Here is a 56562-nt window from a genome sequence, read left to right on the forward strand (position 1 = left end):
AAGGCCGGGGCCGTCAGTTCCCTCTTCGACGTGATGCGCGATCCGCGGCTACCGCACCGGCCCGAAGTGGTCTCCGACGTCATGGCCGGGGAGTCGTCCGCCTTGTTGCGCGAGTTCTTCGGCAGCCATCGGGCCTGTACCGTGGACGGGTGACCAACACGCCAACGGAATCGACGCCGTCGGAATCCGGGGAGCGGACGCCGCCCGGAAAAGCCACGGCAACCGAGGAGAAACGGGTGCGCTTTCCGCGCGCTCACGCCTACATCCAGCGCCATGAGTTTCTCGCCTCGGTGACGAAGGTCATGAGTGGTACCGGCCTGGCCCAGTTGATTGCTGCCCTGGCCACCCTTTACGTCACCCACCACATCGACCCGTCCGACTGGGGAATTTACGGCGCCATCATGGCCGTCTCCCAGTTCGTCATCCCCGCCGCAGCCCTGCGTTACGAAATGGCCATCGTGCTGCCGCGGGACAACTCGGAGGCCAAGCGGGTGCTTCGGTTGGCGACGCGGATCAACGCCATCGTCTCGACGTTGGCGATGCTGTCGATGATCCCCCTGGGCGGGTACCTCAGTGGGCTGCTCGGCAAGCCGCAGGCCCGGTGGTGGCTGTTGGCGGTCGGCCCGATCGTCTTCGCCTACACCCAGGTCAACGTCGTCAACTACTGGGCGAATCGACGCAAACAGTTCGGCATCATCGGTACCAACGCGCTGTGGTGCCAGTCGACGACGGCAGTCGGACGTATCACCTCGTGTGCCGTCAATGCGGCCGCTTTCGGCCAAGTCGTCGCGACCTTCTTGGGCAAGTGCTTGGCCCTCAACAATTTTCGACGCCGCTTGGGCCCAGACTTGCGCAGCATCAAGGAATCCGACATGCCGATGCGTGCAGTGATGCGCAAGTATCGACAGTTACCGCTGTTGACGGCTCCGAACGCCATCGTCGACGCCATCCGGCAGCAGGGCGTCAACATGATCATCATGGTGAAGTTCTCGACGGCTGGTTACGGACGATTCAACATAGCCTGGACGCTGATGCAGATGCCGGCCTCGGTCATCAACCAGGCGTTGTCCCAGGTGTTCTTCCAGAAGCTGTCAGTCTCCGACGCCGGGAAGTTCTACCAGACCGTCAAGAAATCGGTGGTGAGGTCGTTCCTCATCGGCATCGTGCCTTTCGGATTGCTCTATGTGCTCATCCCGCCGGTGCTGCCGTGGTTGTTGGGCGCGAAGTTCCAGCAGTCGGCCGACATTGCGGTGGCTCTGGTGCCGTGGCTGTACGTCAACTTCGTCACGTCGCCGATCTCGAACATGTTCATCGTGACCCGCAACAACGGGATCGCCCTGGCCTTCGCGATCATCTACGCGGTTGTGCCGCTGACCTTTCTGAACCTCAGCGACCTTTCGATGGTCGGGACAATTTACCGCATGTCCTTCATCATGGCTGGGTTGTTGGTGTTCTACATCGGGCTGGCGCTCGTGGTCGCCAGGAGATTCGACAAGAAGAACATGAAGGTGGACCCGGCGGTCGAGACGGCCGAGGAGGCTGAGGTCAACAGTGAGGACGAGGACAGCCGCCCCTGACGCGCTCTGACATCTGATCGTCGTATCACCGCCATTCGAGTTTTGGCCAGAGGTGATGGATTCGTTATCCTTGTCCACGGTGACGTGTCTGAGCGGCCGAAAGTGCCCGCCTCGAAAGCGGGTGTAGCGAGAGCTACCGAGGGTTCAAATCCCTCCGTCACCGCCGAGAAGGTCCCGGGAACTGAGGAGTTCCCGGGACCTTGTGTCTGGTGGTGGGTTGGGGCACAGCCCGAAACACAGAGTGGTGTCCAGATCCACGACGGACGTCGTCCAGCTGGGATAATTACCTCGTGCAACCCTCTGACCTCGCCCTGTTCATCGGCGCCGTCGTCGTGTTGCTGGCCGCCTTCGCGGCCCGGATCGGCTCCCGTCTGGGATTGCCTGCTCTGTTGCTGTTCCTCTTGGTCGGCATGCTGCTCGGCCCCATCGGGTTCGGCATTGACTTCAACGACTTAGGCGCCGCACACGCCATCGGTTTCGCCGCCCTCGTGCTCATCCTTGCCGACGGCGGATTATCGACCAACTGGAAAGACATTCGACCGGCCCTGGGCCCTGCGGCCTTGTTGGCGACCGTCGGAGTCGGCGTTTCCGTCGGCGCCATGACTGTGCTGGGCCACTACGCGCTCGGCCTGCACTGGAGCGCCGCAGCCCTCCTCGGTGCGGTCACCGCCCCGACTGACTCTGCTGCGGTGTTCTCCGTGCTCCGCGATGCCTCCTTGCCTGACCGACTCAGATCGGTGCTCGAGGCTGAGTCCGGCCTCAACGACGCCCCGACCGTCCTCGTCGTCATCGCGCTGACCGGGGTCGCGACTGGGGAGTCGACGGCTGGTGTACTCCCCCTTCTTGGATCCATTGCCCTTGAGCTCACCGGTGGCATCTGCGCCGGTCTGGTCGTCGGCTGGGTGGCCGTCAGGATTGGGCGACGCATCAACCTGCCATCCGGAAACCTTTACGCCATCGCCGCGATGGCATGGGCCGTGACCGCCTACGGTGTCGGCGTGTGGATTGGCGTATCCGGATTCGCCGCGGTCTACGTCGCCTCCGTCATGATCGGCAATGGCGACCTGCCCTATCAGCACACCACCCGATCCTTCTCCGAGGGTATCGGCTGGATCTGCCAGATCGGCTTGTTCGTCATGCTCGGTCTGCTGGCCAACCCCGACCGTCTCACCTGGGCCTCCGTTGGCTCCGGTGTTGCTGCCGGCCTGTTGTTGACCTTCGTTGCCCGCCCCCTGGCAGTCCTTGCCTGTACGACATGGTTCGGGTTCCGTCGCAACGAGCGGTTCTTCCTGTCCTGGGCTGGCCTGCGCGGAGCCGTGCCGATCATTTTGGCGACGGTCCCAATGGCGTCCCACATGGAGCGTGCGGACAAGTTCTTCGACGTCATCCTGGTGCTCGTCGTCGTGTTCACCTGTATCCAGGGCCCGACCCTGCCGGGCGCGGCGAAGCTCCTCGGCGTCGTCGATCCACAGATGGCCAAGGACGTGACGATCGAGGTTGCGCCCCTCGACGAGATCGCTGCCGACCTCCTGCAGGCTGACGTTCCCGAGGGATCGAGACTGTCCGGGGTGACGGTCCGCGAGCTGCGGCTGCCGCGTAACTGCGTCGTCTCGCTCATCATCCGCGGCGACCGGTCCTTTGCTCCGCGCGCGGAGACCAAGCTCGAGCACGGTGATGAGCTGCTCATCGTCGTCCCCCAGGGGCAGCGACGGTACGTCGTCGAGAGGCTGACCGAGATTGGCCGGGGAGGCCGGTTGGCGCGCTGGCACGGGTTACGCATTCAGGCCGAATAACCACGCGGACGGCGTCGCTGGACAAGCTGACCAGAACCCACTGAGAAGGCCACGGATGCACATGGATCCGTGGCCTTGACAGGGTTGATGGTCAGGACTACTTTTCCCCCGGCGTCGCCAGCATCGATGGGGTCGGTGACGGTGACGGCAGGCACACTGGTCCACCAACCTTCACGAACTTCGGTGCATTCGTCTTGAAGTTCGGGTTGCGATCGCCGAGCACCACTTCAACCTCATGGTCGACGCGTTTGGGATCCGATTTCAGTACTGCTCCTGGGAAGTAGCCGGCAACCAACTTCACCTCGGGATCTTGGGCGTCGTGGCCGATGACCGTCACCTTCTTGACCGTGGGCTCACGGTTGGCCACCGAGTCAATGACGAACCCGACGTTGGCAAGCTGCTTCGACACGCTGCTCGCCAGCCCGCGGGTGTGGCCGGAATTGTACACCGAGACCGTGACGTCCTTCGTCGTCAATGTGCCCTTGACGTCCTGATTGACGCAGGGGGTGATCGGTGGCGGAGGGACGGGCGCGCTGACGGCCTTCCATCCAGCGCGGATGGCCACCGCGATGAGGACGACGAGGGCCAGCAGGGTGATCGGGGTGCCTGCCATCCTCAGATAGTGGCGACGTTCATCAGGAGTCATGACGGGGCATCAGTCTAGTTCGAGGACACGGGCATGGAGGGTTTGACGCTGCTGAAGGGCAGCACGAAGCGCGCGGTGCAGGCCGTCCTCAAGGTAGAGATCGCCGTGCCAGGCCACGACGTGGGCGAAGAGGTCCCCGTAGAAGGTGGAGTCGTCTTCGAGAAGGTTGGCCAGGTCAAGGTTGCTCTTCGTCGTGACGAGCTGATCCAGGCGCACCTGCACGGGTGCCAGTTGGGACCACTGCTTCTGCGTGTACCCGTGGTGAGGGTATGGGCGGGAGTCACCGACACGTTTGAAGATCACATGACGATCCTACAAGCTTCTCGACGGCGATCCCGGCAGACGTGCCCGGGGCATGTGACAAGCTGAGATGAAAGGGCATGTGGCTGCATGTCTGTGACATCGCCCTGGCTGAAGACTATGGAAGGACGGCAATGACTGGTTTCGACTTCGACAGCCCCACTGTCGAGTGGTTGCGTTCACGCGGCACGGCCAGGTGGGAAGACGTCGCTGAGGGGGTCATCCCGCTGTGGGTGGCCGAGATGGACTTCCGGGTTGCCCCACCCATTCAGCAGGCCATTGAGGACATGGTTGCCAAGCACGCCTACGGATATCCGCGTGACAACGGACTGCGGCACTCCTGGGCGGCATGGACCAAGAAGGCTCAGGGCCTGACGATCGATCCGCTCAAGGTGCGCTACCTGCGCAATGTCCTCTGTGGAGTCCAGCTGGCCATCCGTACCTACAGCGCTCCCGGAAGCCCCGTGATCGTCCCCTCCCCGGCATACATGCCGTTCTGGAAGCTGCCGGGGCTGGAAGGACGCGAGATCATCTCGGTGCCGATGGTCGACTCCGACCTGGGCTGGACCCTCGACCTTGACGGCATTGACGCGGCCTTCGCCAAGGGTGCCGGGTCGATCATCCTCTGCCAGCCCTACAACCCGCTGGGTCGCGTCTTCACCGCGGAGGAACTGCGCGGCCTGGCCGAGGTCGTCGAGCGTCGCCACGGGTTCGTCATCTCCGACGAGATTCATGGCCCCCTCGTCCCGGCCTGCGAGAAGCGTAAGGCCTCGGTGCCCTACGCCAGCGTCAGCGAGGGGGCGGCCGCTCACTCGGTGCTGGTGTCCTCGGCGTCGAAGTCGTTCAACATCCCCGGCCTCATGACGGCTTTCATCTCGTTCTTCACCGATGAGCAGGCCACGCTGTGGGATCAGAGGGTCGATCCGCTCGACGCCGAAGGGGCCACCACGGTCGGCATGGCTGCCAACAAGGCTGCCTTTGACTCCGGTCAGGAATGGTTGGACGCTGCCAACTGCTACATCCATGACAACGCGGTGTGGCTGTCGGAAACCTTGGCCGATCAGCTGCCGGGAGTGTCCTACCGGGTTCCTGAAGGCACCTACCTGGGCTGGCTCGACTTCTCCGCCTACGAGCTGCCGGCCTCGCCAGGGGAGTGGTTGTTGCGTCACGCCCGTGTCCGTCTCAATGACGGTCCGACCTTCGGACCCGGGGGCGAGGGGCACGCACGTATCAATGTCGCCACCCCGCGTTATCTGCTCGCAGAGGCCGTCGACCGGATGGTGACCGCGATCAACGATCGTTGACGTTCGACTGATGATCGTCAGATCATTGGCCTGGTGAGTCCTGATCCGCAAGTGAAGGGATGCCAACCCGATCCGGGCACGTACTCACTTCGAGACGCGCCCGGACGCATTGCACCAGTTGGCGCCTGCACTGTGAAAGGGTGACATGAAGAGTGCGTGTATGCGCGTACGTTCCAGCCCCTAGCGAGAGGTCGATACATGGACATCAGCGCCATGGATCCCAAGGACATCCCCGGACTGTTCGACGCCGAGGTCGTCGGGCCCGATGGTGAGAATGTCGGGACGATCCAGCAGATCTTTGCCGACGAGGTCACCGGTGCCGTGACCTTCGTGACCGTGCTTTCGGAGGGCCACGAGCACTTCATTCCGGTACGCGGCGCCGATTACTCCACGAGCCACGTCAGCGTGCCGTTCACCCGTGACATCATCGAGACCGCTCCTGAGGCGTCCGAGGAGGACGACCTCTCGCGTGACCGGGAGGCCGAGGTCTACGGCCACTACGGCATGGAGCCCGCTCGTCGCTCCGGTCTGGAGGTCGATGACAACGACATCGTCATTGCCCAGCCAGAACGTGGTGCCATCAGCGAGCCTGACATCGTTGATGCCGACGAGGAGGAGACCGTCGAGACCCAGCCCGTCGACGATGACGAGGTCAGCCAGGACACCACCGTCACTCCGGGCATCGTTCCGGCGGCTCCCCGTGACGAGGACTCCCCGGTTGCTGAGGGTGGCGAGGAGGACGACGAGAACCGTCCCGAGGTGCTCAGCGACGATCACTCCGATGACGAGATTCTCCCAGCCTCCGAGCCCGGCCCCGCTATGGGTCTGCCGGCTGGTGCCAAGCTGCGCCGCTACGTCGTCACTGATCTGGTGACGGTGCAGATCCCGGTGCGCCGCGAGGTGGTGTGTTGGGAGGATGCCGAGGGCAATGTCCATGAACTCGACAAGGTCGAGGCCCCGGAGGACGCCAAGAAGGCCGGGGTTCCCGGACAGGCCACCTGGTGGTTCAACGACGGTCCGGAGGCTCCAGTCGGCTGATTCCTGGGTCAGAGGTCCTTGGCCTGAGAAGTCGTGAACATGACGTCAGCCCCCGATCCGCAATGGATCGGGGGCTGACGCTGTACGAGGACGCCACATCCTCGACGTCTGGTGAACTCAGGAGACCTTCTCGTAGGTGACGTCGGCAACGCCAGCGCTGGGCGACGAGATCTGGTTGAAGGCAGCCGGAGTCAGGTCGAGGCAGCGACCGGAGACGTAGGGTCCACGGTCATTGATGCGCACGACGACGGAGCGTCCGTTCGTCTTGTTGGTCACCTTGAGGCGGGTGCCGAAGGAGTAGGTCTTGGAGGCGGCTGTCATGGCCGAGGAGCTGAAGGATTCGCCGGAGGCGGTCTGCGAATCGGTGTAGAAGGAGGCCCCGCAGCTTCCTGCGACGCCACTGGTGGAGACGTCGGCGGCGCTACGGCTCGAGTGCTCGGAGGAACGGGAGGTGCGCGCGGACTCCTCGGAGTGACGCTGCGTCGACTTCGGGGCGGTGGCGTCCTTCTGAGCTGCCTTCTCGGCTTCTGCGGCGCGCTTGTAGCTGGCCTTCGAGCGCAGCAGGCTCATGGTGACGGCGTCGGTGACTCCGGTCTGCTTGAGGGCGTTGGCCTTCTGGAACACCTTGACGGCGTTGGTGGTGGAGGGCCCGTACGGCAGTCCGACCCACGTGCTCGGGAAGTAGCTGAGGGTTGAAAGGTCGCGCTGAACAGCCTTGGTGCGGGCATTGTGGTCGCCGCGCTGGGCGAAGATGCCGACCGGGCGGGTGACCTTGGTGATGTAACGGGTGGCGACCCAGGAGGTCTTGCCGCGGTAATTGACGGGGGTCCAGCCCTGGACGTCCTTGCCAACGATGAGGAGACGGTCACCGGGGTGGACGAGACCGTGCCGCTTGTACTCGGTGCCGCGTCCGGAACGAACGTTGAGGTGGACGCGGGACTGCGCGAACTGGGTGGTGTACGGGGTGGCGCGCTTGGCCTGCTTGGCCGGCGCTTTCTTGGTCTGCTGGGTGGGAGCCTTCTCGGCATGGGCTCCAGGGGTGCCGGTGGGGGCGGCGTGAGCCTCCTCGGCGATGGTGCCCATGACGGCGAGTCCCGCCGCAGCGGTCAGAGCGACGGTGCGCTTGAGAGTCGTCCCGGCGGTGGTCGAGGTGTTGGTCATGTGATGTTCCTTCCGAGCGTTGCCGCAGGTTCAGAGGCTCGTTGAACTGTACGTGTTCCTGAGAGATTCTCAAAATCCGCTCAGTATAGGTGGACGGGTGTCACCTCGGGACGTGCCGTATGTGTACCCCAAACCTGCGGGACAAGCTGCGACGATAGTTGTGGTGGATGGGGGATAGTGTGGAAAGGCTGAGAAAATACTGAGGGTTCTGGATCTGGCAAGCCTCGCGCCGCTGAGGAAGCGACACAGGAGAGCTCGTGGACGTGACGAATCCATCGTCACACATACAACTTGGTGTCGAGAGTGTGGGGCTGGACGAGGAGCGGCGGAGTCGACTCGGTCGGTGTCGGGGCCTCGTAGGCTTAATGCCATGACGTGGAACCGCAACATTCCTGGCCTGCTGACCGACGACATTCGCCTCAGGGTTCCGTTGGACCACAACAACCCCGAGGACCTGCGCACCATCGAGATCTATGCGCGTCTGGTCGCCGCTGTTGACGGCACCGACAAGCCGTACCTGGTCTTTCTGCAAGGTGGCCCGGGGTGTGAGTCGCCGCGTCCCACCCTGCGCGACCCTGGATTTCCTGGTTGGCTGGCCCGTGCGTTGCAGGACTACCAGCTCGTGCTGCTCGACCAGCGCGGTACCGGGCTGTCCTCCCCGGTGAGTGAGCCGGTGGGGGATGCTGCCAGTCAGGCCGAGTACCTCACCCATCTGCGCGCAGACGAGATCGTCGAGGACTGCGAGGACGTTCGCCGCCACCTCGGCATCCAACAGTGGGCGGCCCTGGGGCAGTCCTTCGGCGGGTTCACCCTGCTGAGGTACCTGTCCACCTACCCGGATTCCTTGTCGGCGGGATATTTCACGGGTGGCCTGTCGGCGGTCGGACGTTCTGCCGACGAGGTCTACACAGCCTGTTACGACCAGCTGCGCACCAAGTCGCTGGAGTATTACAAGCGGTTCCCGGAGGACCGGGAGCGGTTCGCGGAGCTCATGGCGCTGGCCGAGAAGGCCGAGATCACCACCCCGAACGGTGACGTCGTGACGCCGTCGCGGTTGCGGTCGCTGGGGCATCTGTTGGGTGCCTCGGGTGGGGCCGAGAAGCTGCACTATCTGTTGGAATACCCGTACACCTCGCGGTCCTTCCGCCATGATCTGGCCGGGCTGCTGCCCTTTGACGGACGCAATCCGTTGTATGCTGTCATCCACGAGTCGTCCTATGCCGACGGTGTGGTCACCGGATGGTCGGCGGCGCGGATGCTGCCCGACGAGTTCACGGAGGATCCGACGCTGCTGACGGGAGAGCACGTCATGCCGGAGTGGTTTGACACCGACCAGGAGCTGCGGCCGTGGAACGAGGTTGCCAATCTCATTGCGAACCATCCGTGGCCGAAGCTGTATGACGCTGACGCCCTCCGGGCTGCCGGGGTGCCCTGTGCGGCGGCGGTGTACCACGATGATGCCTATGTGCCGCGCGAGTTCTCCTTGGAGACGGCGGCCCTGCTTCCACAGATGCATGCCTGGGTGACGACCGAGTACGAGCACAATGGGTCGAATGCCTCTGGTGGTGCGGTGCTTGACCGTCTCATCAAGCTTGCCAGGGGAGAGCTCGTCAGGTGAGGTTGCGGGGCGTGCGAGGTCCACGGGACGTCCTCACCTTCCCGATACCGTTGACTTCATGACTGGCCACTTCGCAGGGGACTCCCGCACGAACCGGGAGCGGATGCTCGCCGGGGATCTCTACATCGCCGACGATCCGGATAACTCCCGCATCGCCGACCGCGGAGCCAGGCTGGCCGACGCCTACCACCGGGCCTTCCTCAACGATCCGGGCAGTGCCAGCCCCCTGTTGGCCGAACTCCTCGGCGAACTCGGTGAGGATGCCGTCATCAAGCCGCCGCTGTACGTCGACTACGGTGAGAACATCCATGTCGGCGCGCGCAGCTTCGCCAACTACAACCTGACAGCCCTCGACGTCGCCGAGATTCGCATCGGCACCGACTGCCAGATCGGTCCGAACGTCCAGTTGCTGACCCCTACCCACCCGATCGACCCGGATCTGCGTCGGGACCGCCTGGAGGCGGCCAGGCCCATCACGATCGGCAACAATGTCTGGCTTGGCGGAGGCACGATCGTCTGCCCCGGTGTCACCATCGGTGAGGACAGCGTCATCGGAGCCGGAGCGGTCGTCACCAAGGACATCCCGGCCGGATCCATCGCCGTCGGCAATCCGGCGCGCGTCATCGGATCGGTCTATGACAGGAAAGGCGAATGACCATGAACGACATCCCGGATCTCCCGGTCAACTGGTGCGATCCTGACTCCGTCGGTGCCGAGCTCCCGGAGACCGACGACGTCGAGGCCGACCCGCAATCCGTGCAGATCCCGCCAGCTGAGTCCTTTGAGGTGTTGCGCCGGGCCAGCGAAGAGGAGCTGCGAGCCCAGGAGCGCGGTGAACAGATCGACCCACTCGAATCCGGACGAGCCGCGATCGCCATCGCCCTCACCCCGCTCTGTCAGCTCGAGGGCGCGATCATGCTCGGCGTGAGCCTGCTGGACGCCGTGCTCAAGCGGGTCGAGCAGGTTGACGATGCCGCTGTCGAGGTGTACCTGCCCGACTGGCTCTTCGACCACGAGGGGCTCACCTCCGACGAGGTCCCCGGCCTGCTGGTTGAGCGGGTTCGTCGTGACATGGCCGACCCCGTCGTCGTCTCCACCATGGGGGAGGAGGCCGTTGAGCAGCTGCGCAGTGGCCTGTCGGCGATCCTGGCGGCTCAGCAGCAGGATGCCGCCGAGTTTTCCCGGTACGTCAACCCGGACGTCGACCCCGAGTGGATCATTGATGGTTGTCAGGAGATCTGCGTCGCCCTGGCCGCCCACGCCGCGACCATCGGCTGGCAGCGTCCCGAGGTTGACGTCTCCAACGTCTTCGCCACCCTCGACATGGCTGACGGTCCCGATCGCGTTCGTACCTTGCTGAGGCAAGCTCGCCAATGATCGGTGACTGATCGGGCCGTGAAGTTCTTGAGAGCTCTTGACGATCATCACCCAGAACATCGGCGATCGGCACCGGGAGGTTACCGGGTGCGACCAGGGTGCCGATCTCGTCGTTCACGACGGCCTGGCTGAGACGTTGATAATCCAGTGACTGTCAAGGTAGTCGTCCGATCCCGGGACTTGAAAAGGACAGTCGTTACTGCGAGAGGTTCCCTTCACTGCAATGGGTGTACACCTGTCGGAATGAAGGCTGCCCGATCGTTTCGGATCCGTGAGGTGTCGCCGTAGCTCGCCCAGAACGTGCTGGGGCTCGGGATCGCTGCAGCACTCGTCTGCGGCGAAGATGTGGTCGGTTTCGTCAGTGATGTGACAGCCGTCGCGGAAGAATGAACGGCACCACAACCACTCAGCGCTGACAGAGCGACAAGTGCTGCGGGAACAACGCGCAACGAGAGATCCGGATGATGCATGACCTTCTTCTCCTCGGATTCGTCACGTGGTGACACGTGGTGGCGTTGCGTCGAGAATCGTGTCGAGACCACGGAGCTCCACGTTCATCGGTGCATGTGGATACCCGGGATCTGCTCGTCGTCCTCGCCATTACCACTCTGTTCCTGTTCGGTATCGTTTGTGGCGGAGATGTCACAGACTTCGTACCACCCTCATCGCCGAATGGAGAACGATCATGGCTCCGAAGAATTTCCTGAATAATCTCCTGTGGCGGCTTGTCATGCTCAAGAAAGAGAATCGGGAGCGCATGGACACGTTGCGACGATACGTCGACCTCGCCGTCGAGAAGATGACGTTCGAGGAGAACGGTGACCACGAGTATGACGTGGTCATGGCGCAACAACTTCTTGTCTGTGCTGAATACTGTCATTTTGTCCTACCCAAGGACGATTTCGAGCTTTTCCAGATCCGTATGGGAATTCCCATGAACGGAGTTCTCATACACCTGGTACAGGACGATAAGGGGATTCATGTTTGCTGCCGTGACGACAGCAATTCTGAGGTAGTTTTGAACCTCTCGCCTCTCGATAGGGAGGGTGTGGCAATGGCGGCCATTCTCTTTGAGGTGGAGAGAATCTTGCGTGAGGAGGCTCAGGTGAGTAGGGATGATGTCCAGTGAGGGCCCCAAGACTCACCCCCGCGTAGGCGGGGAAGACGAGATAGGCCCCAATAGTCCCAAACTGGATCGCGCCTCACCCCCGCGTAGGCGGGGAAGACGAAGAGGTGCTGGCCGGGCGGGTAGTCATGGCCTGGAACGCCCCCCTTGATCGGGGACGTATCGAAGCCGAGTATGCGCACGCCCAGCTGGCCGCTCCGGCATTGCCGTGGTGCTGCCTGATACGTGTAGAGGCGTCTGTGCTGGGGTGCCGGTGGCGGCATGATGATAGGTGTGCGGCGAAGAGGAGACACGCCATGACTGATTTAATGCTGCTGCTGTTGCCTACAGATGGGCTGCCATCCCCCCACCCCGAGGCTCCCCCTGGCGTGGACCATGTTGCGACACTGCCTTATGTGGCCGCCTTCGCGGTGCTTGCCGTAGGTCTGGTGGTGGCTGTCGTGGGCGGTCTGGGAGCGGTTGCTGTGAGCTTGCTCAGGTGAGGTAGGCGAGGATGAAGCCGACGATGATGGTGACGACGGCGGGGAAAAGCCAGACAAGGGGATTCTTCTGTTCCATGCCGTAGTCGTCGTGGTTTTTGCGCCAGTAACAGAAGCAGATTGCGACTATCAGCACCCAGGCTATCCCGCCGCCGATGATGAGTTTTGAGATGGCAGAGATGAGGATGGTCACGGGGGTCCGGCCCCGGGGGTGTGTGCTGGGCCGGCCGACAGGTTCAGCACACGGGGCATGTTATGAGGCGAAGGTCTGGCGTTTTGGGCGGCCTGTTTTGGGATGGCGTGTTCGGGCCCACTGTTCGGCTGCGGCTTTGGGAAACAGGAGGCCCTGTGCGGTTTCGATGACAAGTGCGGGGAAGCCAGCGGTGCCGTCGCGCTGGGGGATACGCTGACGCGACAGTCCTGCGGCTTCAGCGATTTCGGTGTATCCGACGACGGGCGGGAACAGTGGCCGGTCGAGGTCTGTGAATAATTCGTCTTCCGGGCGGGTTTCAACGCCGGTGACGGTGACATTGCCGCACGCGTCGATGACGGCTGTGTGGGCAGTCTCGATGGCGTGGACCGACGAGTCAGCCTCGACGAACACCGACAGTGATCCGGTGTGTTCATCCTGCTGGCTCAGCGAGGCGACCGGGGATAAATGATCGAGGGCTTCCAGTGCGTCGAGCATCATGTCTTCGCTGACTGTGCGAAGTGATAACCGAACCTGCCACATCATGTTCTCCTTTCGTGTCGATATATCTCAGGGAGGGGGTCAAGGGGGGCTGGGGTTCCAGCCCCCTGTTGGACTGTTAGACGGTGAATCCCGAGCGCCTCAGTTCAGAAAGCATGTTGGCCCATGCTCTGCGATCTGATGGGGTCTTGTGGATCATGACCGCTGATCGTGACGTATCCGGCGGGTAGATCATCCATCCTTTGCGCCGGGTCTCAATGCAGGGGCACCTTGCTCAGATTCCAGTTGCTTGAACAGTTTCTTGAGCGACTTTTGGTACTCGTTTCCCACGTCCTCACCTCCTCTGTTGAGGTGTGTAACCACCACAACACAAAACCCTTCCCCGTGACAATGGTTTGGTAGTTGTGGGTCCCTTCGTCGCCGGTGTCATGATCGCCTTGCCTGGGGGCGCCTCGGGCTAGATGGTGAGGGCCTGCCGCGCACTTGTCCTCTGCTGTATCTGTCCTACGCCGGCTCCACGAGACCGGGGGACACGTGTGATTGACCACGCTCTGACCTGGAACCTGGCACAGTGATTGAGGTGGAAGAGCAAGAGGCCCCTTGCTCGTTGGGGGCTGTCGTGAAACGTCTTTTAGGGATGCGGTCTACTGCACGCACTGCGCTTGTGGCTATCTCTGTGCTGGGGACAATTCCCGTTGTAGCTGCACCGCCGGCTTCAGCCTCAGCCCCGGTGCCTTGGTGCAACGGCAAATCTCAAAACACTGTGGTGAAGAACTATTACAGAGGAAACTCGTCGCGAACGTTGCGCTGCGGTACGAGTAGGTGGGGGTTTCATCACATCACCCATTGGTGGAGTAGTTCGTTTGACGCGCGAGTCGCTCTGACTATTTCTCGGGGCGAAAGCGTGAAGGACCTGCGGCAGGACGGTGGAATTCAGATCTTCGCACTGTTCGACAGCCGGTGTAAAGAGAAGTTTCGCGTTATCTACAACGGCGGTCCGCTGCATGGGACGGGCGTTAGACCCCAGGGAGTTATTACGGCTTACGCGGTTTCTGGGAACGTTGCGACGATGTCTGCTCCAAGCCTTATGAAAGCTTCATATCGCACTAATTGCCCCGTGAACCAGAATATCTAACTTATGGATCTATCGGTAGTTTTAACGGATCTCAACACTTTGCTTGAAGCGCTGACCAGTTTCGATGGGCTTGTGATTGTGCGGACGCTGGAGTGGCCCAACACCGAGACGCTCAAGATTCAGTATGAGACGCTGCGGAGTAAACGTTTAGAGACACTCTGTCTAAGTCTCCCTGAAGCTCGCGGAAGTGTGGACGCGATGCGCAGCTATCTGCCGACAATTGCGGCAAGTGTGATCGAATATCGCGACTTGGGTAATTCGGCATTCCACGGTCAACTGCTGTACTTGGTGAAAGGAGGGTGACGCACGTCGAAGTGAACGCACGATTTCGAAAGTGAATTCGTGACTAATTAACAGTGTACTTATCCCCCGGTAACCCGAAACCTGCATACAGTTTCAACTAACAGGTAGAGCGATCGATCGGCGGGCGACATGGCGGCATTCGTTGAAAACTCCATTATCGTTGAGGCATCTCTTCCGTTCGTGTGGAGGGTGGCGAACGACGTCGAACGCTGGCCGCAACTGTTCACCGAGTACGAATCAGTCGAGGTACTTGAGCGGGATGCCGTCGGGGTTACCTTTCGACTGACGACCGTCCCGAACGAGTCTGGCGAGCGCTACTCATGGGTGTCGCGGCGAGAGAGTCCGACATAGCCTCGAACTCGGTCAGAGCCCGCCGAATCAGCGAGGATGGCCCCTTTGATCAGATGGTGTTGCTGTGGCGCTATGAATCCTTGGATTTTGACCGCACGATCATGACGTGGCGCCAAGACTTTGTTGTGAGTCCCGAGGCTCCGTTCAGCGAACTGGATGCAGTGGCCTTCCTGAATCAGGGGACTCGTGAGCAGATGCGAAGCGTGGCGCAAGGTATCGAACAGCTGCGTCGCGAGCCCATCAACTGGGACCAAGGACACAAGTCGCCTGTCTTTGGCGACTGCCTGACCATGCTCATTACCCCACCCAGCCGGGGCAGTTCCACCTCCGCGAGTGGTCTGCTGAGGCTGGATCCGGGACAGGGCATCCCGCGGCACAAGCACGACTTCTCCGAAGAGCACCTGCTGGTGACGTCGGGAACAGCGACCATCACGTTGGGTGAGGAGAGTTTCGAGGTGGGGGAGGGCGCGGGCGTGCTCGTGCCCAGGGGAGTTGCGCACGCAGTGATGGCGACTGATGAGACGTGCCACTTGGCCTTGTTCATGGCGCCGTTGGCGCCTCGCCCAGATCTCGGTCACGAGGTTCTTTGAGATGGTCAGGCTACTGGGTGTCGAGGTGGCCGTGATTGACCTCAGTCAGTCGGTGCCAGCTGCTGAGAACGACCCGGGGTTCCGCGGACGAGAGAACTGGCTCCCGGAGAAGGGGCCCGAGCAACTAGAGAAGAACTACTTCAACAGTCCGCTGGTTCCGGAAGAGGTGAGGCTCCGGGGACGCGAGTCCCCTTGGAGCATCTCGCGAGATGCCTTTCCCGATGGGCGTTTCCTGACTAATGAGTGGTTCACCATCAGCACCCACTTTGGGACCCACGTGGACGCTCCCTTTCACTACGGCTCGGCGAACGGCACTCAAGTCGCCGACCTTCCGCTGGAAGGCCTGATGGGACCAGCGGTTGTGTTGCGGCCCCGCGCGGACGATGATCGCATCACGGCGGGGGCTATGGCGGCTGCCGTGTGTTCTCATGGCGACGGCCTGCCACGGATCGCGCTCATCGAGACCGATCCGCGACATGCGCCAGATGAAGGCCCCGGGTACTTCACCGAGCATGCTGGCCTCACCCGAGGCGCGCTCCAGGTCCTACTCGACGCAGGTGTCGAAGTCATCGGGACAGATGGTGCCAGCCTCGACCGGCCCAGCGCCGTGATGATTCGTGAGTTTCTTGCCACCGGAGATCGCTCCGTCATGTGGCCCTGCCACTTGGCCGGACGTGAACATCCCTTCCAACAGGTTGAGCGCTTGGCCAATCTCGACCAGCTGCCCTCGGGGCAGCCCTTCACTTTTCTGGCGCTTCCGATCAAGTTGAACGCGTCGGGCGCCGTCTGGTGCAGGGCAGTCGCGCTCGTCTCTCAAGGCGTTTTGGGGACGGCGACACCATGACCACCGGCTTGCTGATCTCCCTGAACCGGGCGCGGCGGCCGAGTCCCGTTGTGCCAGTTGGCGTCGGTTACCTGCAGCAGGCATTGGAAGAAAACGGCCATCCCACTCAGCTGTTGGACTTGTGCTTCGTTGAAGACGGTTTGATCACGGATCGCGTCCTGGAAGCTGCCCGCTCGCGCCAGCCGCAGCTGATTGGAATATCGATACGAAACGTCGACAATGAGACCCTGCTTCGATATAACTCGATGCTTGACCTCGCTCGGCACGTGGCCGACACACTGCGGTGCGAGTGCCCCAACGCGGTAATCGTCCTAGGAGGCGCAGCCTTCTCCCTCCTTTCGCAAGAGTTCATGAACTCTGTAAGCAGCGCCGATCTTGGCATCACAGGCGAAGGAGAGCAGAGCATCGTCGACATAGCCGAGATGCTAGAGGCCGGGAAGACACGAGAACAGGTCATCGCCGGCACGATCGTGAGCCAGGGGCGAAGGCACTTCGAGGGGCGCGCCGCGGCAGCACACGTGCCAACCTGTTTCTCTCCTGACCCGCAGTATTTCGCTCGCCGCGAGATTCACCCAGGCTACGGCGTTCAAACCAAGCGCGGCTGCCCCCTGCACTGTGTGTACTGCGGCGTGCCTGATGTCGAGGGGAATCGCTTTCGGCTGCGGGATCCGCGAGCAGTGGTGGACGAGATCGCACTCATCCACGATCGCCTTGGCGTGGACAGGATCTTCTTTACCGACAGCGTGTTCAACATTCCCCGGACTCACGCGATGAGCATCTGTCGAGAGCTCATCGCTCGGGAAATGGCAATCGACTGGATGGCATATGGGTACCCCGTAGGTCTCGGTGATGTTGAGGCCAACCTGATGCGGAAGTCGGGTTGCAGCATCCTCAACTTCGGATCGGATGCTGGCACTGACGGAATGCTGAGAAATATGGGAAAGATCTTTTCGCCCGAGCAGATTGTTAGCAGTTCTCTTGCGGTTCGCAGAGCTGGGATCCATGTCATTCAATCACTGCTTTTGGGCGGGCCTGGAGAAACGGTGAATTCTGTGCGTGAGACTCTCGATGTAATGGCGAGAGCTGAGCCAAATGTGTTAACTATCGCGTTTGGGATCCGGCTCTACCCGAAGACACCTCTGTGGCGGAATCTGATTCTTGATTATCCAGAATTGAAGCCGAATGACGATGAGGTTCTGCGTCCGATATTTTCGCTATCGAAGGCCTTGGGCCGTCAAGAGTGCGCTGACATCGCCGATCTAATTGAGAAATTTATAAGACAGTATCCGGAGATTCAAGTAAAGCCGACGTTCGCTCTGGATAGCCTGCGTAATTCGGGTGCGTCAGTGCCTGACAATGCCGTCTTGGTGAGGAATTAATAATGATTGACCTGGTCCATCTTCCCTACCCCTCGCGCGACAAGCGCCCCGTCATCTGCTATCCAATGCCGACCGACAAGCTGGTCGATCAGGAGCAGAGTCTGACTGACATGGGGCTGGATTCCAGCGCCACGAACCTGAGGCCTCGCGCAATGTACATCCACATCCCCTTCTGTGAGCACCTGTGTGGCTTCTGCCCGTTTGTGAAGTACTCGGCAGACGAGGGCCGTATCGAGTCCTACGTCCAGGACCTTGTACGTGAGATCAAGTTCTACGGGGACACCGAGATGCTGCGCTCCGGCGGGGAAGTTGGGTCCATCTACTTCGGCGGCGGTACGGGAAGCATCCTCACTCCTCGCCAAGTAGACCTTGCGTTGGACGCCGTGCGCACTCACCATCGCACAGCCTCGGACATCGAGATCACGCTCGAGTCGAGCCCGATTACGGTGGACTCGGACAAGCTGAAAGCGGTGGCTCAATCCGGTGTCAATCGGATCAGTTTCGGCGTTCAGACGCTTGACGCCGACTTGAGCCGGGACATTGACGTGGCGCAGGACGCGACCAAGTCCATCGCTGCCATTCAAGATGCGCAGCGCGCTGGCATTGACAACGTCAGCATCGATCTGATGTACAACCTGCCTGGTCAGAGCGACGAAGTCCTGCGCGAGGACGTTCGCCGGAGTTCGGAACTCGGCGTCGGGCAGGTGACCTTATTCCCGTTGGCCGTTGTCCCGGGTACCAAGCTCTCTCGCGATATCAACGCGGGGTTGCTATCCACTGTGGGGTCCACACGGCGTGAAGTCGAGCTCGCACTAGTTGCCAAAGAAGCTCTTGAGAACGCCGGCTACTACCAGCGCTCGGTCCCAGACTTCGCCCGACCCGGCAATCGTTACCGGCATTCCGAGATCCATTTCCAAGAGCTCGGCGATCTAATCGGGCTGGGAGCGGGCGCTGTTGGCTCCATCAACGGGTACGTGTACGTAAATGTGGCTGAGCTGAAGCGTTACGCGTCGCTGGCTGGCCAAGGACCTGCTTGCAACACCGGAGTCCGTGCCAGCCAAGACGAGCGACTACGTGGCGCGTTGGTGATGGGACTGCGGCTGCTTCGTACGAAGAACGATCTGTTCCGGGCCGAGGACGAAGCCGGCCGCAACCCCCGCGAGGTGTTTCCCGAGATCCTGGAGGATCTGGAGGAGCGTGGACTCATCGAATCGGACGACGACGAAGTCAGACTCACTGAGACAGGAGCCATGTTCGGGTATGACGTCGCCAAGGAGTTCTATTCGGAAGAGATCCGAGAGCAAGGTCAGCGTCTCGCTGAGCGCCTGTCCCGCTTGAAGGACGTCGAATCTCCCCTGCGCCCCGAGCACCCCTGACGGGGCTTAAATCATCCCAGGAGACAACCATGACCATCACACCTCCCTTTGGCCACCGTGAACGCGTCTGCGTGTCGCACTACCCACTTCCCGAAACCCCGCCCGAGCCTGGGGAAGCCCCTGAGCTGATGCGGCTGAACGAGCGCAGCTCCGGTCTGGCGGCGATGTACATGCACATCCCTTTCTGTGACGTGATCTGCAACTTTTGCCCATTCAACAAACGGATCACGGACGACGCCAAGCTCACTGCCTACTTGGACACGCTCAAGAGGGAGATTGACCTGTACGCCGCCACTCCGCGAATCCAATCGCTGACATTCGGATCGCTCGCGGTCGGTGGCGGGACGCCCAGTGCTCTGAGCGCTGAGCAATTGGCCGACATCCTGCGCTATACGCAAGGCAAGTTGAACTTCACGGACAGTGCGGAGATCTCCATCGAAGGTAACCCGTCGAACTTCACCGAGGACAAGCTGCTAGCGGCGGTCGAGGCCGGTTGCAACCGCGTCAGCTTCGGAGTGCAGTCTTTCGACGACGGCTACACCGAGATGCTTGATGTGCCCCACACGGCCGCCGACTCGCTGCGCGCCTATGACGATGCCCGAGCCGCCGGTCTCGATAACGTCGGTCTCGACCTGATCTACAACCTGCCCGGTCAGAGCCTTGATCAATGGCTCGAAGACCTCGATACGGCCATCAAAGTTGGATACGACCACATCACGCTGTTCAGCTTGGTCATCCCTCCGTTCACTCGGCTACATTCCCTGATCACTGCTGAAAAGGTCGCAATGCCGGGCGATCATGCACTTGAGCTGCAGATGTATCTCGCTGCGACTGAGCGTCTGGTGAGCGCCGGTTACGAGCAGTACTCCGTTTACGACTTCTGCCTGCCGGGAAAGATCAACGATCACGCCGAGCTCTACTTTCACCGGCAAACCGAAATGCTTGGTGTGGGTGCCGCCGCCTTCGGCTACCTGGGCGGATACATGTACGTGAATCAGGGCAATCTCACTGACTACGACGCCAGCCTGGGGCGAGGCGACCAGCCTGTCCTCATCGGCTCCTCAGCGGACACCTACGAGGAGATGTGCGGCGTGATGGCCAAGGGTCTACGACTGTTCAGCGTCGACAGAGCTTACTTCCGCCAGAGGTTTGACCAGGACCCGGTAGATGTGTTCGGCGAGACAATTCGTGACCTCGTAGGCTGCGGTCTCATGGAGGTGTCTGACACCGAGATTTGCCTCACACGAGAGGGCCAGTTCTGGGGCAACAACATCTGCCGTGAGTTCTTCTCGCCGCACTTCAAGGAAATCGAGGAAATCCCCCGCGAGGTGCTTGCCCGAGGGCGACTGTCCAAGTCCGGCAAGGCCTTCGTCAGCCTTGAGAAAGGACGTCACGTATGACCGAGCGCACCAAACGGGTACTCGGGATCAGCGGGTCGCCGAAGACATCTGGAATCAGCGCTTCAGGATTCCTCTGCCAAGAGGCGCTCGATGGCGCTGCCGAGTTGGGTTGCGAAACCAAGATGGTTCGGCTTGTCGACTTCAACATCTTTGAATGCGACGGCTGCGGGGATTGCATGAACAGGACTCCGTGCCACCTGTTTCGCGAGCCCGACGACCAGTACATTCAGATCTTCAAGTGGGTCAAGTGGGCCGACGCGTTTGTCTTTGCCAGCCCTGTCTACGCGTTCGGGCTGCCCTCCACGTGGAAGCGCTGGCTGGACCGTTGTGAGCCGGTCAACTCCTCTAAGATGGATTACGAGCACTACAACGCCGAGGTTGCTGCCGACGTCAAGGGCCGAGAGTTCATGGGAAAGGTGGCCGCCCAGATCGTTACGTCAGGCGGCATTGGCCAGGAATACGCCTTGGCCCAGCTCATGCCGCTGTGGACTGATGTGAAGCTGTCTGTCGTCGCTAGCGTGGGCCTCAGCCTCATCGAGTTCGACGAGCAACCCGGGATCAAGGAGTCGCCCTGGGGCCGAGGCGTGGAGGAGGCAGAGTTCGCTCGAACCATTGCTCGCTCCGTCGGCCGTCGTCTCGCGAGCACTATTGGCTTCTCGACCTTCAACCTGCGTGGCGTGTCACCAAAGATCGACCGAGATGACCGCGAGCGAATCGCGCAACAGCTCGCCTTCTTAGAAGCGACACCGCAGCTCGCTGCCCAAGGCTGGGATCCAGCTTCCTCCCAGGTACTGGTCTACTCCGGGTCCAACAACCGGGACCGGGCCATTGCCAGAGTGCGGGACCTTCAGCGGCTAGGCAGCTCGCTGCCGGTAGTTCTCTGCGCGGGGGTGGAGCGGCTTCCTCCCTTCGTGGATCGGGGCAACGTGGCCAACAACATCGCCGCTGCCGCACCCGAAGGGAGGGCAGTTATCGATTGGAATGAAGCCCTTGGTGAGGCTCTGGGTCTGTCAGCAAATATCGAGCCCGTTTGTCTGCTGCTTGACGTCGATGGAGTTCTGGCCGTGAGCTACTCCGGAACCCAAACGGTGGCAGAGATAAGCAGAGACCTCATAGAACGAGCTAACGAGATGGGAGTACCAGTCTCATGAACGATCGCGTCGCCATTACGCCCCTGCCAGACGGGGGCAGGCTGTTCAGCCGAGTGTCGGGCCCCGAAAATCGGGAGCCTGTCCTGTTTCTGCATGGCAATCGGGACAATCACAGTCACTGGTGCGAGGTGGTGGATGCTCTGCCTGGCACACAGGCGTGGTGTGTTGATTTTCGTGCACATGGGTTGTCATCCAAGGAGGACGTGCCATTCACCACGGAGTCCTGTGTGCAGGACATTGAGAGCCTGGTCGAGGATCAGGGCTGGAGTCGATACTCCATCGTTGGACACTCGCTCGGATCCGTGGTGGCCATGGTCCTCGCCTTGAGGAACCCGGCGAACGTGAGTCGACTGGTGCTGATGGGGTCGTCGGCCAAGTTCCACATGAAGTGGAAGCGTCCAGAGGTGGCCCGTGAAAACTACCGATCGGTCATTGAGGAGTCGAACAGGCGCGCCGGCGAGGCATTCTTGGCTGGGCTCAGCGACGATGTCAAAGAACGAGTGCTCCTCAGCTGGTCGTGGATCCCATTCGAGAATCACCTCCGCCTTATCCAGATCCAGCACCCAGATCTCAGATCCCGGCTGGAAGGAATCAGCTGCCCTACTTTGGTCATCGGGGGTGGCCTGGACCGCAGCACACCTCCCGAAGATGGCGAGGAGATTGCCAGGAAACTCCTGCTAGGCGAGTTTCGGTTGATGCCAGAGGTCGGCCACTTCCCGCATCTCGAGGCGCCCGCCGAGGTCGCTGACATCTTGCGTGGGTGGCTGGCATGAGATCGACGGGGAAGGCCAAGAGCGAAGCTTGTGTCGGCGGAACCCTGCCGATCCTGTTCGCGGCGGTGTTTGTCATGTGGGCGACCATGATGTCAGTCTTCCCAGCGCTGCCGATGATTGCCCGAGACTACGCCATGTCGGCGTCGCAATTGGGGTCACTGTTCGGGGTGTCGTCGCTACTGATGACGTTGATGGCTCCGGGCATCGGGGTCTTGGCCGACCGCGTCGGCCGCAAATGGCTGATCACGCTGGGCCTGCTGTTCGCCGCGATGAGCGTCGCGGTGGGGGCACTGTCGGCTGCCGCGCTGTTGGGTGGATGGATCGCGTTCGGCGTGGCGCGTGGCATGTTCTTGTCACCAACCTTCACCGTCCCGGCGGACATTTGCCCTCCCTCGGAACGGGGTAAGGCGATCGGCACGCTTTCCGCCGCGATCGGCTTGGGATCGGTGACGGGCTATGTGCTGGGTGGCTTTGGTGCCTCCGCATTCGGATGGCGGGCAGTTCTGGTGACTGATGCCGCGCTCCTGGTAATCGCTGGGTTGCTGTGCGCTGTCAGGCTACGCGAGACCCGGCCCGAGCAGGCTGCGTCAAGCTTGCACGAGGTCATGTCTGACACCAAGAGGTGGCTGTCGGGACGCACCCTGCTCGTCAGCGGGCTCGTGGCAATGCTGGCGTTCACGGTGGGAATCGCGAGCAGCTTCGCAGTGCCATTCGAACTGACCACGTTGGGAGCAAGCGCCCAGCTCGTTGCCATCGCGTTCATCCCGTATGAGGTCGTCTCCGCTGTATCCAGCATACTGCTTGGGAGGCTGGGAGACTTGCGAGGTCGTCGTCGTGCCCTGTTGCTGGCTGTCGCGCTGGTATTGGCGGCGCTCATCGCCCTTGCACTGCTGCCGGCCTCGCTTTGGAGCGTCCTCACGCTGTACTCGCTGGTGGGTATCGCTGAAGGGCCGATCATCGGTCTGTGCAGTGCCATGGTCACAGACGAAGTCATGAGGATCGACTTCCGTCGCATTGGCGCCGCGCTTGGAGCGCAGCGCCTGCTCAGCGGTCTCGGAGCATTCTTGGGGCCAGTGCTCGGTGGCATTCTGATCGCACGCACTACTTCCTCGCAGGCCCGGTTCGGGTGGCTCGCCGCGGGGACGGGCGCTGCCATGCTGCTGGCGCTGCTTCTCAAGGAGACCAACGTGGAAGCGGGAAGCTCGAAATGATCGATGCTGTCTCTGATCTTCGCGGCATCACAAGCCGCTCTGAGTCATTCCCACAGATGCGCCGCGAAGTAACAAGGTGGCGCGCCTCGAGATCCGCCGAAGATCTTATCGTCGTGTCACAGTTAGTTCTTGACACCTCGGTCGGCGGCGCTGAGAACGAGCGATTCACGATGGCCGGTGCGCTCCTGCTGTCCACGGCCCTGGGACATGATGATGCCCGCCAACTTCTCATTGATGGCTACGCCAAGATCGATAACTGGCGGGTGCAGGAGTGTGTGGCCAAGGCCATGGACGAGTACGCCTCATTCGAGGGGTGGGACAGTTCTCTCGCCTGGATTCAAGATTGCGTGAACCACCCAACGCCGAACGTGCGTCGGGCAGCGGTGGAGGGGCCACGAGTTTGGACATCGCGGCCACCGTTCAAAGGGCCTGGGGGTGCCGGCGCGGCGCTCGCCGTATTCGAAGATCGCCGCAATGACGACAGCACCTACGTTCGCAAGTCGGTCGGCAACGCGATGCGAGACATCGGGAAGAAGAGTCCAGCCGAGCTTGTTGATCGGTTTTCTGTCTGGTCTCGAGCCGGAGATGTGCATCCGGAGGTGACAAGGCTAGCGCTGCGCCAGCTGAAGGAGTCAGGAAACGAGACCGCGATCGAAATTCTCAACTCACTCAAGAACTCAACTCTCTCACGAAAGAGAAAGAACGATGAAGACGGATCTTTTTGAGCTGGCGACGGGGGATGGCCGGGCAGGGGGAGCGGCTCTGGACCTGTTCGAGCGGGCGCGGCGGATCGCCGTCCTGGCAGACCAGAGCGCGTTTCAATGCATGTGGCTGGCAGAGCACCACTTCCAGCCGCACGGCGGCGTGCAGTCCCGCCCCCAGCTGCTGATCGCTGACTTGGCGGCCAGAACCGAGAGGCTACAGTTCGGTGTCGGCATCTTCCAGGTGCCGTTCCATCCGGCCATCTCCACGGCGGAGGACATCTCCACGCTGTCGAATCTGGCGCCTGGGCGGTTCCGCCGAGGCTACGGCCGGGCGTTCTTCCGAAACGAGCACAGTGCCTTCGGGGCTCGCATGGACACCAGCATGGTCTGCTTCCGAGATCGGGTACTGCTGATCGAGCAGCTGCTTGAGGATGAGTCGGTCACCCACGACAGCGAGTGGGACCGATTCGATGACGTGACCCTTTTGCCCCGACCCGACAGCTTCGCCGCGCCAGCGCCGTGGATCGCTGCCGTGACAAGTCCGGAGTCGTTCCAATGGGCCGGAGAGCAGGGGTTCAACCTCATGGTGAATCCGCTGCTGTCGGCTGATCTCGACTCCCTCAAGGAGATGGTCGATATCTACCGGGCTGCGCGCGGCCCGGAGGGGGAGATCATGGTCAACACGCACGTGCATGTCGCCGACAGTCGGCAGGCTTCGCTGAATCAAGCGGGTCCCGCGCTTGAGGAATATGTGCGTGAGACGCGGACACAGGGTGCCAAAGCGAATGCCGAGCACTTGAAGGGAACACCGCCCAAGGACTTCGCGGGCTACCCCGCCTTGGCGTCTCGTTGGGACGACTTCACGGTCGAAGGGGCATTGGATCGGGGCGTCATCGCGTTCGGGTCGCCCGACGAGGTGACGAACAAACTTACAGCGCTGGGTGAGGCTCTGGGGGCGTCGTCGGTTGCCGCTATGTTCGATTTCGGTCAGGAGTTCAGCGCCGTCGAGCGATCGGTGACGCTCTACGCGCAGCACTGCCTGGCTGCGGTTGAAGCTCATGCCGCGTAGCTTTCCCCTGCCGTTCCGCGCAGCCCTGCGAGTGCTGACCGCATTGCGCGTTCTGGGGTTGCGTTCGGACGAACCGCTCGTCCCTCGGCTGGGCATGTTCAAAATCCCAGCCGGGGAGGCGATGTGGATCCTCGGCAGGATCCGAAGTCCCGAACAGTGGGTGCACGTTTGGGAGCAGGAGAGCCGGAAGCTGCTGGGTGAGGTGCGGGCCGCTACAGTGCCGGATGAGTTGCGCGCGTCCGGACTCCGTCAGGCTGCGAGCATGTTGCGCGTGGCAGAGTATATGGCCACAGACGACGATCAGAGGCGTGATCTGTGGCAGCAGATCCTGGAGATCAACGCTGCCGCCCGTCGCGTTGACCGCTTCCAGTGGGCGCGGCTCGAGGTGCCTGTGGGACAAGCGTCGTGCCCGATCGACGTGTGTCTTCCAAAGCCAGGCAGTGAGCCGGCGCCACTCGTTCTGACTCTGGGTGGGGTCGATGCGGCGAAAGAGGAGTTCATCGAACTGGCGCGGCTGTATGCATCGCTTGGTTGGGCATCAGCTGCTGTGGATCTTCCCGGACAAGGCGAGGCCCGACGCTGTAGGGGACTGACATGGCAGACAGATCCTGTCGCGGTGCTCCCTCGCGTGATTGATGCGTTAGAGACACTGCCGTCGGTCCGGAGCGGCAGCGTCGCCGTGGTTGGAGGAAGCTTGGGAGGATTCTTCGCCGCCGGATTGGCGATGTCCGATCCGCGGGTCACAGCATTGGCCACACTCTGCTCGCCAGCGAAACCACTGGCGGTCTTTACCAGCGCACCCCGACCGATTCCCGAAACCATGATGTACAACCTCGGTGTGCCAACTCGGCGTGCTGCGATCCAGGAACTGCGCGGCTGGAACTTGCCGCTGCGCTTAACTTTCACCGGGCCGCATTTCGCTCTCACATCAGGAGACGACTCGACTTCTCCGCTCCGGGCGCAGCAAGCGCTGGTCGATGCGGTGAAGTCACCCTTGCTCACTCGGGCGCATTACCCCCGCGGAGACCACATGTGTTTCCGCTTTCAGACGAGCTGGGAGCTGCGTTTGCGCAGATGGCTCAGCGATGTCACCTCAACAGCCCACATCACCTCTCAGCAAGGAGAGACACCATGACAGTCGATGCACACACCAATGCAATGAAGCTCTTCGGATTCGCGCAGGGCTTTCAGAAGACCCAAGCGCTGTACACTTTCACTCGACTTGGGCTGGCCGAGGCGCTCGATCAGCCCCGTTCACTTGAAGAAGTGGCTGACCACTGTCAGCTGGAGCCCAGCGCAACCCGCCGGCTGCTGTATCTCGCCGAGGCGATGGGCTTGGTCGCCAAGAACTCTGACCAGTTCACCACGACCTCCCTGGGCGCCATGCTACGCATGAACCACCCCCAATCCTTCGCCCGCAGGGCGCTGTTCTTCGGGGAACCCTTTACATGGGGGGCTTGGGGCAAGCTGTCCGACTGCCTGCGCACTGGGGCGACTGGCTACGAGCTTGCATTCGGGGCAAATGCCTGGGAAATCCGCGCCGAGCATCCTGACACGGCCGAAGTCTTCAATGCTGTGATGCAGGAGATCACGCAACAAGTCGCCCCCCTGATCGCGATGAACTTTCCCTTCCCCGCCGGCAGCGACGTTCTCGACATCGGCGGCGGCACGGGCGAACTGATCCGCGCAATCCTCCATCAACACAGCGACATGACGGGCACCCTCATGGACCTCCCCGAGGTGATCGAGGAAGCCAAGAGCCGCAAAAGCAGTGCCGACATCGAACAGCGACTCACCTACTTCGCAGGAGATATCTTCGAATCCATCCCGGCTGGGCATGGCCTACTCTTGCTGGCACGCGTGCTGCACGACTGGACGGATCAGCAGTGCATCACCCTGCTCCACAAGGTTGTCCAGGCCATGAGCCCCGACAGCCGCTTGCTCGTCTTGGAGCGCGTAATCCAACCTGACCGGCCAGCCGACCCCATCATTGCGATGTCGGACATGACCATGCTTGTAGGAACCGGCGGGCACGAACGCACGCTCCAAGAGTTTCAAGCGCTGGGCCATGCTGCAGGGCTCCACTTGCATCAAGTCTGGGACCTGCCATCAGCCCAAGCGATCATGGAGTACACGCTGCCCAATGAAGGACCGGACAAGCCGTGAGCTTCACAATGGACCCCACCGTGGACGTGGCGGTTACTGGCATCGGTATCACCGCCCCGGGCGGCGGTGACCGGGAGTCCTTCTGGACGGCGGTTCGTAACGGGGTGGTTTCGACCGGCCCACTCACCGCGTTCGATTGTTCACAGTTTGGCTCGCAGGTAGCTGCGCAGATCGCCGATGAGCACATTGACGCCGACATCGACCCCAGCCTCGACCGCATGATCCGCCTTGCGCTCACCGCCACGCGAGAAGCTCAGACCGATGCCAGCCGCGGAGGTGACAGCACCCCATCGGAAATGGTCGCGGTTTGTGTCGGGACGGCGGTGGGCAACTCAGAGTCCCTCGAGTCGGACTACGTTCGCCTCAGCCGCTCTGGACATACATGGGACATTTCCCCGCTCGGAGCTCCCACCCGGCTGCAGCGCATGCTGTTTCCCTCGGCGGTCGCCGCCGAGGTCGCGCGCGAAGTTTCTGCTCGTGGACCAGCACTCACGGTCTCTACTGGTTGCACATCCGGAATCGACGCTCTCATCAATGCCGCGGGACTCATCCGCTCGGGTCGCGCCAGGGTCGTCGTCGCGGGCGCCGCCGACGCTCCCGTTACCCCAATCTCCGCAGCCTGTTTCGACACTATTCGCGCAACGACGCGGCGTAATGACAGCCCCGAGACGGCTTCACGCCCCTTCGACAAGACCCGCGACGGGTTCGTCCTAGCTGAGGGGGCTGCGATGCTCGTTCTGGAAGACGGGCGTCACGCGCGCGACAGAGGTGCTCGAATCTACGGATACCTCAACGGCAGCGGACGCAAGGCCAACGCTTATCACATGACCGGTCTCAAACCTGACGGAATTGAAATGGCCGCCGCCTTCCGGCGCGCCATGGCCCAAGCTGGTGTTGGTCCGGCTGACATCGATTATGTCAATGCCCACGGATCCGGCACGGCGCAGAATGATCGCCACGAGACAGCCGCGATCAAGTTGGCTCTGGGCTCGCACGCCCAGCACGTGCCCGTGAGCTCCATTAAATCCATGATCGGCCATTCGTTGGGAGCAATCGGCTCGATCGAGGCGGCGACTTGTTTACTCGCCATTCGTGACTCGTTCGTGCCGCCCACAGCGAACTTGCTCAACCCCGACCCGCAGCTCGATCTTGACTACGTGCCAGTTCGCGGCCGAAGTCAGCGACTGCGCAACATCGTCACGCTGGCGAGCGGGTTCGGCGGCTTCCAAAGCGCATTGGTGATTGGCAATGGCCCGAAGGAGACGGCATGAACATCGCAGTGACAGGGAGAGGGCTGCTGACGTCGCTGGGGATCGGTCTGGCGGCAAGCATGGACTCCCTTCGATCGGGTCGATGTGGCATTGAGCTTGACGAGAACGCTCCAGCAGGGGCGATCGCTTGTACAGGCCGCATCCACGGATTCGACCCTGCGGAGTACGTGCCGCCCCGGATCCGTGTCCAAACCGACCGATGGACGCACCTGGGGCTGGCAGTCGCCGCCGAAGCCCTCCATGAGGCTCGCTTGGACCAACCCGATCCGATTGCCGCCGAACGTATTGGCGTCATGACGGCGGTGGGTTCCGGGGGCAATGAGTTCGGCCAACATGAGCTGCAGAAGTTGCATTCGCGAGGCCCTGCGAATGTTGGGCCATACCAATCCATCGCATGGTTTTCCGCGGCACTCACCGGCCAGATGTCCATTCAGTTCGGACTCAAGGGGCCCTGTGGTGTGGTCGCGGCGCAGGAGGCGGGCGGCATCGAAGCCATCGCCGCCGCCGCAGGAACCATCGCGTCGGGAGAAGCTGATCAGATTGTCATCTCAAGCGCTGAGGCGCAGCTCAACCCGTACGCTCTGGCATGTCTTCAATCTCAGCAAGGCTTCTCTGCGGAAAGAGACCCGAGCACCGCATTCCAACCCTTTACCACACGCGCTGCCGGATTGGTGCCCGCCGAGGGTGCGTCGGCGCTCGTGCTGGAGGATGAAGATAGCGCGCGTCGACGTGGAGTTCCCGTATTGGCCTTCGTTGCTGGCTTCGGCTCCTCTTTCAGCCTTCCGTCTGACCCGCGGCAGGATGCGATCCTTGCGAGTATTCACAGCGCGCTGAACGTGGCTGGCCTCAGTATTGACGATATCGACTTGGTTATTCCCAACGCCGTCGCGGACCCGGCACTGGACTTAGCTGAAGTTGCTGCTTTGCGCACCCTTTTCGGGGACCGGCAACCGCCGGTTCTGTTGGCCAAGACAGCTTGGGGCGGTCTTTGCTCAGCATCTGCCGTGGCCGACGCGAACGTGGCCATCCATGTCCAAGAATGCGGTTGCGACTTATGCGTCCCAATAGCGGCCGACAAGTGTCTGTCTGGCCTCGACATCATCACGAGCGCCAGGCCCTTACTGAAGCCGCGCCAGACACTCATCCTGGCCGCGGGATTCGATGGCGCCCGCGCCGCCCTCATCCTCCAGGCCACCCACAACAACGGAAGGTAACAACTATGAACATCATCACTCCCGGAGAGAAGGAAGACCTCTGCAACAGCATCGAGAGGCTCTCCGGAGTCAACCCAGCCGAGTTCGGCGATGACTGGATCAACACACGATTCAGCGAGATGGATGTCGACTCGCTCGCCGTCATGGGAGTAGCCAGCGAGCTGCTGACAGCCCGCGGGGCTGCCGAGCGGGAAGTGTTCCCCCAAGATATGCCCACCCCGCGCGCGCTGCTTGACTTGGTTCGGAATGCCCCTCAGCAGTGAAGCAGGTTCGTCGCAGCTTGTTCTCGTTGCTAGTCGGCTGCTTCTGACGCGCCGAGGTCGCGCTGCCCGGCTAGCCGAAAGCGCCTTGGGCCGGCGGCTCGCGACTGTGGCACTGAGCCGGCTCGGGTCGAGCGAACCGGTATCAGGCGATCGGGGAGAGCGGCCGACGTGGCCCTGCAGGACCCGCGGAAGCATCAGCCACAACCAAGCGGGGCTCTGCGTGGCTGTTGTTTCCGGTTCCAACGGGCCCGAATTGGTCGGTGTGGATGTGGAAGAGACGAGCCGGCTGGAGCACGTTGCCACTGAGATGTTTACGGACAGCATCGAAAGAGAGCAGCTGCGCTGTTTGGCGCGAGAAACAGGCGACGATCCGGTGCGATGTAAGGCGAGAATGTTTACGGCTAAAGAGGCGACGTGGAAAGCGTTGACTAGCGCTCAAAGCGCGGAACATGTTGCGGTCACGCTCAACCAAGGTGGTGGCTTCACCGGCCAAAGTGGAGGCCAGCATGTCGAGGGCGTTACCGTTGACCTCGACGGGGAGACCTTGGCCCTCGCGAGTGGCGGTGACCACGTTGAGCCAGCGACATCGCGGCGGTGGCAACGTGTACTGGCGTTGTGGCGATACGTTGCCCCCTACCCGTTTGTGGACGAGATCACTCTGCCGTACGACGGTCTGCCCCAAGCGACAGGTGATCACCACTCACATTGCTCACCTGATTCATAATTCGTTGCGGCCGGCCCCGCCGACGGTGCGCTTGCGGTGCACGCTGTCCTTGTGGTCCGCGGTCAAGGCCATGGTTCACTCGGTGTACGACCAGCCCGACGCTGTCTCGGTTCCCGCGCTGACCTACGTAGCTGAAAAACTCCCCGCTGCCGCAGACCACCTGGACGCCGCCCGCCGACCTGCTGGCCTTCACCGCCTTCCCCAAGGACGTGTGGGTCCAGATCTGGTCCAACAACCCCAACGAGCGTCTCAACAAGGAAATCCGCCGACGCACCGACTCTGTAGGAGTCTTCCCCAACCGCGACGCAATCCCCCCGTCTCGTGAGAGCCGTCCTAGCCGAACATACCGACGAGTGGGCCGAAGGACTCCGCTACCTCAGCCTCGACGAAGACCACGGCCCCAGAACGACTCCACGCGCCCCTGGCTCTTGGGTCCTCAGCTGGCTTTGAGGGTTTGTTGGGTGATTTCACGGGTGAGGGCTTGACCGAGGAGGCTGCTCGAGCAAGCGTACGATCCCAGCCTAAAAAGGTTCGGCTCTGCGGGCAAAGCACAGATCCAGATGCCAAGTATGAACTGACGCTACATGACCTCCAGCGTCTCTGGGGTATCCAGACGGCTGACTCGGCGCTCGTCGGCTACCTCGTTTTTGTTGAGCGAGGGGCGGCGAAGTTTGAGACTGTTACACCGAAAGGGGCCGCGGATCTTCTTTGTAATGAAGTGCTCCACCCTGAGCCCAAGGAAGGATTTCTTCTTGCAGATGGGATTTTGGAACGTTCGGCTGCGCCCCGGGAGGCACAGCATTTAGTGAATACTATTCCGGCGTACCGGCTGTCCTGGAGTCCTGGGGATCTCAGCTCGATTGAAAAGCTTCGACGAGCTATCGAGATGACTTCATAAGCGCCCGACAGAAAACGGTTTGGGTGGCCGGGAACACCGTCCAAACTCTTTACCCAAACAGAGATTCATGGTGGGCATATTATGTTGTATGGATGGTCCAGATGGAGTGTTTTGATCAACGCGCTCTCGCCTCATTGCCGCTAGCGAGGAACGTTTAGAACTCGTCTGCGAACGACTACGCGGAACAGATGTCGCCCGGGAGTCTGACCCGGCGCAAATTGAAGCCGTAAGATTGCGTGAGTGCCTCATCCGGACCATGAGGCTACGATCGAATCGATACTCGTGGAGATTGTCGGGTCCACAGTCCGACACATGGGGAGGGGCTGTGGCTCATTTGTTACGCCGCCTGGAGCAAAATTGTAGGCGAAGGACAGGAGGTTGTGCGCCTCAGACAGTTGCGAAAGCAGCTGTGCGGCTCAAGAGCGTTATTGAGGATGGCGAATTTCCAGAGCCTGAGTATTCGTGCCTTAGCCACGGTGACGTTCACCCCGCTAATGTGGGAACACGCCGAACGACAGGGGAGATGTAGCTTTTCGATTTCGATCAAGCCGGTTGGCGGGATCCGATATTTGATCTGGCGAAGATCTATCTCAACGATTGGCACATTAGCTTCGACAGGAATCATCAGCTTGCGATAGGGTTATCACGCGCATTGAATCTGACCGAGCAACAGTTCAAGAGGCGTCTTCTCTACTCAATGGCAATTGAATGCACGTGGAGATTAGCTTACCATGTGCAACACAGCACAGAAAATGTCGCCGATCGACTGGATTTCCTGGAGAAAGTAGAATGGGCATGAAGTCAAAGGGTATTCGAGTTCGGGCGGCTGGAATAATACGGACATCAGAGGGGATTCTAGTACAGCGCAAACTTGGTGACGAGGTATGGGCCGTCCCTGGGGCAGGGTTGAAATAGGCGAGAGGGCTGCAGAAGCGCTGGCGTGTGAGTTTGACGAGGAGTTTTCGCTACAGTTAGTGGTAAGGGAAAGATTGGAAGTGCTTGAGAACTTCTTCAGTCACGGCGGATTTGAGTTCCATTCCATAGAATTCTACTATCGCGTTACCCCCGCCGTTTCGCCGATCGAACATATCTTCGCACAAGAAAGCGACTTGGAAATCGCATTTTAGACACCGGGCGGCGGGCTTGAGGTTCGGCCTATCCAGTGCGTCGAGTTGCTCCACCGGGAATGGTGAGAGTGAGCGCAGAGAAGGAGAGCCAATTTTGTGACACCTCTCCGCTCGCCATTATTACAGCTGCTGGAAAGGGGCTACGGAGTCGAGGTATCGTTCCCGGGGTGGAACAGAAGGTTCTCTTCCCTCTGGACGGATCAAGGGGAGACCCCGCTAGGACGTGCAATTAGCCTTTTTGCCAGCGCCGGTGTGCAGGTTTGCGCCGTAAGCGGCGGGGGTGGCATCGAAGAGACGTGCGCGCAGCTTGGGATCAGACACGTGGTGGCGCCTCCTACTGGTGAAGCCGTTGCTGTATGGACGGCGGTAGCTCATTCAAATGCGTCACATTTTTGTTCTTTCCGGGGATAATGTCCTCAAAGGTGAAGAACTAGACTGCGCGATCAGGCTCAGTCTGGATTGCAGGTTCGCAGTCGGCGTGGCACCGTCGGACGACTCCCCTGAAAGAGCGTTTGTTTGGGTACAGGGAGCTGGCGAGACTGGTTTGCCTGCGGTAGCACGTCTTGTTGAGCGGCCGAGCCGTGCGGATGGAGGGTTGATCAAGTTGGGCTTCTACTCATTCAAGCGGCCAGTGTACCGCCGCGCCCTTGAAGCGGTGGGCGGAAATACTTGCGGCGAAATTACCATGACAGATGTGATGTTGATGGCCATGGCGCAGGGGATAGAGATTAGCGCTCTGCCGTTCAGTGGATTCTTCGACGTTGGAACCGAGTCCGGGTATAAGGCATGCCGGTCAGAACTTAGCGTGAGTGAATCATGGTGGTACTAATTCTGGAAGGGCTTCCCGGGGCGGGGAAGACTGTCAATCCTGTGTGCCCGTTTGCGCAGAATGTGGCTCACCCCCGCGTAGGCGGGGAAGACAGGTTGGCCTCGTGGAGGTCTGCCCCGGCCAGGGGATCACCCCCGCGTAGGCGGGGAAGACGTATTTTTTGCGCTTCTCCTCGTTTTTGGCTCGGGATCACCCCCGCGTAGGCGGGGAAGACTCAGGATCGACGGTGCAGACGTATCCCTGGCGGGGATCACCCCCGCGTAGGCGGGGAAGACATGATATATGGTCCGGTATGGTGATTGTTTTACGGATCACCCCCGCGTAGGCGGGGAAGACGCACCGCCTATGGTCTTGGTGATGCTGCCACGGGGCTCACCCCCGCGTAGGCGGGGAAGACTGCTGGTGTGCCAGGTGCGCGGGGCGCAGACGGGGCTCACCCCCGCGTAGGCGGGGAAGACCACTAACCGCCGCCCCTAAACCACTTTTTAACGGGCTCACCCCCGCGTAGGCGGGGAAGACTAAAACTTCTTCACGATTCATTGTCCATTGTCCGGCTCACCCCCGCGTAGGCGGGGAAGACCCCAGCCGGTCGGGCTCTACCACCTCAAGATAGGGATCACCCCCGCGTAGGCGGGGAAGACCTACTGTTCACGATTCTGGCAGGATTCGCCCAAGGATCACCCCCGCGTAGGCGGGGAAGACACTTTCGTGCCGTCTTCATCACAGTGTCAGCCGGGATCACCCCCGCGTAGGCGGGGAAGACCCCTGTCCAGCAGCCGACAGCGGCCCTCCAACCGGATCACCCCCGCGTAGGCGGGGAAGACTCGGATGTCGGATGAGGGCGGCTGCCCTCGCACGGATCACCCCCGCGTAGGCGGGGAAGACCTGGTGATGTCGGCGATCAGGCGGGTTGGGTCGGGATCACCCCCGCGTAGGCGGGGAAGACCTGGCCGGATGCTGTACACTGGAACTTGTTTAGGGATCACCCCCGCGTAGGCGGGGAAGACACCAGCTGACTACGGCTGATGCAGGAGCCTCGAGCAGATACGAGTATACTCGGTCTAACGCTTCGCTGTTCGACGACGCCGCGCAGCAGAACTCCATCCCGGCCGCAGTGTCGAGGTGTGTGCCTTATTGTTCGGTCTCTGTATGAGCTTCAGTCCATCAAAATCGACGACATCCCAGTCATGACGATGCACTCGAAATTCGAAGTGCTGTTCCCCGCGTATTGTGTACACCAATATTGCGCGCCCGTCTCGGCACATCTCGACGGTACGGTCCCAGAGAGCATCTCTGACGCGAGCCGGAACGTGCCCTACGAAGACCCCTGGGCTGATCTCCAGCAGCCATCGGGTGAGGTGGCCTCGTAGACCTGCTGGACATGCGGTGAGGACGAGCACGATCATGACTGCCCCCAGGACCGTCCTCCGGGCACAGCGCCTTCCCGGTCATCCCACAGCTCGACGATGTCCCAGCCATACCCTTCATCGGGTTCGCCAGGGGCGCCAAGGAGGATGTGGATGTCCTGTACGCATCTGGTCAGCAGCTTCGACTCGTGAAAAACATCACGCATGGCGCGGCGTGTGATACCAGCAAGATCGTCGGTGTCTCCGGTCGCTGCACACTCGAACGCGATTGGTACTGCCAGCGACGTCTTGTAGAGATCGGCCACGTCGTAGACGAAGGACCGATCGTGTCCTGTGTGGACAAAGCCGAGCCCGGCAGACAGCCCTAGCGCTGCGATCACCGAGTGAACAACCCCATAAAGGCACGTCGTGGCGGCTGTAAGTGCCAAGTTTGCTGGGTCCGATGAGGAGAAGTCCTCGACCTTATAGCTGCGTTTGTCCCAGTCGACGCCGAACTTGACCGCCGCGTCCCGATACGCCTGACGGACTCGAGCTCCCTCATGGCCTCGGAGTTCCTGCAGCGTTAGTCCCGTGGCAACATCGTCGGGAAACCTCATCTCGTACATGCGCCGCGCAACCGCCAACCGCTTCTTGCGGTCGGTGACGGCCTCGGCCTGGAGCTGGAGTAGCCGGGTGGTTCGGGCGAGAGGACGCCCGTGGGCATAGTAACGGACGCCTTGTTCGCCGACCCACAGCGTCGTCGCGCCGGACTCGGCCAGGAGCACCATCGCCTGGTGCGTGACGTTCGTCCCCGGGCCAAGCAGCAACGCGCCGATCATCGACGCCGGAACATGCACCGTTCCCTGTTGATTCGATGCCGTAATGGCGTTGGAATCCCGGTTGACGATGCAATGCTCCATGTAGACGAAGCTCAGCCGGTCTTGGACGCGCGCCAGTTCATGAACCTCGGCTGGCCGTGCGCCCGGGATCGGCTGAGTCATCGGTCACTTCGTCATCGGTGCCAGGGTCATCAGCCCGCAGCCGTACCCCTTCGCTGGCCCAATTCCGTGCACAAGTGCTTCTCGGGCGGCGTCGGCGTCCTGGATCTGGATGACGCCGTCGACCTGGGCTACCGCGAGCGTCACCGTGGATCCCTGACGACGGAACCGCAGGACCTCGCGTCGGGTCACCCTGGCTTGGTCCTTGACTGGCACAGCGAAACCGTGGCGCTCTGCGCGGCCGATGAACCAGGCCAACTGTTGCTCTGCGGTGACCTCGGCGACCCGTTTACCTCGCGATCCGGAAGCTGTACGAATGGCGGTGGTGGGATTGACGGTACACCGGAATTGCCACGTTGATCCGGGCTGCAGCCCCCTCAGAAAGGGATCGTAGTCGGCGGACCGGCCGGGAACACCCGTAGACCATCCTGCCTGCTCATTGAGAGTCGTCAGATCTGGTTGTAACGGGCTGACGATCATAAGGCGCGCATCATGCTTAGCTGGCCCCCGATCCAACCGCCACAGGGTACGTGCGTTCTCGGCAACGGATTGACCAGGGGGAAAGGTGCTGAGCACTGCGGCGTGGAGCCGTTCCGGTGACGCCAACAGGCGCATGGCGTCGCGCCGAGCCACGTTGATGTCGAACTGGGTGAGAAACATCAAGCTCCTTCCAGACCTGCGAACCAGTCGGGCTCGTCGTTTCCGTTGGGATTGTCGACGACAATCGTTGTCGTCGCGACGTCACGCCAGCCGTATTCGCGTCGCTCCGGGTTGAAGCTCAGCGGGATGTCGCGGACGGTGTCGCCGGGTTGTCCTGGCGCGGCGTCATATGCGATAGGAAGCCGGACAGATCGTCCTAACCGGCGCTGGTGCCATGGCTTGCCATGCCACGGCTCAGCTTCCAAAACCGTCATCAGCTCACCCTCCCGGATACCTAGGGACACCTGCCCTTCTGTGGGGCAGGACCTTCGGCCGAGGTAGAGCGGGAACTGTGGGTCGTTGATCGCTTCGTCTAGCGCCTCGAGCAAGGATGGATCGCCCTCAACAGCTGCGATGAAAACAGCATCAGCGAGGTAGTAGCGGTTCGAGAGGGGCATGGCATTGACGCTGCCGTCTTTTTTAGGGTGAGCCCAATCCATAGCCGTCTGAAAGTCCCGGACAACTGACCCCGGCTGGTCGGTGCGCACGCCAAATCGCAGCGTGAGGAGATCCTCAATACTGTCGGTGCGACGTCGCCCCTGCGCGGCCGCTAAAAGACCGATAACACCAGATTTCGTCGGTTCTCTTCGCGTCGCCCGGGTGGTGAACCGACTGGAGTCTCCCCAGGACTGTAAGGGTCCGGCTAAGCGTAGGAGTAGGACACTCACGACTCGTCCCGCAACAGTGACGCGACCTGCTCACGAACAGACGAGACAAGGTCATCGACGCGCATCTCAGTGCCCATTGATGCTACGGCCTCGGTGCGTGCCCCGATGCGGGTGACAAAGGATGCCACGGGTTCACCGAGGAATGCTTGCTCGCACTCATGCGCATAGTCGGAGAGAGCGCGACACGACGGCTCAACATAGCCCCCATCTGCGGGCTTGACGGCGTTCTCGAATGCCCCGATGAAGCTTGCGGACCGCCCCTTACGGATCTGCACGACGATGGCATCCGGGATCGTATTGTTGGCGAAAGTATTTTGCTTGCCAGTGGGCATAGACATGAGGAACCCACGGACGAAGGCTGAGGCGGCCTGAGCTGTCAGGTCGACATCACCAAGGTTGTTCTCAAGCGTGGACACTGCAACAGTCGCGAACCGGTACAGTGTCTCGGAAGTGAACTCGACGGTGCCGATCATGCCGGCTCCGGCGTCGTCCTCGTCGAGTTTGTAGTCGTCGACTGCGGTGAAGTAGTCAGACTCGATCTCGACAGCGTGCGTGCTCAGCGCGTGAGCAACTTGCACGGCGGAGTCGACGTTGAGATCCTTCGAGTCGGCTACCATGCGCCCGAACAGCGCCACCTCGATCCCGTGGTCAGAATCGGCCGCCTTCTTGGCGTCAGCTGCGCCTATCTTGCCGTCAGTCGTCGCGGCGAGTTCCGCGAGCCGATCGAGCTGCTGGTTCGAGTAGAACACGAGGTACTGCGTGCGCTCGACTCCTTCAGCCCCCGATTCGTCCTTCTTGCGGGGCTTCTCGGCTTTGAGTCCGAGCGCCTTGACGACCGCGAGAGCCCGTTGCTGAGCGTTTTCCGTGGAGAGTTCATATGGGGCCGCCATCAATCGATTCATGAGCAGCTCGACGACCCGCAGGGTCCGCGAACCAGTCTGGTCCGCAGGCAGGAACTCTTTGAAGGAGGTCCGCACGGCTTTCTTCCACGCCTGGGAACTCACTCGCGCTCGCCGCACACCGCCGTATAAGGCCGATTTCGGCGAGCCGGTGTCGTCGCGGTTGACGTTAGACGGCGGGACGCTCTGGATGACGTGGATGTCGACGTAGTACGAGCTCATTGGGCTTCTCCTTGCTTTGTCGTAGTGGAGGGATTCTGATCGTCGGATGGAATGCGGTGAAGCTGGCGTCCCCAGTCCAAGAGGACCCTGCTAGCTGCCGAAGTCTGGATGCGCCACAGATCGGCAGCCAACCGTCCGTGGTCGAGGGGTACGCCCTCAGATCGCATGAGGGTAATGAGGCCGCGAAGGTTCTCGATGCGAATGCCCCATTGCTGGGCGCGACACAGGTGTTGGAACCGTGAGATCGTGCCAGGGTCCCACTCTGGGCCCCCGGAACGACGGGCAGATAGGGTGCGGACGGCCTGACCTAAGCCGATGCCCGGCACGTGCATGGGCTCAGATCGGGATTGTTGATGGATGGCATACAGGACGACTGCGGCATGGACCGCTCGTTCAGCGGCGGTCGCCGGAGCAGCGCCGCGACCCAACAGATCGTCAGGGAGATGTCTTAAGGTGACCTCCCACACCTCGGGGTCGGCTCCTGACGTCGCGGCGTCGGCATGGCGCAGCGCCGCCATGGTGCGCACTGACCATGCATCACGGGGAGCCGCTAAGTACCCCCGTTGTAGATGATTGACGACGTCCAGCGTCGCCTTGGTGACGTCGTTCCAAGGTTCTGGCATCACTGCTCCTTCCGGGATGTCTTGGTCTCACGTTGCGGGTCTTCTGGCAGCGGGGCCGAGGTGCGTAAGCGAGCCGCGAAGCGCTGCCAGGCGCGGGCGAGATCCATGAGGTCTTCTCGTTCGGTGTTGGGAACCGGAACCATGCGACCCGTAAGGGCTGCAGGGCCGGCATCCCGGCATAGCTGCTCACCGACTGTGTGCATTACCTGTCGCGCCCGTCGCCGCCATGACAGCGTTGCGGCGCCGATATCGGTAGCTGTCGACAAGAGGCTGAACCACTCGCGATAGGCGGGGTCGAGCGCTGCGTAGCCCATCTCCGAGGCGCGTGGTCGTATGCCTTCCGATTCACTTCCGGTGGCTGCTGCTAGGTCGGTGGCGAGGTTCTGGAGCGCGAAGACCAGGGAGTCCGCCGTTCGTGCGGAGTCGACGGCCAGTCGACCGAGCTGTTCATCGGTGATGACGGCTACCGAGGCGGGCATGGCGTCGTCGATCGTTGTCGTTACCATCGAACTCTGCGATCCATACTCCATACCGATCGTTCGAATTCGAGTCACGTGATCGCCAGGTAAGGCTCCATCGCTGGAAAGGGTTGCGAGTTGCTCGAAAATCTCAGGTCGTAACCATAGGTCGTCCGGTTCCCCCGCTTTTCTCCGGCGGCGGTCGTCTGGGGCTGGTTCACGTACCAGCAGCGGCTCAAGCCCCCGCCACATGGCCTTCGTGGAATCGTGGCTTCGAGGCATGTACACGGTTTCACCCGCCGCCTTCGTCTGGGGGGCACTGAAGCGCCAGGCGGTCATTGAGTCGTTGTGGAGGAGGTATTTCCATTCGACCTTGTCGCCATTGCACAGCAAGACATCGACGACCCGATTACCATCGGTGATGAGGCGCGCTCGCCGGCTTTGCCAGGTGAATAGGTCAGCACATCCGGTAGGCACTGGGTGCTCCCGATCGGGCGCGGCAACTTGCGGAGGACGCTCCCAGACGGGCAAGTCATCTTGAGGGTCGTTTTCGAGGAAAAGGTTGAGCAATAAGGTCTCGGCTAACGACGCGCCCTCGACGATGACGATTCCCATCGGACCGCTAATGCCGGTGCCAATCGGGTAGCCCCTGCCTCCCTTGACTCGGGGATCTCCGATAGCGCCTGACTTGATGCCAGAGACGTCGAAGGCGTGAGCATGGATGAGCCAGCGCGCTGCTTCAGCGAAATCCAGCGAAGAGGTACCGGCCCCATCCCGCGTCGTGAAGAATCTGTCGTTTGCAGGCACCTCGCTGATGATCTTCGTGAGACCGGAATATCCGCCTTTGGCGGTGCGGAGATCAGCGACCTGCATGAACGGGGTTTTGTTGTCGACGAGGTTGAACTTATCATGCCAGCGGTCCAGATAAGTGTCGATCTCGTCGAGCGGTAACCCAGACTGCCACCACTCGCCCCAGTCGTCGACCTTCTCGTCGTCACTGCGGAATCGAGCCGTCGCTCGAATGGCAATAGCTAGGAGGAGACGCAGGATCGCAGCTTCCTGGGTGGGAATCTCGCCGGCGAGCCCGCGGAACTCGGTCCCTCGGTGAAAGGCGTCTCGGATCGAGACCTCGGTGACGTCGTTGTCCGGCGTTCTTACGGATATCCATGGCTCATCCACAAGGTTGAATGCGCTCGTCATGCCGGTACTCCATTCTGGGGACGGGGTTCGACCGTGAGTCCTCGATGAGGATCGTAGTGGATCGGACGGTCAAGAAGGGTCGTATTGCCATCGGAGTCAAGGACAAGGACGAGTTGTCCACGCAGCCATGGTGACGACTGCCATGAACTCAGATCGATTGGTGCGTTCTCGAGTTCGGCAATTGTCTGGTCGATGTCCCACGGACTCGACAGCGACCGGGGCAGAGTGACTGTGCACGATGCGACTGCCCGAGCGAGGTCGCCGTCAGGGGCGCCGAAGAGCGGCAGCTCGGCCCCTGAGAACTCTCCGATTCCGTCTAGGAGGTGATATCCGCCGGACTCGGTCTGTTGCACAACAATGACCTCGATGGAGTCTTCGGAGTCGCGTACCGAGGCCTGACCGCGCGTATTCTCCGGATCGACGGTTTTCATATCGGTGAGCCCCTTCATGAGGCTTGAGGCAGAGAAGGGGTCGGAAAGGCGGTATGTCATCGCTCGGGAAATGGCCGCTTTGTGGAGCGATCGAGATTCGAGGGTCGCCTCTTCTCCGCGGCTTAGCCATGGTTCAGGCCAGGTGAAGCTCTCATCGTAGGCGGTTCGAACCAGCCGAGGAATGTCGTGAGGCAAGGTGACATTGCCGTCGTCGAGGGCCTGGAGAATAGCCGCCGTACAGAGCAGAGCGCTGGGTTCATAAACCAGGTCGACGCCCTGACTGAACTGAGGGCCATCCTCCTGCCAGGCATCGACCCCGGTAACCAGGCAGGTTGCCTCGCGCATGGGTAGCGGGCGTTGCCGGTCGTGCCGGTGAAGGCGACCGATACGCTGGAGTAGCAGGTCCATCGGTGCGATGTCGCTGATGAGCAGGTCAAAGTCGACGTCGAGCGACTGTTCTAGTACCTGCGTCCCGACGACCACGATCCGGTTGGGTCGGTCGCCCCCTGAGCGTCCGAGACGCCGGACCAAATCGGCTTCGCGTCGGGCCCGTTGCGGGGCCAAGAAGCGGGAATGGACGAGCACGACCTCGCAGTTGAGGTGGCTGTTGAGGATATCGAAGGTCTCCTGGGCCCGAGCGACGGTGTCGCGAATGATGCCGACGCATCCGCCGTCGGACATCCGGTCCTTGATGAGCTCGATGAGCTCATCAAGGGAGTCGCCCATGAACTGGAGCGCAACCTGGCGTGCCGTGGCCGACGCTGAGGTGCCTCGCTGAGCGACACCGTCGGACACCGAGGTCATGAGCGGGTACTTGTCGGTTGTTGTTAGGGCTACGTTTGCATCTCTTCCGTGTCGGCCCTTGGCATACGCCAGCGCAAGTTCATGGCGTTGAGCTGGCGGCAGCGTCGCGGACATGAGGATGACGGGGGTGCGGTAAACGCAGAGCCATTCGAGGACGACCTTGAGGTACTCGCGCATGTAGACGTCAGCTGCGTGAACCTCATCGATGATGACGACCTTGCCTGCCAAACCGAGGTGGCGCAGCACGACGTGTTTGGATTTGAGGCCGGTGAACAATGCTTGGTCGATGGTTCCGACGACATGGTCGGCGAGGATCGCGCGCTTACGGCCGAGGAACCACTCATGCACGATCGCCGAAGCCTCACGCTGTGTGTCGACGCTGTCGTCGTAGACCGCCATGGAGTCGCTCCAGGGCATGAGCTGCTGGTATTGCTCGTTGAGCGCTGCCTTCGAGTGGGCCAAAGTGATGCTGGATTGGTCCTCAGCTGGTACGGCGTCCAGCCATTCCCGAACTCGACTGAACATGGGATTGGATGTGGCCATCGTCGGCAGACCGAAGAAGATGCCGCCGAGTCCGAATTTGTAGGCGAGTACATGGGCGCACATGAGGGCCGCTTCAGTCTTGCCCTGCCCCATGGGGGCTTCGATGATGAGCAGGCCGGGCTCCGCCATCGAGGATGCGGCTTCGACTGCTGCACGCTGCATGGCGTTGGGTTCTCCGTGGACGAGGGAAGGGAAGCTGGTGTGGAACAGCTCGTTCACGGAGTTGGGGCAGGGGTAGGGCTGCCAGGGGCGAGGGAGCTGCAGCCTGGCGATAGCTCGTCGGACTCGATCCGGTGTCGGTGTCGTGAGATCGTAGGGAAACAGTGATTCCGAACTGGCGATCCAGTCAGCGACGATGACGAGCGCCTCGGAGATCACCTGCGTCTGGATGGAGATCGGGGTGCTCATCCAGCTGGGTAAGAATTTCTCGGCACCGGTATGCGCGGCTATAGCGTCGAGGATCTCGTCGCGGGTGGTCTTCCAGAGGCGGTCCTCGCGATCCAGGGACAGCTTGAATTTCTCCATGTCCGCGGCCGTGGGATTTGACCCGTGGTGTCCTCCGATGATGGAGGCGATGTTGCGAGCGTGACGGCGTGCCTTGGGTGCATCAGGGTAGCGATTCACCAACCAGCTAGTGACGTGAGCCTGTCCCAGGGCGCCGTGGGGGATGGAAGCGTCCGGCTTCTCAATGACAAACCCCTGCCGTTCCATCTGATCGCACAGGTAGCTCGTTGATGTTCCGTTGGTGCGGGGGAACCGCGCTTTGTGTGCGAAGTCGGCGCTGACCTTTCCGACGTCATGGATCCCCGCTAGAAAGCATTCGAACGTTTGGGCGGCGCGTTCTCCGCCAAGGCTGTCGGCTAGGAGTGATCGGATGGATCGCGGTTGGAGGCTCCATATCTCGGCCATGACACCGGCGGCGTCCTCGAGGTGTTGGACGACCGGGAGCCAGTCTCCTGCCTCGTTTGTCTTGCCCCAGCAGGACTGTGCCGGTGGGGACCAGGTGTTGAGCATTGTCGCTTCCTTGCGGTTGATGTTGACAAGAACCTTAACATAAGAATTTAACTCAACTGAACAAGTTGGAAAATAACTGCAGGACGCCCACAGTTGATCACCGACCCCCGCAACGGCGGGGAGGATCGGGCCAGAAGCACGTCCTGCCCTACGCCCGCGCACCCCCGCAACGGCGGGGAAGGACATCCGAGATGCGGACGACACGCAACTCAACAATGGCTCACCTCTGCATGGGCAGAGCACACCCCACGCTACAGGAGCCATGTACACGAATCGTGCGTGGTCAACTCACCTCCACCTGCTGACGCACCACCTCGAGGAGCTCACCAGAAGCCACCAAGCGGTGCGCTTCGTCGATTTCGGGGGCAAGGAAGCGGTCCGGTCCGGGACCGGGAATGGTCTGGCGCATCCGGGCGATGACGTCGGCTACCGGTTTCGACGGCTCCAGACCTCGCATCTGAATAGCCCTCGCGGCGGTCAGGATCTCGATGCCAATGACGGCTCCCATGCCGTCAATCCCGCGGCGCAGCTTGCGGGCAGCCGACCAACCCATCGAGACGTGGTCCTCCTGCATGGCTGAGGTTGGAATGGAGTCCACCGACGCCGGTACCGCCAGTCGCTTCATCTCAGAGACGATGCCAGCCTGGGTGTATTGGGCAATCATGTGGCCGGAGTCGACGCCGGGATTGTCGGCGAGGAAGGGGTGAAGGTCGCGGTTGCGGGCCGGGTCGAGCATGCGGTCGGTGCGACGTTCACTCATGGACGCGAGGTCGGCCGCAGCAATCGCCAAGAAATCAAGCACATATGCCACCGGGGCGCCGTGGAAGTTGCCGTTGGACTCCACCCTCATGTCGTCGGTAATCACCGGGTTGTCGACTGCCGAATCCAACTCAACCTTCGCCACCTGCAAGGCATGGGCCATCGTGTCACGGACGGCACCATGCACCTGTGGCGCACACCGCAGTGAATAAGCGTCCTGCACCCGCTTGGCCGCACCTTCACGACCAGCCTGGATGAGGTCCGACCCTTCCAACAGAGCGAGGATGTTGGCAGCCGAGACGCCCTGACCTGGGTGGGGCCGAAGGGCCTGCAGGTCGGGGGCGAAAACTCGGTCGATACCGCACAGGGCCTGAACGGTCATCGCTGCCGCCAGGTCAGCCGTCGGGACGAGGACGTCGAGGTCAGCCAGGGCCATGATGAGCTGGCCGAGCATGCCGTCAGTGCCATTGATGAGGGCCAGGCCCTCCTTTTCGCGCAAGGAAATGGGCTTCAGCCCGACCTGGGCCAAGCCCGTGGCAGCGTCGACCTCGCCGCCATCGGGGGTCAGCACCGTCCCCTCACCGGTGAGGACCAGGGCACAGTGGGCCAGCGGTGCAAGATCTCCCGAGCACCCCAGCGACCCGTACTCCCCGACGACCGGGACGAGTCCTGAGTTCAGCAGGTCGGCATAAGCAGTGATGACCTCCGGACGCACCCCGGTGCTACCAGAGGCCATCGTCTTGAGCCGCAGGGTCATCATTGCGCGGATGGCCTCGGTCTCCACCCGCGACCCGGTGGACGCGGCGTGGGAACGGATGAGGGAGTGCTGCAAGGTGACGCGATGGTCGCGTGACACGCGGCTGGAGGCCAACGCGCCGAATCCGGTGGAGATGCCGTAGTGGGGGCTGGGGTCGTCGGCCAGACTCTCGATGAGGTCGGAGGCCCGTCTGACCCGCCCCATGGCTTCCTCACCGACCGTCACCTGGGCGCCCAGCCGGGCAACGGCGATGATGTCGTGGGGAGTGAGTGGGGCACCGACGTTGACTGGATCCATGGTCGTCCTTCCTTGGTGCCACGTCACCGTGGCGATTGTGGTGTCGATCTCGGCGTCGCCGAGTCGTTACGGGCACGAACAGGGGTGGGTTGCGAACGGGTTGTCAGGCGTCGAGTCGTAGCCGAGGCTGGTTCAGCTTGAGGAGCCGGCCTGCTAGGCACACCTGGTCGACAAGAGGCACGCCCGGGCGGTACATGAGGTGCAGCCACGACGGCGCGGCCAAGCTCACCAGGTCAGCACGGGCCCCAGGCCTCACCACACCCACGTCGTCGCGGCGCAGGGCTGCCGCACCGCCAGCGGTCGCCGACCATAGGGCCTGTTCCGGCGTCATGCCCATCTCCCGCACCGCCATGGCAAGGCAGAAAGGCATGGATGAGGTGAAAGCGGTTCCCGGATTGCAGTCGGTGGCCAGCGCCACCGTCATCCCAGCGTCGAGAAGACGTCTGGCGTCAGGGTAGGGCTGGTTGGTGCTGAACTCGGCAGCCGGTAGCAGGGTCGCCACGGTGTCGGTGGCCTTCATGGCATCAATGTCTTCGTCGGACAGGAAGGTGCAGTGGTCGATCGACGTCACCCCCAGTTCACAGGCGCGCGGAATGACCTCGGATGGACCCAACTGTGCGGCGTGGAGACGAAGTCCCAGCCCAGCAGCCTTACCTGCGCGCAGGATTTCCATGGTCTGGTCGGGGTCGAAGGCACCGGTCTCGCAGAAGGCGTCAATCCAGCGCACATAGGGACGTACGGCTTGCAGCATCTGCCCGCACACCAGACGGACGTACCCGTCAGGTTCGTATTCGGGCCCGACGACGTGGGCGCCCAGGAAGGTCACCTCGTCGGTGTGGGAACTGGCGATGCGGGCCAGCTTGACCTCGGTCTCGACGTCGAGCCCGTACCCCGTCTTGGCCTCCACCGTCGTCGTTCCGCTGCGTGCCATTTCGTCGAGGATCCCGGTCATGACGGCGTCGAGCAGCCCGACGGGCGCCTCCCGGGTGTGTCGAACGGTGCGCAGGATTCCGCCAGCCTCGTACTTCTGCCCGTTCATCCGGGCATCGAACTCGTCACTGCGATCTCCGGCAAAGACGGGGTGGCTGTGGGAATCAACGAATCCGGGGATGACGCAGGCCCCCGCCATGTCGGCCTGGTGATCGGCTGCGGGAGCCTCGGCACAGCGCCCCACCCAGACGATCCGGTCTCCATCGATGACGACGGCTGCGTCACGGATCTGCCCCAGGTCATCACTACCGACGGATGGATCATTGGTGACCAGTAGACCGATGTTGTTGATGACGACGCTCACGAGTCACGACCTCTCAGCTCGTTCAGTACATGGCGCAGATCCTCGGCGGTGGCGTCGTCGCGTCGGATCCACTCGCCCGCGATGATGGTGGCGGTGACGTCCTCGGCGGTTGCCGCCAGCGGCCAGCGTGTCGGGTCCACCCCGGCCAAGCGAGCCGACGACGGATCGACGACGACGACGTCAGCAGGATCACCCACGCTCAGCCCGGCGAGGTCGGAAGCGGGTGTGGAGGCTCGGCGCGGGCGCGGACCTACCGCCGGACGCAGGCTCGCCACCCCGTTTCGGGAACCGATCTTCCACAGGGAGTCGCAGCCGATGACTCCTCGGGTCCCGGTGGCCAGCCGAGCGGTGGATTCGAGCAGGCGCAACTCGGCGAAGGGGTCGGTGACGACGTCCTCGTCGGTGCCGATCGTCAGACGCACCCCGGCGTCGAGCAGATCCTTGACCCGCGCGATGCCGTCCCCCAGATCGGCCTCGGTGGTCGGGCACAGCGAGACGATGGTGTCCGTGCGAGCAATCATGGCGATGTCGTCGTCGCTCAGGTGCGTGGCATGGACGACGGTGGTGCGATTGGAGAGCGCTCCAGCACGTTCCAGGACGGCGGTGGGCGTCAGCCCGTGGGCGGCCAGACTCTCCTCGTTCTCACGGGGCTGCTCGGAGACATGGACGTGGATCGGGGCGCGGTCCGGCAAGCCCGAGACAGCTGTGGCCATCTCGTCAGGACTGACGGCTCGCACCGAGTGCAGGGCCGCTCCCGGCGTCACCAAGGGGGAATCCGGCAGGGCATCAGTGAGAGCGTGCCAGCGCTCCAACCATCCCTTGACACTGCCGTCACCAAACCTCGTCTGGTCCTCGCCGAGTGGAGCTCCCGGTCCGGCGTGCAGGTAGCAGGTGTCGAGCAGGGTGATCCGGATACCCGCGTCGACGGCAGCGTTGACAACGGCCAACTCCATGTCGTGGTGCGGGTAGGGGGTGCCGTCGGGCCGGTGGTGGACATAGTGGAACTCGCCCACGCTGGTGTACCCGGCAGCCACCATCTCGGCGAAGGCCGCTCGTGCCAGGCGGTGATAGGAGTCCGGGTCGAGGCGGTTGGCCAGCCGGTACATCTCGGTCCGCCAGGACCAGAAGTCCTCCCCCTCCCCGGCTCCTCGCAGTCCGCGGTGGAAGACGTGGGAGTGCGTGTTGGCGAATCCGGGAACAGCGACGCCGCTGAAGCTGTGGCGATCGTGCTGGGCGTCAACCGTGACCTTGGTGATGACGCCAGCATCACTCGAAACGCGCACATTGTGCGCAACCCGTCCCTCGACGAGGGCCTTCGGGAAGAACCACTCACTCACTTGACCAGCTCCTCCAACACGGCTCGCAGAGCCTCCGCTCCCGCCTCGCAGTCCTCGTCGCTGGCTGATTCGGCCGGGCAGTGGGACGCTCCGGTGGGATTGCGGACGAAGAGCATCCCGGTGGGTAGCGTCGCGGCCAAGGTGGCAGCGTCGTGACCCGCTCCCGTCGACAGCTGCGGGGTCTCCTCACCGAGGACCTGCAGCATCCGATGACGCAGGTCGTCGTCGAAGGCGGTGCGGTCGGTCCATGACTCACGGGTCCAGACGACCTGGCACCCCTGCTTGTCAGCAGCCGCTGCTGAAGTCTTCTGGATCTCCTCGACGACCTTGGTGACGGTGTCGGGGTCCTCGGCTCGGCAATCCAGCCACATCGTCGTGGCCGAGGCGATGACATTCGTCCCGCCTGGCTCGACGTTGATCCGCCCAACCGTCGTGACGCAGCCCTCCCGCTCAGCGGCCTCGCGGGACGCCAGGATGGTTTCGGCCACTGGGATGACGGGGTCGTGGCGATCGGGGATGAGGGTGGTCCCGGCATGGTTCCCCTGCCCGGTGAACTCGGCACGCCAGCGGCCGTGCGGCCGCACCGCTGTGGCAATCGCGACCGGGTGGTCGAGGTCGGCCAGCCCGCGCCCTTGCTCGACGTGCAACTCGATGAAGCAGGAGGCATCGAGCAGGACATCGTCAGGCTCGATGAGATCAGGGTCCAGGCCGGCCTCCCGCCAGGCGTCCGGCAGACTCTGTCCGTCCCGGGCGACGAGCCTGCGGGCGTCGTCCTTGCTGAGCTTGCCCGAGGCCAAGCGTGACCCCAGACAGGGCATGCCGAATCGTGCGCCCTCCTCATCAGCCATGGCGACGACGGCAAAGGGTTTCGACGGCTCGACCCCGGCTTCTTTCATCTTCGCCACGGCCACGAGGGAGGAGACGACGCCGAGCGGCCCGTCGTAGGCACCGCCGCCAGGGACTGAGTCCAGGTGGGACCCCGTCAGGACGGCCTCCGGGCCCGGCATTCCCCACCACGCCCAGATGTTGGCATTCATGTCCGTGACGATCGTCAGAGCCAACTCGGTGGCCTTCGTGACGAACCATTCCCGCAAGGCCACCTCGTCAGGGCGGAAGCAGAACCGCGAGTAGGAGCCGTCCTCGTTGCGTCCGATCCCGGCGATCTCGTCGAGCAGGGCTGCCGCTGTCCAGGTCGTCATCACTTCACCAATCCGTCGATGAGGGCGTCATCGACCAGGTAGGGCAGGGTGATCTGGGCGTCGTCGTGTTCCTGGTTGAACTCGGTGGCCGTCTCGATGGAGTGGTCGTTGCGGGCCCAGCCGCGTCGGGCCACACCGCACATGACGTCCCACAGCAAGGAGCTGCGGATGACGGCGTCGACCCGCTCGGAACCATCCAGGACCAGCCCGAACCCGCCGTTGATGGCATTGCCGATGCCGGTTCCTCCGCCGTTGTGCAAGGTCACCAGGCTCATGCCGCGAGCTGCATTGCCAGCGAAGCACTGGGTGGCCATGTCCGCCATGACGTTGGACCCGTCCTTGACGTTCGCGGTCTCGCGGAAGGGGGAGTCGGTGCCCGAGACGTCATGGTGATCCCGCCCGAGCATGACCGGTCCGATCTCGCCGTTGCGCACCATCTCGTTGAACCGCAACGCGATGTCCCTACGGCCCTTGGCGTCCTGGTAGAGGATGCGCGCCTGGGTGCCGACGACCAAGTTGTTGGCCTCGGCGTCCCGAATCCAGATGTAGTTGTCGCGATCCTGGCCGCGGCGATTCGGGTCGATGCAGTCCATGGCGGCATGGTCGGTGGCGATGAGGTCCTCGTGCTTGCCGGAAAGACAGACCCAGCGGAAGGGGCCGTAACCGTAGTCGAAGAGCTCGGGTCCCATGATGTCCTCGACGTAGGAGGGCCAGATGAACCCGTTGCGTGCGTCTCCACCCTTGGCGATCTCGGTCACCCCGGACTCGAAGACGGTCGCCATGAAGGCATTGCCGTAGTCGAAGAAGTAGGTGCCACGCTCGGTGAGGGTGCGGATGAGTTCGAAATGCTTGCGCAGGGTCTTGTCGACGCGGCGGGCGTACTCGTCACGGTCACGGGCCAGAAGCTCGGTGCGCTCCTCGAAGGTCAGGCCCTGCGGGCAGTAGCCGCCGTCGTAGGCGGCATGGCAGGAGGTCTGGTCGGACAGCAGCGGGATGTCGATGTCGTTGTCAACGGCGTACTGAAGCAGATCGACAATGTTGCCGTGGTAGGCGATCGAGATCGGGGTGCGCTCGTCGATGTGCTTTTTGGCCAGGGCGAACACCTCGTCGAGAACCTCGGAGACGTGCCCCACCCAGCCCTGGTCCAGACGGGTCTGGATGCGCGACATGTCGACCTCGGCGGTGATTCCGACGGCGTGAGCGATCTCGGCGGCCTTGGGTTGGGCGCCGGACATGCCGCCCAGACCCGAAGAGACGAAGAGGACGCCTGACAGGTCACCGTCAGCCGGAATCCCGAGGCGGATGCGTCCGGCATTGAGGATGGTGTTGAAGGTGCCGTGGACGATGCCCTGAGGCCCGATGTACATCCAGCCGCCGGCAGTCATCTGGCCGTAGTTGGCGACCCCCATCTCCTCGCAGATCTCCCAGTCCTTCTGGTTGTCGAAGTGGCCGACCATGAGGGAGTTGGTGACGATGACGCGCGGAGACTCTGGGCGGGATGGGAACAGCCCCAGCGGGTGACCGCTCATGACCACCAGGGTGGTGTCCTCGGTGAGCTGGGCGAGGTACTTCTTGATGAGTCGGTACTGCAGCCAGTTCTGGCAGACACTGCCGGTCTCGCCATAGGTGACGAGCTCGTAGGGGTAGAGAGCGACGTCGAAGTCGAGGTTGTTGTCGATCTGCACCTGGAAAGCCTTGCCCTCGGCGCAACGACCCTCGTAGTCGTCGATCGGGCGTCCCTTGATGTGACCTGCCGGACGCCACCGGTAGGCGTAGATGCGGCCGTAGGTGTGCAGTTCCTTGAGGAACTCTGGTGCAGCCTTCTCGTGCAGCTCCGGAGGAAGGTAACGCAGGGCATTGCGCAGCGCGACCTTGGTCTGGTCAGGGGTGAGGTGGAATCCACGTGAGGGGGCTCGTCGGATTCCGGGCTGGAAGACCGGGTCGGGTGGGAACTCGGCGTCGAGTTTGATCGTCATGGCTGCGGCAGTGCTGCTGTTGTCGTACATCGGTGGTGCCCCCAGATGCATATTCATGTGGGTGTGGTGTCGTCGTGACGAAACGGCACCGGGAGGGGCCACGCGCGATTGCCAGGGCTGGGGCGAATCGCACGTCGGTTTGATCGCCGTGGGTCGTCTCGCCAGTGAGACGTATCGACAGTATCACCATGGGTGGTGCGCAGGGTGAGGCGTCGTCAGTTGATCAGGACGACATCATCGGCACGGTTCCTCGTCGTGCGGATGAGCGCAGCATTGCGTTCGTCAGGGCCATTGGCCCAGGTCACCGCGCATTCCAGTGGCTTTCCGGCAGAGACGTGACGGCGGATGAGTCGGTCCATCCGCAGCTGGGGATCGACGTCGATGTACCAGGTCTCGGTGAACAGCGGTGCCAGCAGGGACCAGGGCTTCTCGTCGAGGAGGAGATAATTTCCCTCGACGATGACGAGCGGCACCTCGCGTGGTACCGGGATGGCGCCCGCGATGGGTTCGCCGAAGCCGTGTTGGTACATCGGGGCATAGACCACCGGCTCGTCGGCAGCGGCCAGGCGACCCACCAAGGACACGAATCCCCAGCCGTCGAAGGTGTCAGGGGCTCCCTTGCGGTCGGCGCGACCGAGTCGTTCGATCTCGGCCTGGGCGAGGTGGAACCCATCCATGGGGACGATCGCGCATGTCTCTCCCAATTCGTCGCCCAGCAGGCGGGAGAGGGTCGTCTTGCCAGCGCCCGGTTCGCCACACAGCCCGAGCATGCAACGACGCCCGGACCTCACGAGGGACCGGGCGCGAGCGACTGCGTGATCTGGGGTCACGTCGGATGCCGCTGTTGAGTGGTCAGATGACGTTGACGAGGTCGCAGACGAAGATCAGCGTCTCACCGCCAGCGATCACACCGGGAATACCCTGTGGACCGTAGGCGAGGTGGTGGGGGATGACGAGCTTGCGTCGTCCACCAACCTTCATGCCCTGCACACCTTCATCCCATCCGGGGATCACCTGGCCGGCTCCCAACTGGAAGGTCAGCGGTTCTCCGCGGTTCCACGAGGAGTCGAACTCGCGGCCATTACTCAGAGCCACTCCGACGTAATGCACCTCGACGAGGTTGCCGACGGAGGCCTCGGGGCCGTCGCCGACCGTGATGTCCTCAATGACGAGGTCTTCGGGGGCGGAATCGGGCAGGGTCACTTCGGGCTTGCTCATGACGACAACCCTACGGGATCAACACCCCTCGAGTGATTACCTGACCTGAGCGGCCACGCAGGTCCGCTCACGCGGTGACGACTCAGTCGTCGGCGTCGATCAGCCCAGAGTGATAGGCCTTGACCAGATTTCGGGGAACTCGCAGAACCTTGCCCTCAACGCGGATCTCAACCAACTGTGTTGGCGTGGTCTTCCACTGGGCCCGCCTATGACGCGTGGTCGAACGGGACTTCTTACGCTTCGGTACTGCCATGGTCTCACCAGCTTGACTTCGTGATTCCGGGGAGTTTGCCGCGGTGGGCCATCTCACGGAAACGGATACGGGACACACCGGCCTTGCCGACATAGCCACGAGGACGTCCGTCGACTCGGTCACGGTTACGCAGCCGCACGGGGGTTGAATCGTGCGGCAGGGTAGACAGTTTACGCGATGCCTCCATGCGTTCGTCCAATGAGACAGTCGGAGAGGACATGATGACCTTGAGCTCGGCACGTCGCGGCGTGTCGATCCAGGACCAGTCGAGTTTGCGGAAGACGGGGATGTCCGATGAGGACACCTCGTCGCAGTCCAGCCGTCGTGGAAGTCAGTGAGTGCCTTGACCGTGCGCACACGAGTGTGGATCATCCATCCGGCCATGAGGCCGCGAGCCGTCTTGGCGGTGAAGGAAATGACCTTCCAACGTCCCTGGCGATCCCGTGACTCGAAGCGCGGGGAAAGGATCCTCACGTCGATGCCCTCGATGGTCTGGAAGTATTCAGCCGAGGCCAGGTTGACGAAGACCCTTGGGCCTGGCGACTCCTCGAGGTCGCTTGCGACCAGGTTGACGATGCGATCACCCCACCAACCCGCCACAGTGGAACCACGGTCGGTGCGCAAGGCGGTTCTCATCTCCAACCGATACGGCTGAATGAGATCGAGGGGCCGCAGAACCCCGTACAAGCCAGACAAAATGCGCAACGTCCTCTGCGCCTCGGTCCGGTCACGGGTGTCGATACCCGGAGGTATCAGCGAAATCTGCCAAGAATTCGGCGTGGTGACGTTGCCATCGGGATCTGGGGTCAGTTTTTGGCAGATTTCGCTGATGTTGTCTTGACAGCTCCGTGTGGTAACTCCGGGTAGCCGACCCGGCCAGGCCTAGTCGGTGAGATCACTGGGCTTGATGTCGTCCGAGGCCTTCTCGAAGACTTCCGCGAAATGGCATCGGCAGGCGTGCTCTCCCTGGCCGTCGGGGTGCATGTCCAAGGAGGTCTCCTTCTCCGAGCACAACGGCTGTGCGCGCCAGCACCGGGTGTGGAACCTGCAGCCGCTCGGCGGGTCGGCCGGAGACGGCACGTCTCCGTGCAAGAGGATTTGGTGCCTCTCGCCACGTAGGGAAGGATCAGGCACCGGCACTGCCGACAACAGAGCCTGGGTGTATGGGTGGGTGGAGCGCTCGTAGATCTGCTCCTCGTCACCCATTTCCATGATCCGCCCCAGGTACATCACGGCCACCCGGTCAGAGATGTGGCGCACCACCGACAGGTCGTGGGCGATGAAGATGTAGGCCATCCCCAACTCTCGCTGCAGCTTCTGCAACAGGTTGACGACCTGGGCCTGCACCGAGACGTCCAGTGCCGACACCGGCTCGTCACACACCAGCACCTTCGGCTGCAGGGCGATTCCGCGGGCGATACCGATACGCTGACGCTGACCACCGGAGAACTCGTGGGGGTACCGGTTGATGTGCTCGGGGTTGAGACCCACCAGGTCCAGCAGTTCCTTGACCCTCTCAGTACGCCTGCCGCGCGGAACGGCGTCAGGGTGGATCTGGAAGGGCTCACTGACGATGTCGCCGACTGTCATCCGCGGATCCAGCGAGGTGTACGGGTCCTGGAAGACGATCTGGATGTCGCGTCGCAGCTTGCGCATCTGCGAGCCCCTGAGGTGGGTGACGTCACGTCCCTCGAAGGTGATCGTCCCGGAGGTCGGCGGCTCGAGGGCCACCAGCAGGCGCCCCAGGGTGGATTTTCCACACCCGGACTCGCCGACCACACCGAGCGTCTCGCCGGGATACAGATCAAAACTGACCCCGTCAACGGCCTTGACATGCCCGACGGTGTGACGCACTACCCCGGACTTGAGCGGGTAATGCTTCGTGAGGTCGCGCACCGACAGGATGGGTTCGCCTTTCCTGGCGATGTTCTCAGCGGTCACGATGGAGGACCTCCTCGGTGTGGTGGCAGGCGGCCCAGCGTCCGGGCTCGACCTCGACGAACGTGGGAGCACCGCCGACGCGACACTCTTCCGTGGCCCAACGGCAGCGCGGGTGGAACGAGCATCCTGACGGCAGGTTCGTCAGGGAAGGCGGCAAACCGCCGATCGCGTACAGCTCGGTGCCCCTTTGATCCAGCCGCGGAATGGAATCCAGCAGACCGACCGTGTAAGGGTGGGCGGGGTTGTCATAGAGACGGTGGACGTCAGCGTGCTCGACGAACCGTCCGCAGTACATCACCGCGATGTCGTCGGCCACGTCCGCCACAACGCCCAAGTCGTGGGTGATGAGGATCAGACCCATCCCGGACTCCTCCTGGAGCTCCTTGAGCAGGGTCATGATCTGGGCCTGGACGGTGACGTCAAGGGCAGTGGTCGGCTCGTCGGCAATGAGCACCCACGGGTTGAGGGCGATCGCCATCGCTATCATGATGCGCTGACGCATACCGCCGGAGAACTGGTGCGGATAGTTGTCGGCGCGCTCCTTGGCGGCCGGGATGTGTACCCTCTCCATGAGACGGATGGCCTCGGACATCGAGTCGGAGCGGTTCATACCGCGATGGATGCGGAACATCTCGGCGATCTGCCATCCGACCGGGAAGACCGGGTTCAGCGACGACAACGCGTCCTGGAAGATCATCGAGATGTGCTCGCCGCGGATCTGGCGACGCTTCTTCTCGGGCATCGTCAGCAGGTCAACCCCGCAGTACTCGATTTTTCCGCCGGTAATCTTGGCCGGGGGCGAGTCGAGGATGCCCATGATCGCCTGGGCGGTCACGGACTTGCCTGACCCGGACTCGCCCAGGATCGCGAGGGTCTCGCGTTCGGACAGGGTGAAGCTCGTGCCGTTGATGGCCTTCGCGACGCCGTCGCGGGTGTGGAACTCCACGTGCAGGTCGTCAACGTTGAGAAGCAGCCCGTCGACCGGCTCCATGCGAAGGCGGGCGCTGGTGAGTGTCTTTCGTGCCATGTCGAAACCTCAGTGCTGTTTGGGGTCGAAGGCGTCCTGTGCCGCCTCGCCGAGGAAGATGAACGCCAGCACCGCCAGGGACAGGAACAGTGACGGGAACAGCAGCATGAAGGGTGCCGACCGGACATAGCCCAGACCGGAGGCGTCGGAGATCGACACACCCCACGAGATGGCCGGTTCCTGCAGGCCGATGCCCAGGTAACTCAGCGTCGCCTCGATGGCGATGTAGGCGCCCAAGTTGATGGTGGCGACCACGACGACCGGTGCGATGGCGTTGGGCAGGATGTGCTGACGGATGATTCGCCACGACGAGGCACCCAGCGCCCGAGCGGCCTGGATGTAGTCGTGGGGCAACACCTGCAGCACCGACGACCTCATGAGTCGGGCCAGGGACGGCCAACCCAGGATGACGATGGCTCCCACCACTTTCAGCACCATGACGAAGTATGGGGTGCCGGGCTGGTTGGGGAAGGTGTACAAGATGATGATCCCGCCGAGCAGTAGCGGGATGGCGTAGAAGACGTCACCGGTTCGGCTCAGCAAGGTGTCGAGCCAGCCGCCGCGGAATCCGGCCACCAGGCCGATGAAAGCACCGAGGAGGGTCGTTCCCACGGTGGCGAGCATGCCGACGAGGATTGACGACCTGGCTCCGTAGACTGTCCGGGCGTAGACGTCACACCCTTGGATGTCAGTGCCGAACCAGTGCACCCC

General features: G+C 62.2%; 55 protein-coding genes, 1 tRNA gene, 2 pseudogenes and 1 CRISPR repeat array (2 of these 59 cut by a window edge). Of the genes and pseudogenes, 32 read left to right on the forward strand and 26 right to left on the reverse strand.

The genetic code is table 11. The annotated features are described in order from the left end of the window. The 4 genes from ACUCCZ_RS11765 to ACUCCZ_RS11780 form a co-directional block, all read left to right on the forward strand. On the forward strand, window positions 1-153 hold the end of the coding sequence (locus ACUCCZ_RS11765; protein WP_435917693.1) for a nucleoside deaminase. 297 nt of this gene lie to the left of the window's left edge; only the last 153 of its 450 coding nucleotides appear in the window; its start codon lies off the left edge, out of view; the stop codon is at window positions 151-153. After that, entirely contained in the window at window positions 150-1577 is a 1428-nt protein-coding gene (locus ACUCCZ_RS11770; RefSeq protein WP_435917513.1) for a lipopolysaccharide biosynthesis protein, read from the forward strand. Before ACUCCZ_RS11765 ends, ACUCCZ_RS11770 begins: the two co-directional genes overlap by 4 nt. 78 nt (window positions 1578-1655) lie before the next feature. Continuing rightward, window positions 1656-1740 (forward strand) — tRNA-Ser (locus ACUCCZ_RS11775). Window positions 1741-1867: 127 nt separating this feature from the next. Beyond that, window positions 1868-3370, forward strand: coding sequence for a potassium/proton antiporter (locus tag ACUCCZ_RS11780; protein ID WP_435917512.1), 1503 nt, complete (start codon window positions 1868-1870; stop codon window positions 3368-3370). A gap of 97 nt (window positions 3371-3467) precedes the next feature. Here ACUCCZ_RS11780 and ACUCCZ_RS11785 read toward each other — a convergent pair whose 3' ends face one another. Together ACUCCZ_RS11785 and ACUCCZ_RS11790 are read right to left on the reverse strand one after the other, a co-directional pair. Continuing rightward, window positions 3468-4016, reverse strand: a complete 549-nt coding sequence (locus ACUCCZ_RS11785) for a LytR C-terminal domain-containing protein (protein WP_435917511.1) — start codon at window positions 4014-4016, stop codon at window positions 3468-3470. A gap of 9 nt (window positions 4017-4025) precedes the next feature. Continuing rightward, complete coding sequence (locus ACUCCZ_RS11790; RefSeq protein WP_435917510.1) at window positions 4026-4319, reverse strand: type II toxin-antitoxin system VapB family antitoxin; 294 nt, start codon at window positions 4317-4319, stop codon at window positions 4026-4028. A gap of 131 nt (window positions 4320-4450) precedes the next feature. On the opposite strand from ACUCCZ_RS11790, the gene ACUCCZ_RS11795 reads away from it, so the two are divergent. Then, entirely contained in the window at window positions 4451-5620 is a 1170-nt protein-coding gene (locus tag ACUCCZ_RS11795; protein ID WP_435917509.1) for a MalY/PatB family protein, read from the forward strand. 198 nt (window positions 5621-5818) lie between these two features. Beyond that, a complete protein-coding gene (locus tag ACUCCZ_RS11800) occupies window positions 5819-6658 on the forward strand; it encodes a prolipoprotein diacylglyceryl transferase (protein ID WP_435917508.1) in 840 nt (279 codons plus the stop codon). 117 nt (window positions 6659-6775) lie between these two features. On the opposite strand, the gene ACUCCZ_RS11805 is transcribed toward ACUCCZ_RS11800, so the two are convergent. Beyond that, window positions 6776-7819 (reverse strand): septal ring lytic transglycosylase RlpA family protein, encoded by a 1044-nt coding sequence (locus ACUCCZ_RS11805; RefSeq protein WP_435917507.1) that lies wholly within the window; start codon window positions 7817-7819, stop codon window positions 6776-6778. A gap of 370 nt (window positions 7820-8189) precedes the next feature. Here ACUCCZ_RS11805 and ACUCCZ_RS11810 point away from each other — a divergent pair, with 370 nt between their 5' ends. From ACUCCZ_RS11810 to ACUCCZ_RS11830, 5 genes are all read left to right on the forward strand, one after another. Beyond that, window positions 8190-9437, forward strand: a complete 1248-nt coding sequence (locus ACUCCZ_RS11810; protein ID WP_435917506.1) for an alpha/beta fold hydrolase — start codon at window positions 8190-8192, stop codon at window positions 9435-9437. A 58-nt stretch (window positions 9438-9495) separates the two neighbouring features. Continuing rightward, on the forward strand, window positions 9496-10092 hold the full coding sequence (locus tag ACUCCZ_RS11815) for a sugar O-acetyltransferase (protein ID WP_435917505.1): 597 nt from the start codon (window positions 9496-9498) through the stop codon (window positions 10090-10092). Then, the gene (locus ACUCCZ_RS11820; RefSeq protein WP_435917504.1) at window positions 10089-10814 is read left to right on the forward strand and encodes a hypothetical protein; all 726 of its coding nucleotides are present in this window, start codon (window positions 10089-10091) and stop codon (window positions 10812-10814) included. The genes ACUCCZ_RS11815 and ACUCCZ_RS11820 overlap by 4 nt, the downstream gene beginning before the upstream one ends. A gap of 685 nt (window positions 10815-11499) precedes the next feature. After that, window positions 11500-11943, forward strand: a complete 444-nt coding sequence (locus ACUCCZ_RS11825; protein ID WP_435917503.1) for a hypothetical protein — start codon at window positions 11500-11502, stop codon at window positions 11941-11943. 293 nt (window positions 11944-12236) lie between these two features. After that, on the forward strand, window positions 12237-12422 hold the full coding sequence (locus ACUCCZ_RS11830; RefSeq protein WP_435917502.1) for a hypothetical protein: 186 nt from the start codon (window positions 12237-12239) through the stop codon (window positions 12420-12422). Here ACUCCZ_RS11830 and ACUCCZ_RS11835 read toward each other — a convergent pair. After that, window positions 12415-12612, reverse strand: a complete 198-nt coding sequence (locus ACUCCZ_RS11835) for a hypothetical protein (RefSeq protein ID WP_435917501.1) — start codon at window positions 12610-12612, stop codon at window positions 12415-12417. The two genes, ACUCCZ_RS11830 and ACUCCZ_RS11835, sit on opposite strands and share 8 nt — an antisense overlap. A 60-nt stretch (window positions 12613-12672) precedes the next feature. Beyond that, window positions 12673-13155, reverse strand: a complete 483-nt coding sequence (locus ACUCCZ_RS11840; protein ID WP_435917500.1) for a hypothetical protein — start codon at window positions 13153-13155, stop codon at window positions 12673-12675. A gap of 1093 nt (window positions 13156-14248) precedes the next feature. Here ACUCCZ_RS11840 and ACUCCZ_RS11845 point away from each other — a divergent pair. The 21 genes and pseudogenes from ACUCCZ_RS11845 (at window position 14249) to ACUCCZ_RS11945 (ending at window position 33888) form a co-directional block, all read left to right on the forward strand. Beyond that, window positions 14249-14548: a hypothetical protein gene (locus ACUCCZ_RS11845; RefSeq protein WP_435917499.1), complete on the forward strand. Its 300-nt coding sequence runs from the start codon at window positions 14249-14251 to the stop codon at window positions 14546-14548. Window positions 14549-14677: 129 nt separating this feature from the next. Next, the gene (locus ACUCCZ_RS11850; protein ID WP_435917498.1) at window positions 14678-14899 is read left to right on the forward strand and encodes an SRPBCC family protein; all 222 of its coding nucleotides are present in this window, start codon (window positions 14678-14680) and stop codon (window positions 14897-14899) included. A 53-nt stretch (window positions 14900-14952) separates the two neighbouring features. Continuing rightward, window positions 14953-15489, forward strand: a complete 537-nt coding sequence (locus ACUCCZ_RS11855) for a cupin domain-containing protein (protein ID WP_435917497.1) — start codon at window positions 14953-14955, stop codon at window positions 15487-15489. A gap of 31 nt (window positions 15490-15520) precedes the next feature. Continuing rightward, window positions 15521-16333: a cyclase family protein gene (locus ACUCCZ_RS11860; RefSeq protein WP_462981541.1), complete on the forward strand. Its 813-nt coding sequence runs from the start codon at window positions 15521-15523 to the stop codon at window positions 16331-16333. Continuing rightward, the gene (locus ACUCCZ_RS11865) at window positions 16330-17712 is read left to right on the forward strand and encodes a B12-binding domain-containing radical SAM protein (RefSeq protein ID WP_435917495.1); all 1383 of its coding nucleotides are present in this window, start codon (window positions 16330-16332) and stop codon (window positions 17710-17712) included. Before ACUCCZ_RS11860 ends, ACUCCZ_RS11865 begins: the two co-directional genes overlap by 4 nt. A gap of 2 nt (window positions 17713-17714) precedes the next feature. After that, window positions 17715-19088, forward strand: a complete 1374-nt coding sequence (gene hemW, locus ACUCCZ_RS11870; protein WP_316087843.1) for a radical SAM family heme chaperone HemW — start codon at window positions 17715-17717, stop codon at window positions 19086-19088. A 29-nt stretch (window positions 19089-19117) separates the two neighbouring features. Beyond that, window positions 19118-20488: a radical SAM family heme chaperone HemW gene (gene hemW / locus ACUCCZ_RS11875; protein WP_435917494.1), complete on the forward strand. Its 1371-nt coding sequence runs from the start codon at window positions 19118-19120 to the stop codon at window positions 20486-20488. Further along, on the forward strand, window positions 20485-21639 hold the full coding sequence (locus ACUCCZ_RS11880) for a flavodoxin family protein (protein ID WP_435917492.1): 1155 nt from the start codon (window positions 20485-20487) through the stop codon (window positions 21637-21639). The genes hemW (ACUCCZ_RS11875) and ACUCCZ_RS11880 overlap by 4 nt, the downstream gene beginning before the upstream one ends. After that, a complete protein-coding gene (locus ACUCCZ_RS11885) occupies window positions 21636-22412 on the forward strand; it encodes an alpha/beta fold hydrolase (protein WP_435917490.1) in 777 nt (258 codons plus the stop codon). Before ACUCCZ_RS11880 ends, ACUCCZ_RS11885 begins: the two co-directional genes overlap by 4 nt. Further along, window positions 22409-23623 carry an MFS transporter gene (locus ACUCCZ_RS11890; protein ID WP_316087839.1) on the forward strand — a complete coding sequence of 405 codons (1215 nt, stop codon included), beginning with the start codon at window positions 22409-22411 and terminating at the stop codon, window positions 23621-23623. Before ACUCCZ_RS11885 ends, ACUCCZ_RS11890 begins: the two co-directional genes overlap by 4 nt. Next, a complete protein-coding gene (locus tag ACUCCZ_RS11895; RefSeq protein ID WP_316087837.1) occupies window positions 23620-24348 on the forward strand; it encodes a hypothetical protein in 729 nt (242 codons plus the stop codon). Before ACUCCZ_RS11890 ends, ACUCCZ_RS11895 begins: the two co-directional genes overlap by 4 nt. Then, window positions 24329-25396, forward strand: a complete 1068-nt coding sequence (locus ACUCCZ_RS11900; protein WP_316087836.1) for an LLM class flavin-dependent oxidoreductase — start codon at window positions 24329-24331, stop codon at window positions 25394-25396. The genes ACUCCZ_RS11895 and ACUCCZ_RS11900 overlap by 20 nt, the downstream gene beginning before the upstream one ends. Next, window positions 25386-26531, forward strand: coding sequence for an alpha/beta hydrolase family protein (locus ACUCCZ_RS11905; RefSeq protein WP_435917488.1), 1146 nt, complete (start codon window positions 25386-25388; stop codon window positions 26529-26531). Before ACUCCZ_RS11900 ends, ACUCCZ_RS11905 begins: the two co-directional genes overlap by 11 nt. Continuing rightward, on the forward strand, window positions 26528-27562 hold the full coding sequence (locus ACUCCZ_RS11910) for a methyltransferase (RefSeq protein WP_435917487.1): 1035 nt from the start codon (window positions 26528-26530) through the stop codon (window positions 27560-27562). Before ACUCCZ_RS11905 ends, ACUCCZ_RS11910 begins: the two co-directional genes overlap by 4 nt. Then, window positions 27559-28833, forward strand: coding sequence for a beta-ketoacyl-[acyl-carrier-protein] synthase family protein (locus ACUCCZ_RS11915; protein WP_435917486.1), 1275 nt, complete (start codon window positions 27559-27561; stop codon window positions 28831-28833). Before ACUCCZ_RS11910 ends, ACUCCZ_RS11915 begins: the two co-directional genes overlap by 4 nt. Beyond that, window positions 28830-30047 carry a beta-ketoacyl synthase N-terminal-like domain-containing protein gene (locus ACUCCZ_RS11920; protein WP_435917485.1) on the forward strand — a complete coding sequence of 406 codons (1218 nt, stop codon included), beginning with the start codon at window positions 28830-28832 and terminating at the stop codon, window positions 30045-30047. The genes ACUCCZ_RS11915 and ACUCCZ_RS11920 overlap by 4 nt, the downstream gene beginning before the upstream one ends. A 5-nt stretch (window positions 30048-30052) precedes the next feature. After that, window positions 30053-30310 carry a hypothetical protein gene (locus ACUCCZ_RS11925; protein WP_435917483.1) on the forward strand — a complete coding sequence of 86 codons (258 nt, stop codon included), beginning with the start codon at window positions 30053-30055 and terminating at the stop codon, window positions 30308-30310. After that, the gene (locus ACUCCZ_RS11930; RefSeq protein ID WP_435917482.1) at window positions 30294-31034 is read left to right on the forward strand and encodes a 4'-phosphopantetheinyl transferase superfamily protein; all 741 of its coding nucleotides are present in this window, start codon (window positions 30294-30296) and stop codon (window positions 31032-31034) included. The genes ACUCCZ_RS11925 and ACUCCZ_RS11930 overlap by 17 nt, the downstream gene beginning before the upstream one ends. 46 nt (window positions 31035-31080) lie before the next feature. Next, window positions 31081-31484 (forward strand): annotated as a pseudogene (locus tag ACUCCZ_RS11935) (transposase); the annotation flags it as partial. A 1332-nt stretch (window positions 31485-32816) separates the two neighbouring features. Continuing rightward, the gene (locus tag ACUCCZ_RS11940; protein ID WP_435932969.1) at window positions 32817-33059 is read left to right on the forward strand and encodes an NUDIX hydrolase; all 243 of its coding nucleotides are present in this window, start codon (window positions 32817-32819) and stop codon (window positions 33057-33059) included. A 379-nt stretch (window positions 33060-33438) separates the two neighbouring features. After that, complete coding sequence (locus ACUCCZ_RS11945) at window positions 33439-33888, forward strand: sugar phosphate nucleotidyltransferase (RefSeq protein ID WP_435917481.1); 450 nt, start codon at window positions 33439-33441, stop codon at window positions 33886-33888. A 64-nt stretch (window positions 33889-33952) separates the two neighbouring features. Beyond that, a CRISPR array of direct repeats spans window positions 33953-34895; the repeat unit is 28 nt; unit sequence GGATCACCCCCGCGTAGGCGGGGAAGAC. Window positions 34896-34949: 54 nt separating this feature from the next. On the opposite strand, the gene cas2e is transcribed toward ACUCCZ_RS11945, so the two are convergent. The 21 genes and pseudogenes from cas2e to ACUCCZ_RS12050 all read right to left on the reverse strand — a co-directional run. Next, complete coding sequence (gene cas2e / locus ACUCCZ_RS11950; protein ID WP_252908493.1) at window positions 34950-35294, reverse strand: type I-E CRISPR-associated endoribonuclease Cas2e; 345 nt, start codon at window positions 35292-35294, stop codon at window positions 34950-34952. Then, window positions 35291-36235 carry a type I-E CRISPR-associated endonuclease Cas1e gene (gene cas1e / locus ACUCCZ_RS11955; RefSeq protein ID WP_021103153.1) on the reverse strand — a complete coding sequence of 315 codons (945 nt, stop codon included), beginning with the start codon at window positions 36233-36235 and terminating at the stop codon, window positions 35291-35293. Before cas1e ends, cas2e begins: the two co-directional genes overlap by 4 nt. A 3-nt stretch (window positions 36236-36238) precedes the next feature. Then, window positions 36239-36892, reverse strand: coding sequence for a type I-E CRISPR-associated protein Cas6/Cse3/CasE (cas6e, locus tag ACUCCZ_RS11960; protein ID WP_435917480.1), 654 nt, complete (start codon window positions 36890-36892; stop codon window positions 36239-36241). After that, complete coding sequence (cas5e, locus tag ACUCCZ_RS11965; RefSeq protein ID WP_063279636.1) at window positions 36892-37599, reverse strand: type I-E CRISPR-associated protein Cas5/CasD; 708 nt, start codon at window positions 37597-37599, stop codon at window positions 36892-36894. The genes cas6e and cas5e overlap by 1 nt, the downstream gene beginning before the upstream one ends. Next, window positions 37596-38720: a type I-E CRISPR-associated protein Cas7/Cse4/CasC gene (gene cas7e, locus ACUCCZ_RS11970; protein ID WP_063279635.1), complete on the reverse strand. Its 1125-nt coding sequence runs from the start codon at window positions 38718-38720 to the stop codon at window positions 37596-37598. The genes cas5e and cas7e overlap by 4 nt, the downstream gene beginning before the upstream one ends. After that, complete coding sequence (gene casB / locus ACUCCZ_RS11975) at window positions 38717-39343, reverse strand: type I-E CRISPR-associated protein Cse2/CasB (RefSeq protein WP_435917478.1); 627 nt, start codon at window positions 39341-39343, stop codon at window positions 38717-38719. The genes cas7e and casB overlap by 4 nt, the downstream gene beginning before the upstream one ends. Beyond that, complete coding sequence (gene casA, locus ACUCCZ_RS11980) at window positions 39343-41001, reverse strand: type I-E CRISPR-associated protein Cse1/CasA (protein WP_021105462.1); 1659 nt, start codon at window positions 40999-41001, stop codon at window positions 39343-39345. Before casA ends, casB begins: the two co-directional genes overlap by 1 nt. Beyond that, window positions 40998-43793: a CRISPR-associated helicase Cas3' gene (gene cas3 / locus ACUCCZ_RS11985; RefSeq protein ID WP_435917476.1), complete on the reverse strand. Its 2796-nt coding sequence runs from the start codon at window positions 43791-43793 to the stop codon at window positions 40998-41000. Before cas3 ends, casA begins: the two co-directional genes overlap by 4 nt. A 283-nt stretch (window positions 43794-44076) precedes the next feature. Next, complete coding sequence (hutH, locus tag ACUCCZ_RS11990; protein WP_435917475.1) at window positions 44077-45606, reverse strand: histidine ammonia-lyase; 1530 nt, start codon at window positions 45604-45606, stop codon at window positions 44077-44079. Between the two features lie 103 nt (window positions 45607-45709). Further along, on the reverse strand, window positions 45710-46900 hold the full coding sequence (gene hutI, locus ACUCCZ_RS11995) for an imidazolonepropionase (RefSeq protein WP_435917474.1): 1191 nt from the start codon (window positions 46898-46900) through the stop codon (window positions 45710-45712). Then, on the reverse strand, window positions 46897-48237 hold the full coding sequence (locus ACUCCZ_RS12000) for a formimidoylglutamate deiminase (RefSeq protein WP_435917473.1): 1341 nt from the start codon (window positions 48235-48237) through the stop codon (window positions 46897-46899). Before ACUCCZ_RS12000 ends, hutI begins: the two co-directional genes overlap by 4 nt. Further along, complete coding sequence (locus tag ACUCCZ_RS12005) at window positions 48234-49436, reverse strand: allantoate amidohydrolase (protein WP_435917472.1); 1203 nt, start codon at window positions 49434-49436, stop codon at window positions 48234-48236. The genes ACUCCZ_RS12000 and ACUCCZ_RS12005 overlap by 4 nt, the downstream gene beginning before the upstream one ends. After that, window positions 49436-51442, reverse strand: coding sequence for a urocanate hydratase (locus ACUCCZ_RS12010; RefSeq protein WP_435917692.1), 2007 nt, complete (start codon window positions 51440-51442; stop codon window positions 49436-49438). Before ACUCCZ_RS12010 ends, ACUCCZ_RS12005 begins: the two co-directional genes overlap by 1 nt. Before the next feature lie 185 nt (window positions 51443-51627). After that, window positions 51628-52242: a nucleoside/nucleotide kinase family protein gene (locus ACUCCZ_RS12015; RefSeq protein WP_435917471.1), complete on the reverse strand. Its 615-nt coding sequence runs from the start codon at window positions 52240-52242 to the stop codon at window positions 51628-51630. A gap of 22 nt (window positions 52243-52264) precedes the next feature. Next, window positions 52265-52630: an FKBP-type peptidyl-prolyl cis-trans isomerase gene (locus tag ACUCCZ_RS12020; protein ID WP_435917470.1), complete on the reverse strand. Its 366-nt coding sequence runs from the start codon at window positions 52628-52630 to the stop codon at window positions 52265-52267. Window positions 52631-52712: 82 nt separating this feature from the next. Then, complete coding sequence (gene rpmF / locus ACUCCZ_RS12025; protein WP_435917691.1) at window positions 52713-52883, reverse strand: 50S ribosomal protein L32; 171 nt, start codon at window positions 52881-52883, stop codon at window positions 52713-52715. Window positions 52884-52887: 4 nt separating this feature from the next. After that, window positions 52888-53103 carry a 30S ribosomal protein S14 gene (rpsN, locus tag ACUCCZ_RS12030; RefSeq protein ID WP_445439694.1) on the reverse strand — a complete coding sequence of 72 codons (216 nt, stop codon included), beginning with the start codon at window positions 53101-53103 and terminating at the stop codon, window positions 52888-52890. A gap of 164 nt (window positions 53104-53267) precedes the next feature. After that, window positions 53268-53588, reverse strand: a pseudogene (yaaA, locus tag ACUCCZ_RS12035) (peroxide stress protein YaaA); the annotation flags it as partial. A gap of 177 nt (window positions 53589-53765) precedes the next feature. After that, window positions 53766-54824 (reverse strand): ABC transporter ATP-binding protein, encoded by a 1059-nt coding sequence (locus tag ACUCCZ_RS12040; RefSeq protein ID WP_435917469.1) that lies wholly within the window; start codon window positions 54822-54824, stop codon window positions 53766-53768. Then, window positions 54814-55815 (reverse strand): ABC transporter ATP-binding protein, encoded by a 1002-nt coding sequence (locus ACUCCZ_RS12045; RefSeq protein ID WP_435917689.1) that lies wholly within the window; start codon window positions 55813-55815, stop codon window positions 54814-54816. Before ACUCCZ_RS12045 ends, ACUCCZ_RS12040 begins: the two co-directional genes overlap by 11 nt. A gap of 45 nt (window positions 55816-55860) precedes the next feature. Then, window positions 55861-56562, reverse strand: partial view of an ABC transporter permease gene (locus ACUCCZ_RS12050; RefSeq protein ID WP_435917468.1) — the 3' portion only. 276 nt of this gene lie beyond the right edge of the window; only the last 702 of its 978 coding nucleotides appear in the window; the start codon falls outside the window, past its right edge; it ends in the stop codon at window positions 55861-55863.

Source organism: Cutibacterium nasicola (assembly GCF_052654715.2).

Excerpts from the sequence above, each read along its gene's own strand:
- ACUCCZ_RS11785 (WP_435917511.1), bottom strand. The coding sequence starts at position 4,016 with ATGACTCCTGATGAACGTCGCCACTATCTGAGGATGGCAGGCACCCCG.
- ACUCCZ_RS11795 (WP_435917509.1), top strand. The coding sequence starts at position 4,451 with ATGACTGGTTTCGACTTCGACAGCCCCACTGTCGAGTGGTTGCGTTCA.
- ACUCCZ_RS11800 (WP_435917508.1), top strand. The coding sequence starts at position 5,819 with ATGGACATCAGCGCCATGGATCCCAAGGACATCCCCGGACTGTTCGAC.
- ACUCCZ_RS11805 (WP_435917507.1), bottom strand. The coding sequence starts at position 7,819 with ATGACCAACACCTCGACCACCGCCGGGACGACTCTCAAGCGCACCGTC.
- ACUCCZ_RS11810 (WP_435917506.1), top strand. The coding sequence starts at position 8,190 with ATGACGTGGAACCGCAACATTCCTGGCCTGCTGACCGACGACATTCGC.
- ACUCCZ_RS11815 (WP_435917505.1), top strand. The coding sequence starts at position 9,496 with ATGACTGGCCACTTCGCAGGGGACTCCCGCACGAACCGGGAGCGGATG.
- ACUCCZ_RS11820 (WP_435917504.1), top strand. The coding sequence starts at position 10,089 with ATGACCATGAACGACATCCCGGATCTCCCGGTCAACTGGTGCGATCCT.
- ACUCCZ_RS11825 (WP_435917503.1), top strand. The coding sequence starts at position 11,500 with ATGGCTCCGAAGAATTTCCTGAATAATCTCCTGTGGCGGCTTGTCATG.
- ACUCCZ_RS11830 (WP_435917502.1), top strand. The coding sequence starts at position 12,237 with ATGACTGATTTAATGCTGCTGCTGTTGCCTACAGATGGGCTGCCATCC.
- ACUCCZ_RS11840 (WP_435917500.1), bottom strand. The coding sequence starts at position 13,155 with ATGATGTGGCAGGTTCGGTTATCACTTCGCACAGTCAGCGAAGACATG.
- ACUCCZ_RS11845 (WP_435917499.1), top strand. The coding sequence starts at position 14,249 with ATGGATCTATCGGTAGTTTTAACGGATCTCAACACTTTGCTTGAAGCG.
- ACUCCZ_RS11850 (WP_435917498.1), top strand. The coding sequence starts at position 14,678 with ATGGCGGCATTCGTTGAAAACTCCATTATCGTTGAGGCATCTCTTCCG.
- ACUCCZ_RS11855 (WP_435917497.1), top strand. The coding sequence starts at position 14,953 with ATGGTGTTGCTGTGGCGCTATGAATCCTTGGATTTTGACCGCACGATC.
- ACUCCZ_RS11865 (WP_435917495.1), top strand. The coding sequence starts at position 16,330 with ATGACCACCGGCTTGCTGATCTCCCTGAACCGGGCGCGGCGGCCGAGT.
- hemW (WP_316087843.1), top strand. The coding sequence starts at position 17,715 with ATGATTGACCTGGTCCATCTTCCCTACCCCTCGCGCGACAAGCGCCCC.
- hemW (WP_435917494.1), top strand. The coding sequence starts at position 19,118 with ATGACCATCACACCTCCCTTTGGCCACCGTGAACGCGTCTGCGTGTCG.
- ACUCCZ_RS11880 (WP_435917492.1), top strand. The coding sequence starts at position 20,485 with ATGACCGAGCGCACCAAACGGGTACTCGGGATCAGCGGGTCGCCGAAG.
- ACUCCZ_RS11885 (WP_435917490.1), top strand. The coding sequence starts at position 21,636 with ATGAACGATCGCGTCGCCATTACGCCCCTGCCAGACGGGGGCAGGCTG.
- ACUCCZ_RS11890 (WP_316087839.1), top strand. The coding sequence starts at position 22,409 with ATGAGATCGACGGGGAAGGCCAAGAGCGAAGCTTGTGTCGGCGGAACC.
- ACUCCZ_RS11895 (WP_316087837.1), top strand. The coding sequence starts at position 23,620 with ATGATCGATGCTGTCTCTGATCTTCGCGGCATCACAAGCCGCTCTGAG.
- ACUCCZ_RS11900 (WP_316087836.1), top strand. The coding sequence starts at position 24,329 with ATGAAGACGGATCTTTTTGAGCTGGCGACGGGGGATGGCCGGGCAGGG.
- ACUCCZ_RS11905 (WP_435917488.1), top strand. The coding sequence starts at position 25,386 with ATGCCGCGTAGCTTTCCCCTGCCGTTCCGCGCAGCCCTGCGAGTGCTG.
- ACUCCZ_RS11910 (WP_435917487.1), top strand. The coding sequence starts at position 26,528 with ATGACAGTCGATGCACACACCAATGCAATGAAGCTCTTCGGATTCGCG.
- ACUCCZ_RS11920 (WP_435917485.1), top strand. The coding sequence starts at position 28,830 with ATGAACATCGCAGTGACAGGGAGAGGGCTGCTGACGTCGCTGGGGATC.
- ACUCCZ_RS11925 (WP_435917483.1), top strand. The coding sequence starts at position 30,053 with ATGAACATCATCACTCCCGGAGAGAAGGAAGACCTCTGCAACAGCATC.
- ACUCCZ_RS11930 (WP_435917482.1), top strand. The coding sequence starts at position 30,294 with ATGCCCCTCAGCAGTGAAGCAGGTTCGTCGCAGCTTGTTCTCGTTGCT.
- ACUCCZ_RS11940 (WP_435932969.1), top strand. The coding sequence starts at position 32,817 with ATGGGCCGTCCCTGGGGCAGGGTTGAAATAGGCGAGAGGGCTGCAGAA.
- ACUCCZ_RS11945 (WP_435917481.1), top strand. The coding sequence starts at position 33,439 with ATGCGTCACATTTTTGTTCTTTCCGGGGATAATGTCCTCAAAGGTGAA.
- cas2e (WP_252908493.1), bottom strand. The coding sequence starts at position 35,294 with ATGATCGTGCTCGTCCTCACCGCATGTCCAGCAGGTCTACGAGGCCAC.
- cas1e (WP_021103153.1), bottom strand. The coding sequence starts at position 36,235 with ATGACTCAGCCGATCCCGGGCGCACGGCCAGCCGAGGTTCATGAACTG.
- cas6e (WP_435917480.1), bottom strand. The coding sequence starts at position 36,892 with ATGTTTCTCACCCAGTTCGACATCAACGTGGCTCGGCGCGACGCCATG.
- cas7e (WP_063279635.1), bottom strand. The coding sequence starts at position 38,720 with ATGAGCTCGTACTACGTCGACATCCACGTCATCCAGAGCGTCCCGCCG.
- casB (WP_435917478.1), bottom strand. The coding sequence starts at position 39,343 with ATGCCAGAACCTTGGAACGACGTCACCAAGGCGACGCTGGACGTCGTC.
- casA (WP_021105462.1), bottom strand. The coding sequence starts at position 41,001 with ATGACGAGCGCATTCAACCTTGTGGATGAGCCATGGATATCCGTAAGA.
- cas3 (WP_435917476.1), bottom strand. The coding sequence starts at position 43,793 with ATGCTCAACACCTGGTCCCCACCGGCACAGTCCTGCTGGGGCAAGACA.
- hutH (WP_435917475.1), bottom strand. The coding sequence starts at position 45,606 with ATGGATCCAGTCAACGTCGGTGCCCCACTCACTCCCCACGACATCATC.
- ACUCCZ_RS12005 (WP_435917472.1), bottom strand. The coding sequence starts at position 49,436 with ATGACGACCTGGACAGCGGCAGCCCTGCTCGACGAGATCGCCGGGATC.
- ACUCCZ_RS12010 (WP_435917692.1), bottom strand. The coding sequence starts at position 51,442 with ATGTACGACAACAGCAGCACTGCCGCAGCCATGACGATCAAACTCGAC.
- ACUCCZ_RS12020 (WP_435917470.1), bottom strand. The coding sequence starts at position 52,630 with ATGAGCAAGCCCGAAGTGACCCTGCCCGATTCCGCCCCCGAAGACCTC.
- rpmF (WP_435917691.1), bottom strand. The coding sequence starts at position 52,883 with ATGGCAGTACCGAAGCGTAAGAAGTCCCGTTCGACCACGCGTCATAGG.
- rpsN (WP_445439694.1), bottom strand. The coding sequence starts at position 53,103 with ATGTCCTCTCCGACTGTCTCATTGGACGAACGCATGGAGGCATCGCGT.
- ACUCCZ_RS12045 (WP_435917689.1), bottom strand. The coding sequence starts at position 55,815 with ATGGAGCCGGTCGACGGGCTGCTTCTCAACGTTGACGACCTGCACGTG.